Here is a 57529-nt window from a genome sequence, read left to right on the forward strand (position 1 = left end):
TAGCGATGACCGAATACCACCGTTACCGGATGTGATTCGCGCTCAAGCTTCAGCGCCGCAGGTGGCGGCAGCTACCTGCGGCTAAGCTTATAGATCCTGTCTCTACCAGCACTTTTGGAGTAGTTACCTGTTTTCAACCACTCAGCATTGATCAACGACCACCAATCTGATGTCAATCCTTTCAGAATATATTCGTAGGGCAACCAGCCATAGCCGCCAATGCCCCAATCTGTCCCCCAGGAATTGCGAACTAAAATCGCACCTTGCGAGTACCCCTTGCCCCCAGAAAAGGGCACTCGTTTGTAGTTGTGGTATCCAACGGCGACCACAGCGTGGCCTCCAACAGCGGCATTGTTGCCAACCTGAGTATCTAAACGCCTGAGATTACGGGTAGCGTTAAGGGGATAAGGAATAAAGCCCCGCCGCACGTTAAAAGATTCATACATCGACTGGTAAAGGGTAAAACCAAACATGCAGGGGAATCCGGCGGCCAGCACAATTTTGATGCGAGTTAGTAAATCGTCCTTGGGCACATCAGCATGGTCGATTCGAAAATAGCTAAGAGTCTGGTAATTTTGAGCCAGTGAATAGGTGAAATTGGGTGGATCGTTGTCAAAGGCCGACTCATCAACCGTCCAGAACCGAGCTGGAGGAATGCCTAGAGACACCATTGCCCGCATGGTCTCTCTGGGAGAAGCACCTACATTTCCTAAACGATTGGCTAAATTTCGAGTAACTTTGTATAAGAACTGAATTGAGAGCCCCTCCGGGTCGTTAGAATCCTGTCTGGCGAAATATTCAAGTAGAGCAACCCCAGCATGCGCTGTGCAAGCATTGAGAGAACCCTGGTCAGACACAGGAGGACACCAGTAGGTCAAATCAACAGCCTCAGGCAAATGGGCAAAATATTCACGCTGTTCTCCAGTCTTCCCCCAGTAAATATTACGAATGAGATTATCTCCAACTGGAATACGATAGTTTGAAGAAAACTCAAAAATTGACAGTGGTTCCTTGTGAGCATCTTTGTAGCCGAACTTTTTTTGGGTTTCTTTTTCGATGACCCCCTTGAGCCCTAACTCAATGTCTGCAAGGGGTTGATCTTGAATAAACTCGATTACGCTAGGCTTATCTTCGATCAGGTTAGGGAATGTCGAAAAGAATTCCTTCATGCATGCTACAAATTCATTGAATTCATTAATTTTTTTCTTGAATTTTTCTTTATCTCTCAGCTCTTCATCTTTCATTCCTAATTCAAAGTCTGGATTTGTTATTTTAATGACTCTAACGCCTAGATCTATAGTCGTTTTGAAAAGTCCTCCAGTTTTATTATCTCCCTTCAAAAGGAACTCAAAGTCATTGCATAGATCCTGATCCCAGCGTTCTTTTTTCCAGTCAGAGGATAAACTTGATGCCAAAAATTCTTGATAATAGCGTCTTATGAACTGGAAAATTGCCCAATATGATATTTGCTGAAGCCATCTGAGATTTTCAATTTCTTCAATCAGCTCCATCCTGGATTCATCCGGGAGTTTTTCGGTCGACCCTAAAATTTTCAGATTAAAAATAGTCTTCAAGTCTTCTAGACCTTCTAAATCTAAAGCTCCTAGTTTATGTTCCTCATGATTAGGCTTCATTTGAAAATTTATTATGTCGATAATTTTCTGCATATTTTCAGGCTTTATTCCAAATTCATTGCTGGTGAATTCTTGCAGATTTTTGGCATCCAGATCAGGTTTCATCTGAAAGCTCATGTTTTCGATAACTTCTTTTACGTAGCCGGATTTTATTTGAAAGTCAATATTTTCGATAATTTTTTGCAGATTTCCAATATCCAGGTCGACAATAAATTTGAACTGCGATGCCGCCATCTTTATGGCATACTCAAAGTTTTCATAGGCTCCAACTGTCCCCACAAACTGTAGCGCTACCAGAACAAGCGGCTCGATTAACAGATAGTGTTCTTTCGCAATAAAGTCAGCAAGTCTATAAAAATGAAAACTAATATAGTTTTCTTCTTGCATCACATGATTTTGATCTTTTAGTAAATCCTCTCTCAATCGATCATTTTCGATGGAGTCAGCTACTTTTCGGAAGTTTTCTTTAAAGCGCTTTTTAAGGCCATCAGATATCTCGCGAGGCAAAAAGCTGATTAAAATTTGGGATAAGACTTCAGTGGGAACTGGTGAGGGATATGGAACGGGAATTGCTTTTCGATATTCTTTTTGAGCACCACGAAAACTATCCTGTCCTTTGCAACCAAAATTAAGCCAATAAGTCAATGCTTTGAACGTATCAATTCCGATAATTCCATCCACCGCAATTTTATAGTTATTGTCTTCTTCATAGCCATGCTCTTGCTCTTGAGTGAGTATTCTAAGCTCTTGGTATTCCGCGACAAAAGCTTGGAATAGTTTAACCAAAATAATGAGATGATTATCATAGTAATCACTTCTCATCCATTGGATCAAATCCCTGTGAGTCAATTGATGGAAGACTTCCAATATTGTTTTCTCTTCTCTTGAAATTTTATTGTCATTATAAAGCTTTACCTTAAGCTCTCTTAATTTATTCTGTGAAATAGAATGATAGAAGCAATGGAAATGATGCTTGAATTCTTTGACTTTTGGGTGAGAGTTTTGTGGTTTAAGGACATCGAAATACCGAATAGAGAATACAGAATATTTGTCTAGTTCAAAATCCAGATAATCAATTAGATTGTTCAGATTTGCGTTACTGAATTGTTTGAGTTGCTTTAAAATTTCATTAACTATTTTGAAATTAAGATCACACTTTTCTGGCTCAAGCGAATCTAGTAGCTGACTATCTAGCCGATAGTCTCTCAGGTCTGGATTATCGGCTACCCAGCCCAATCCTTTTTTTCTGAAATTCTCATTTGAAGTGACCATTGGTATTTTCTCTCAAGAATAGGTTTGGAATATGCTGTTTTAAGGTTTTGGCTAAAGCTATCTTCCCATGGGGCATAGATGTTGAATTTTATTGCTTAACTTGGAGCGGGAATCGTGGTGGTTTTGATTTAGCCAGTTACAGCCCTGCTCAAGAAATGATTGGAGGCTGACATCTTTGACATCCCAAAGCATGACCGTGTCATCTGCACTGCCCGTGGCTAGCCAGTGACGGTCACTACTGAAATTAACGGTGTTAATAGCTTCTCTATGACCTGTGAGTTTTAGGAGACGATCCCCCTCTGTCGTCCAGATAATGGCTGTTCCGTCATCGCTGCCGGAAGCAATTAGTTGACTGTCTGCACTGACATCCATTCCCCAAACGCCAGCCTCATGACCTGTGAGCGTTTGTTCAAAGTTGCTGCTAAGGCCCTGAAGCTTGATGCTATTATCCACGCTGGAGGTGATCAAAATCTGTTTGTCTGGGGTAATCATAGCCTGGAGTACAGGTTGCTTATGGGCTTGTATAGTTGTTACTTGTTGAGTATCTAGTCGCCAAATACTAGCAGTACCAGCATGATTTGCAGTGACCAGTAGATTTGTGTCTTGACTCAGGCTTAATGCATAGATTTCACCAATGTCTTGTTCTGGATTTTGAAGAGTGTTCTGCAACGTTCCATCTGGAAGTTGCCAAAATCGAACTGCTGAGTCGTAGCCTGCGGAAATGAGGGTTTGACTATCGGCACTAAACTGAACACCGGAGACTTGATCTTCTCCATGGGCTGCAATAGTGAATAGGGAGTCTTGGCTACCGTCAGAAACAATAGACCAAAGCTTTATCGTGCCATCCTCGAATGCCCCTGCTAGGTATCGACTGTCAGGACTAATTTTCATGCTGCGAACACTAGCGCCAGCTTGTAAGACTTTGGGCGAAGCCTGGTGAGTAGTTTCTATGTCCCAAACTAGGATTCTGCCATCTTTGCCAGCCGTTGCCAGTAGTTTATTATCTGCGCTGAAATCGACACTGTGGACGTTATCAAAATGGCCACTCAGAATGCGCTGGTGGGGAGGGTCTAAGTTCCAGAGTTTGACAGTTCTGTCATTACTGGCTGTGGTGAGCAACGTACCTGAAGCATTGAAGTCTAATCCATTCAGTCGATCTGTGTGCCCCTTAAGGGTCAATAGCTCTTTGCCGTTGCGGCTCCAAATTTTTGCTGTGCCATCCACGCTGGCCGTAGCAATCAGGGTGCCACCGGGATGAAATTGAACCGCTGTTACTTCAGCAGCATGACTACTGAGAATTATCTCTGGTGATAGAAGGGCTGGTCGATTGGGATCAAATTGGCGAATTTCGACAATGCCATTTTCCATGGCAATGGCTAACCAGATCCCGTCAATCAGCCATTGGCTGCCGGTGCTGAAACTTAAATGTGAAATAGGGCTGGGAAGATTGCCAATTGTCTGACGTAGGTTGCCGTCGCTATCCCAGAGAATGATGGCTTGATCATCTCCGCCTGTGACTAAAAATTTGCCATCAGGGCTATAGGCCACGGCATTGACGGCATCGCGATGTTCAGAGAGTGTGTCAAGTAGTTGACTGTTAAAATCCCAGATTTTGACGGTGCCATCGTCGCTGGCGGTGGCAAGGCGAGGCTCGGTTGGATGAAAACTAATGCTGCGTACAGCTTTTTGATGGCTATTTTCAGCGTTTCCTAGGGTTTGTAGAGCGCCGCCCTGCCGGGACCATAACGCCACCTTGCCCTCATAATCGGCCATGGCCAATCTGGAGCCATCCGGGTTGAACGCGATGTAGGAAAAGGGCACGTCTTGCTCTATCAAGGTGTCTGTTTCGTCTCCATCGGGCGTCCAGAGCCTAACCGTACCGTCTCTGCCCGCAGTGGCAATCTGGTCTTTTGGAGAGTCATTTGGGTTAACGGCAACCCCTTCTACATACTGTTCGTGGCCCGATAGGCTACCCTGTTCCCGCACCCAGTAAACTGCCTGGGAGACCACCTGAAGGGTATCAGTCCGGAGGTTGGGATCACCTCGAAACCAGAAGGATTTTTGGAGGCGATCGCCTGCCTCTAGGGCCGCTACCAGGGTGTCAAGGGAGTGCCGATTGGCGATAAAGCTGGCATCGGCAGCGGTGATCAGGGCTTCAATTTCCTGCCGTTGGGCCGATCGCCACCCCAGAGTAGCGGCGGTTCCTAACCCGAGAATTACGACTAGAGCAATGCCCGCGCTCATAGCTAAATTGCGATAGAGGCGCAGTTCTTGCTGACGGCGTTCTTCTTGTTCGCGGTGTTGGCGATCGCGCTCGTCTGTGGCCGCCTGGATAAACTCGGTCTCGGCAGCGTCTAGGCCCCCAAACAGCGCATCGAACACCCCATCGTGCTGAAGTTCCACCACCTGCTCCAGTTTAGAGCCTCGCCAGAGTTCATCAACGGCCTTGTCGGGGTCTGTCTGGGTGAGGGTATGCCAGTGCCGTGCCTCATCGGAGAGCCGGTGTTTGAGGTTGATAACGGCCTGATTTTCTTCCAGCCAGGTTTGCAACCTAGACCACGACCGAATCAGGGTCTCGTGGGCGAGTTCTACAGTGGCGCGACTGGAAGCGGCCTCGTCATTTAAGTCCTCATCCTGTGGCCGGGCTTCAATGGCGGCCTGGTCTTGAGCATCGCCCGTTGCCCTCCGCCAATTGCTCACCAGCAGGTTGGCATCAATCAGATGGATGAGTACCCGCCGGGTTTCTGGATCGGCGAACTGGGAGACGTAGGCCCGACGGCTGACCGCTTTGCTCGGTCCCTCTGGATTGTCTCGGCGGGCAGACATATCGACCAGGCTGAGAAAAATTTGGCGAGCCCGGCGCTGGTCTGCGGGCGATAGCTGATCGTAGATTTCGTTGACGTGCCGACGCAGGGCACCCTGCACTCCTTCAATCGCCCAATAGGTGTCACAGCAGATCAGTCGGTCTTCCAGGTGGGCGCTTTTCCAGAGTAAATCCAGGGTGTACTGCAGCAGCGGGAGTTCACCCGGCTGGCCTTGCAAATCGTTGAGGATTTCTTTTAGCAGCCCTTCCTGATAGGCAACGCCGTGTAAATTGGCGGGGTTGGCGATCGCCCGCTGCAAGTCTTCACGGGTCATGTTGGTGATAAAGCGCAGGTAGCGCTCGGTCAGCTGGCCCAAGCCGCGATAGGGCGCAAACTGATCGAGGAAGTCGGCTCGCATGGCCAGGATCAGGTAAAGCGATCGGGAACCAGCTCCGAGGGCAGATTTTTCTTGCGGCTCTGCCATCCAGCGCTGGAGATTCACCAAACTGGTGATAAATGCCTCCCGCTTTTGAGGATGGCTAATCGTGAACAATTCCTCAAATTGATCGACGAAAATGACCCAGGGGGTGCTGGGTGCCTGCAGCTGCTGGACGACCTGGACGAGGGTATTGGGAGCACCAAGACGAGCCAGCCTGGCCTCAGCCTGCTTAAAGTGACCCAGCAAACTGGCATAAAGAGAGTCAAAGGGATCTTCATCGGGGGTCAAGGTCAGATCAATCAAGTTTGTGCCCTGCGCTTCTAACAGCTTGGGAATGATTCCGGCCCGTACCAGAGACGACTTACCACTGCCGGAGGCCCCTAACAAAATCAAACAGCGATGGGTGGTCAGGTGAGTGAGCAGATCAGAAATCAGAGATTCGCGGCCAAAAAATCGCTCGCGATCGGTGGCCTCAAATTTTTTCAGACCTTTGTAGGGAGAGGCGGTAATCAAGGGGCGAGATTGTACCGCTGCCACAGAGGTTTGCTGAATGATTTGAGTTTCAATATGGGTCTGAGAAAAGTCGACTCGATGCCCCGATCCTTCGACCTGGAAATCACGCCCAATCTGCAAATCTTGGGACTGGCGACTGTCTGAACCCGGCTGACGAGACCCTTCAGTCATAGGACAAACCAGGCTTTCGCCACCAGCGATGAAACTTTCCTAACGGGTTCAGCCAGAACTTGAACCCCGTCCAACCCTTTCTTCAGCGCAGTGACGGCTTGATCAACTAAACCTTTGTCAGGTTCCGGTTTCTGCAGCTCTTCTTCCAGAGTTTGGATGGGGACGGCGGCGGTTTGCTTTTCGGCTGAATTGAGTTCTGCATTGGCTGCGATCGCCTGCTTGAGATCTGCGATCGCAGCAATAATAGCCTGTGAATCTTGGGCTGAGGATGTTGGTTCGGGCAGGCGGTTCTCGCTAGATCCTACGGTTGTTAGGGTTTGGCTGAAGTCCGCAGTTGTCCCTTCTCCCTGGATCTGAAAATCTCGGCCTACGGAGAAAGACTGGGTTTGCACTGCAGACTGCCCTAGTTCTGCTCCTGAATCAGGGACAGCTAATACAATCGGGAGCTTAGATTTTAGCTTTTCCTTTTCAGCTATTGATAGGGCTTCAATAGAGGCAAGAATCTGCTCGACAGTTAACTTAATCATGGCTTCTGCACCCAATTGAAGGACCTGGATCCTGAAGAAAGACTGTTAGAACAAGTCAAAATCCTAAAACAGTCGAGACGCTCTAAGCCAGGCTGAGTTGAAGTGAGTGAGCTTTCCCTAGGTAGCAAAGAGCTAGGGATTGGCTGGGTTGAGACGATTTGGCCTAACCAGTTCAACCTAATAATAAGTATAAGAGGATGTCAGACCTTCTGCTTGCAATTTAAACTCACCCAATCTTCGGTTGGAATAAAACCAAAATATTTCGTTGTTTTTTTTAAAGCAATTTCAAAGATCCCAACCCTACTGATTAGCCGCGCTCATTTCCCCTATTCACGCATGAAAAATTTTGTTGGCTCACCTAGGGAGCACTGGCAGACCAGCCCTAAAACGCACGCATTCAGATAGAGTAAAGCGGTAAACATAATGTCGGTAGTGGAGGGCCATGGCGCAGTGGTCGTTTACGGTTGGCCTACCGGATGCTGAGGCCACCCAACAGCTAGGATTTCGGCTGGGGCAGTGTTGCCCACTGGGGACGGTGCTGCTGCTGTCAGGCAACCTGGGCAGCGGCAAGACGACGCTGGTGCAGGGGCTAGGGGCCGGACTGGGAATTGAGGAGCCGATCAGTAGCCCCACCTTTACCCTGATCAACGAGTATCTGGCGGGGCGCGTGCCCCTTTACCATGTGGACTTGTATCGCCTGACCCCGGAGCAGGCTGAGTCGCTGGAGCTGGCCAGCTACTGGGAGGGTAGTGAGGTTACACCAGGCATCGTTGCCATTGAATGGGCGGAGCGCTTGATCGACCCGCCGCCAGAGGCGATCGCAATCAGCCTTGGGGATGGGGAAAAGGGTGGCCGGGAGGCCGTGCTGCGAGCCGAGGGAGAAGCCCTAGTTGCTGTGTTGAAGGAGGGACTGGGCCATGGCCTACTGGTTGATGAAATCTGAACCGGATGTCTACAGCATTGGCGATCTGGAGCGCGATCGCACCGAGCTGTGGGACGGGGTGCGCAACTACCAGGCCCGCAACTTTCTCACCAGTATGGCGCTGGGCGACCGGGCCTTTTTCTACCACTCCAACACCAAACCCCCTGGTATTGTGGGTCTGATGGAGATCATCGACATTAACGTAGTAGACCCCACCCAGTTTGACGCCGCCAGCAAATACTACGACCCTAAATCTCCCCCCGAAAAGCCCCGCTGGTATACAGTGACGGTGGGCTATCTAGAGACCTTTGCGACTAGCATAACCCTGGATGACCTGCGCACCGCCTTTAGCCCCGAGGAGTTGTGGGTGGTGCGTCGGGGCAATCGTCTATCGGTAATGCCGGTGGCGAATGCGGTGGCCGAAAAGCTGCTGACGATGGCTCGTTCTGCTTAATTCGGTTTGTCTGGACATTCCCTTCAGGAATTTTGATGATGCATCTGCCCGAAGACCCCGAAACGCCGCTGCAAATTAACATCGTGCCGATGATCGATGTGGTGTTTGCGGTGCTGGCATTTTTTATTTTGTCGAGCCTATTTCTCACCCGCAATGAGGGGCTGCCGGTGACCCTGCCGGGAGCCGAGACCGCCGAGACCCAGGCCCAGCGCCAGGTGGTGGTGACGATCAATGCGGCGGGGGAAGCCTTTGTGGGCGATCGGGCAGTGACCGATGAACAGCTGATTGAGGCGATTCAATCGCTGGGCACCCTGACCGATGGCGGCTTGGTAGTAGTGCGGGCCGACCAGTCGGTGAGCTACGGTCGGGTGGTAGCGGTGATGGATCAGCTGCGATCGCTGCCGGGGGTGCAGTTGGCGATCGCCACCGAGGGCAGACAGCCCTAGGGTTAACTCGGCCGGGTTAACGACCCTAGCGGGATGTTTCAGAATATCTCAATTCAATAAATTGTCGTTCAGGCCATGGACTAGAGCTAGGATCGTAGTCCACGCTGAAAACCTGGATCTGCAACTTGACTCCTATGGTGTTAGAACTTTTGGTGCTCCCCGTCTGGCTACTATCGACTGTGCAGCTGGTGCTGGTGCCCCTCTGCTTTGTCTTGGCCTGGAGTCTGGTGGTCATCACCGCCTGGAACTTAATCTCAGCAGTGCGCGATGGGGTCAGCCGAGCCACGGTGATGCACAAAATTCCCTGCGCCGAATGCCGCTACTTCACCAACGACCATCGGCTCAAATGCCCGATTCATCCTAAAGTTGCCCTATCCGAATCGGCCATTGACTGCGCCGACTTTGAGCATGCCGGGCTGATATAGACCCTCTCAAACATAAAAGTCAGCCTGCCCGAGACTAGCTCGGGTCAAGGCTGACAGAGATAAATAGATATGGTTACCCTGTATTATGCCCACAGAATCTAGATAGCTGGCTGGGCAGAGTAATAACGTTGGGTTTTCTTCAGGGTTGATCGGGTGCCCACGTCGCCACCCGATCGACGGCCTCTTGAATGAACGCCTTCATCACCGCATCGCGCTGGTTGAGGCGAAATTGCTGCTCAACGACGGCCCCCATGCCGTCGTCGCCCCAGCTCTGGTTTTGGCGAAAATATTCGACAAAGCTCTTGCCGGCGATGCGGGTCAGGTAGGCACCGCTAATCCCCTTCAGGGCGCGCCCAGCGACTACGGTCGCCAGGTTGGTTTGCAGCCCCAGGGCCAGCAGATCGACGGTGCCCTTGACCACACCTAAGCCGGTGAGCGTCTTGGCCACCGATAGGGCCAGGGCTTTGCCCTCTTCCAGGCTGACCTCGCCGCCGTAGACCTGGCTGAGTTCAACCACCATTTGGGCATTGATGGCAGCCGTAGCCAAAAAATCGAGGCCAGGGAGGGGGGTGATGGCGATCGCCCCCGCCCCCAGCCACTGGTAGCGATCGATAATGGCCTCGGCCTCGGCCTGGCGCTGGGTATCAATCTGTTGCCGGGCGGCGGCCCCCAGCTGTTCGGTTTGCAGCAACAGGTTGTCGGCGATCAGGGTTTCGCCCTCTTCCCGCAATACATCCACCAGACGAGCTTGCAGGGGCCGTAGATTGGGGCGCATTTGCAGCCAACCGCCGCCAACCTGAGGCAGGGGTTGGGGCAGGGCCGCGATCGCCACCACGTCGTCTGAGCTGAGGGGCGGCACCAGCCGCGATCGCAGCCGGTCGAGCAGCGCTGCCAGATCGGCCTCGGGATAGCGATCGGCCTTATTCAACACCAGCAGCAGCCGTTTACCCATGGCCATCAGCCCTTGCAGGACGGCGTATTCGGCCTGGCGCAGATCGTCGTCCACCACAAACAAAATCAGGTCGGCAGCAGCGGCGAGCTCCCGCGCCACCTGCTCGCGCTCGGTGCCCGATACCCCCACCTCAGCAATGCCGGGGGTATCGATTAGCTGTAGCGATCTAGGCAGCCGAGGCAGCTGCCAGGCATAGGTTTGAGGGGTCTGGGTCGTGCCCATGGCGGCCCCCACTTCACCCACGGTCTGCCCCAGTAAAGCGTTGATAATGGCCGTTTTGCCCGCCGAACCGACGCCAAAAACGGTAAGGGTTAGGGCGCGATCGCTCGACGTCTGCAACGCCTGAGCCTTTTGCCGCAGTGCCTGACGAGTGACCTGGTCTTGAATTTGATCGACCTGGTGCTGCACCGCCTGGAGGCTAGCGGCGGCGGCCTCCTCTGGGCGGCGAGGGGCCTGGGGTCGCGGTCGTCGTCGCCGGGGCCGTAGAAACGGCCTTAATCGATAAAGACCATATCCCAGCGCTCCCAGGCCAGCGACCACAATCCCACCCACCACCAGGCGCGCCAGCAGCGGCGATACCAGGGCTAAGACTCCGTAGAATCGCAACAGCCCATCGACCAGCACCAGCAAAGCCGCCAATACCAGCACCAGCCCGACTAAACTCACTATCCATCGCCACCGTGCCATGCCTGCCCTACCAATGGCGGTGTGTGCAGAATAGCCTAAAACCAGGTACTCAAAACAGTGAAGCAGGGACGCTTACTAAGCGCCCCTGCTTCAGCAGTAGGGTTTAGCTAGTGCCAACGCCTCAATAGACCCCATGCCTGCCGCTGGGGGCAACCCAGCTAGAGAGGATTGTGGGAAAAGCGGTTGCTGCGATTGGGTCGGCCCCCGCTCCCCCCGCCATCGTCGGTGCGAGGTCGAGCTTTATTGACCCGCAGTTCGCGACCCAGCCACTCAGCCCCGTCTAGCTCAGAAATGGCCTGGTCTTCTTTGGCTTCATCAGCCATGTCAACAAAGGCAAAACCGCGCTTGCGACCGGTTTCACGATCGATGGGCAGACTTATGCGGGTGACCTCGCCATACTCGGCGAAAACACTTTTAATATCGTCCTCAGATGCCTGAAAGGACAAGTTCCCAATATAGATAGTCACGAGTCTCTCCGAACCAAAATATCGATGGGCCAAACATCAAAGTCGCAGCTATAGTCGTGCTAAGCGCCAACCCTACAAACCGTTTACTTCAATATTTGCTTGCCATAATAGCCGATTCCAATTGTATTGGCAGTAGCCCACCTCACACCTAGGCAATTTCGTCAATACGTAATTACCAGTAGATATTGCCGTTGAGCAATGTGCTAAGACGAGTTGCCGTAAAAACTAAGGCTGATATTTGGATCCGTTTTAAGGGATGGCTCGGATAGAGACGTTTACCCAACCCACAACAGGTATGTTCGTGTGGTGCTGACCTCAATAACAGACTGCGGCCCCACCCGTGCTTGACCGATATCGAGCCGCAGTTTGCTGGCGGATAGCCTAGGCAAGCACCCATTGCACCAGGGTGCGCACTCCAAAGCCGGTGCCACCGGGGTTGTTGTAGCCGCTTTCCTTTTCAGTCCACACTGGGCCAGCCACGTCGAGGTGCACCCAGGGGGTGTCGTTAACAAACTGCTTGAGAAACAGCGCGGCGGTAATCGATCCACCGGGGCGAGGGCCGGTGTTTTTCATATCGGCGACAATCGACTTGAGCCCGTCGAAGTATTTTTCTTCCATGGGTAGCCGCCAGAATTTTTCGCCAGCGGCTTTGGCAGCGGTGGCGATCGCCGCCGCCAGTTCGTCATTTTCGCTAAACAACCCGGCGATGTCGTCGCCGAGGGCCACAATGCAGGCCCCGGTCAGGGTGGCTAAATCGACAATGGCATCGACCCCGAGTTTTTCGGCAAACACCAGGGCATCGGCCAGGGTGAGGCGGCCCTCGGCATCGGTGTTGTTGACCTCAATGGTTTTGCCGTTGGAGGCGGTGAGAATATCGCCCGGTCGCATGGCGTGGCCGCTGATCATATTTTCGGCGGCGGCGCTGATAAAGTGCACTTCCACATCGGGCTTGAGCTGGGCGATCGCTTTAGCCGCCCCCAGCGTAGCGGCGGCCCCACCCATATCTATTTTCATCATCTCGATGCCGCTGCCGGCCCCTTTGATATTGAGCCCGCCCGAGTCAAAGGTGAGGCCCTTGCCCACAATGGCCAGCTTGCGGGTGGGGGTACCCGCCGGCTTGTAGGTGAGGTGAATAAACTTGGGCGGCAGGTCAGAGGCCTTGGCCACCCCCAGGTAAGCTCCCATGCCCAGGGCTTCGCACTGCGCCTGTTCGAGAATCTCTAGCTCTAGGCCGTGGGCGGTAGCAATGTCTTGGGCGGTTTGGGCTAGGGCCTCGGGGGTGACCACATTGGCCGGGGCCGATACCAGCTCGCGGGCCAAAATCACCCCGTCGCAGATGGCCTGGGCCGCTTGCAGGCTGGGTTCCTGGTCGGGCAGACCGAGTAAATGAATGTGATCGACCGTGCCGTTGGCCTTGTCGTCAGACTTAAAGCGGGTGTCTTGATGCAGGGCCAGGTAAACCCCCTCGGCCAGGGCCTGGGTCGTGAGGGCGGCATTGTCTTGATAGATCGGCAGGCTCAGCCCCAGGGAGGCACATTTTTCTTTTTTGGCCAGGCGGGCGGCAGTGGCGGCGGCGCGACGCAGGGTGTCGGGGGCGATCGCCTCAGCGGCTCCCAAGCCGACAATGCCTAACTTGCGTATGTTGGCACCGGAACCCACCCGGGTAATGGCTGCGCTACCCTCTTTGCCGGTGAATTCAGTATCGTCAATCAGGTCTTGCAGCAGCCCAGAGACGCGACTGTTGAGGTCGGCCAGAGTACCGGAGAGGGGCAGAGCGGCTTCGCTAAGACCAACCATCAGCCCGTCGCCAGACCAGTCGAGCAGGGGAGTATTAGAGGCGTGAAATTCCATTCAACCTAAGGATGAGTATGCTCTGTTTACTATAAACCGTGAACCACCATCGGGCGCGGCGGCGGCCGGACGCGACGACTCGGGTGAAATTGGGAACTAGGTCTGGGGATAGCCACGTCACTTTTGAATTGGATAGGTAAGATAGAACGGCAGCACTAGCCTGGGTCGTTGCTAGATCTCTATCTGGCCGAGCTGAGGTCAATCGTTTTGCTAATCGCCAGACCCCTCATTATTATTAGACGTCATTGCTTAGGTTCAAAGGGCACCCCATGGTTAAACGATTGAAGTCTAGCCTTCCTGCGGTCGCGATCGCAGGGGTGAGCGCCCTATCGCTGGGCATGGTAGCGGCATTGGTGCATACCACCTCCCCCGGTGACCAAGCCGATCGCATTCTAGAAGAATCGCTGCTGCCGGGGCTAGAGCACTTTGTGGGCCACGACGATGGCCCGGTGCTGGCGCTGGCGCTGCAACCCCCGGCTCAACGCCAGGAAGCACTGCTCCCCCTGGCCGAGAGTCGTGATGCCCATAGCCGCAATCGGGCTCGGTATCTGCTGGCCCTCGACCTGATCGCTCAAGATCGCGGGGGTAGCGCCCTTCCCCTGCTGGAGGGGCTAGAGCAAGATTATCCGACCCTGGCCCCCTACGTGGCGCTGGCTTTGGCCCAGGCCCAGCGGGCGACAGGCCAGGGGTCGGTCGCCCAGCAGACCCAGCAGCGAATTTTGCAAGAGTACGAGGGCAATGGCGCGATCGCACCGTTGTTGTTTGAGCTGGGCCAGCAAGACCCGGCCTACTGGGATCAGCTAGTGCAGCAGTTTCCTCACCATCCTAAGGCGGTAGAGGTGGCCTACCAGCGGTTGACCGCTGACCCCCACCGAGCCGATGCCCTGCCGATGTTAATGATTATGGCGCGAGCTGGGCTGCATCACCCTAACGCTGGGGCGGCTCTGCTGCGCCTCAAAACGGAATTTGCCAACCAGCTGAGTCCTGAAGATTGGCAAACGGTAGGCTTCGGCTTTTGGCGCATCGACAGCTATGGCGATGCGGCAGTAGCCTACGCTAAAGCCCCGCCGTCGCCTCGCAATCTCTACCGGGCGGCGCGAGGTTTTCAGGTGACTAGCAAGCGCGATCGCGCCATTGCTCTCTATAGCCAGCTCGACCGGCAGTTCCCCGACGCGCCCGAAACCGCCACGGGCCTGCTGCGTCTGTCTCTGAGTCTGCCCGATGACAGAGCCCTGGGGGTGCTCGACCAGGTGGTGAATCGTTTCCCTGACCGGGCGGCAGAGGCACTGCAAGCGCGGGCCGAAGTCTTGGATAAGTTGAACAGTGCCGAATCGGCCCAGGCCACTCGCGAACTCATCCTCAAAGAGTACAAAGACTCTGACGCTGCCGCCGACATTCGCCTCACCAATGCCCTCAACGCCGCTGACCAGGGCGATCTGACCATGGCTTTGAGCTGGGCCCGCGACGTACTCAAATATAGCCCCGACAGCGACCTGGCCGCCGATGCCGGGTTTTGGGTGGGCAAGTGGGGCCGCCAGCTGGGCCAGGCCGATGTGGCTCAAAATGCCCTGGAGAGCGTGATTGCTCGCCACCCCGAGTCGTACTACGCCTGGCGATCGGCGGTGGCCCTGGGGTGGAACGTGGGCGACTTTAAGACGGTGCGATCGCAGACCCCCGCCGTGGCTCCCCTGAGCCAGCGCACCTCCCTGCCCGTTGGGTCGGCTACCCTGCAAGAGCTTTACCTGCTGGGCCAAGACCAGCAGGCCTGGGAGCGCTGGCAGCTAGAGTACGACAACTACCAAGACCCTACCCCCGAGGAACAGTTTACCGACGGGCTCATGCGCCTGGGCACCAACGACAATATCGATGGCATCTACCAAATCTCTAGCCTGGGCCTGGCCGATGACCCCGCCGATCTCAAAACTGTAAAAACCCTCAAGCAGCGCCCCGACTACTGGCACGGGGTATATCCCCTACCCTACGCCGATTTAATCACCACCTGGTCGGCGGAGCGCCAGCTCAACCCGCTGCTGGTGGCGGCGCTGATGCGTCAGGAGTCGCGCTTTGAGGCCCAGATTCGCTCTGGGGTGGGGGCAGCGGGTCTAATGCAGGTGATGCCCGCCACCGCCGAGTGGATCAAGGGCCAGGCGGGGCTGCCCGACTACGACCTCAACGACCCCACCGACAACGTCAAGCTGGGCACCTGGTACCTCAACTACACCCACGCCGAGTACGACAACCACTCGCTGTTTGCGGTGGCCAGCTATAACGCCGGGCCGGGTAACGTGGCGAAATGGATCAACCAGGGCGGCTATACCGATGCCGACGACTTTGCCGAAAAAATCCCCTTTCCTGAGACCAAGGGGTACGTGCGATCGGTGTTTGGCGGCTATTGGAACTACCTGCGGCTCTACGATCCGGCGATCGCCGAGCAGGTCGAAACTCTCAAGCAGCGTCATTGAGGTCTGGGAGGCTGAAGCCGACACTAACGTTATCTGCATGACGCCCCCACTAGACCAACGTCGGACAATGGGGCCAGATCTGCCTAGTCCCGAAAGGCAGAAGTAAGAAGGCAGAGGGCAGAACGGGAACCCCAGGTCTCATAAGGGTTTCCGCGTGAGTAAACAGCTGGGTTATTGCCGCCTCAGAGTACTAGCCCTCGTGGCAGAATCGCGCCGATGACTGAAATGGCTGATCTATCAAGAGTTGTGTGGCGGCATCAAAGGCGATCGCTGGCGAGAAGTGATAGCCCTGGCCAAACTGACAGTGATGGGCTTGGAGACAGGCGCGCACGCCTTCATGCTCAATCCCCTCGGCGATCACCTGTAGATTGAGATTGAGAGCTAAGGTAATAATCGCCTGCACGATTTTATGATCCCGTGAACTGGTGTGATCAACACTTAAGTTAAGAATAAATGACTTGTCAATTTTAAGCACATCCACCGGGAACTGATGCAAATAGCTAAGAGATGAATAACCCGTGCCAAAATCATCCATGCATACCTGAATATTACGAGCTCTAAATTCATTCAGTAGATTGATGGCTAAACTATTGTTCTTAATCAAAACACTTTCGGTAATCTCAAGCTTTAAATGCTTGCCAGTCAGGTTAGCGCACCGTAGAGCATGATCAATTTGTTGGATTAGGTTAGGCTGAGAAAACTGCTTGCCAGAGAGGTTAACACTCATGGTGACGTCAGCCAGATCGGGGGCAATTTCATGCCAGCGGCGAAGCGCCTGACAAGATTCTTGTAAAACCCATAAATCAATGGCGGCAATTAAGCCAGTCTCTTCGGCAACATCGATAAAGTCAACCGGAAAGAGTAAACCACGGGTCGGATGTTGCCAGCGAACCAGGGCTTCAAAGCCTGAAATTTTACCCGTTTTCAGCGAAACAATGGGCTGATAGAACAGGCTCAATTCGTTTCGTTTAATGGCATGGCAGAGATCATTCTCCAGGGTCATTCGAGTTAGTGCGATCGCATGCATCGAAGCATCAAAAACAACATATTCTTGATTATTCTTCTTCGCCTCATACATGGCAATATCGGCATTTCGAAGCATTTGTTCTGGGGTCGAAGCGATGATCGAGCCCATGGCAATGCCAATACTGGCGTGGACAAAGATGTCTTGGTCAGCCAGCATCACGGACTTTTCTAAAACAGCATGGATGCGCTGCGTAATCTCGATCACATACTGGAGATCGGTGAGGTCTTCGAGCAAAATAACAAACTCATCGCCGCCCAACCGGGCAGCAATATCTACCTCTCGCAGGCAGGTGGTGAGCCGATTGGCCACCACCTTAAGCAATTGGTCGCCACAGCTATGGCCCAAACTGTCGTTGATGACTTTAAAGCGATCTAGATCTAAAAACAGCACCGCAAACTCACTATGGATGGCGGTAGGTGGGTGGGGCTGGGCATTGAGGGCATAGTGCGATCGCTGATAGCGCTGAATGGCTAGCTGGAGGCGATCTAAGAGTAGAGCCCGATTGGGTAGACCGGTGAGGGCATCGTGAAAGGCATCGTGGCGAAGCTGCTCTTCGAGGCGCATCCGCTCCGCAATTTCTGCCTGTGCCTGCTGATAAAGCTCGGCCTGCTGAATGGCGATCGCCAGTTGATCGGCCACCTGTTGGATCAAAATTTGCTCATGTTCCGTCCACTGTCGGGGCGTGGCATGGTGAACACATAAAATACCTTTAACTTCCGCTTGATCGCGAATGGCCGCACTCAGGGCCGCCCCAATCCGAAAGGCCTGGGCAAAGGACCTCAAGTTGGCCACGGTCGACTCGGCCATCATGTCACAGGTTGCCTTGGGCGATGCTTGGGACAAGATAGACATGATGTAAGGGCTGTCCTGCAGCGGCAGACGCAGGCCGGTGAGATCTAACATGTCGGGGGCTAGGGCACAGGTGTTGTATTCAAAATAATCGTCATCCTGATTGCAGCGAATGAAGAGACAGCGCCCGACTTGAAATTCTGCCCGTAGCTTCTGAGTGGTGCGTTCAATGATGGTGGAGAGATCCAAACTCCCCCGCATCAGGGTGACAATTTCATTCAGCAGTTGTTCTCGCTGGGCACGAGCCGTTGTTTCTCTCAGCAGCCTGGCCTGTTGAATGGCGATTTCGACCTGGTCGGCTAACTGCTGTACAAAGGCAACTTCCTCAGGTTGCCATGGGTGAGGCCCCTGGCAGTGATGAATACAGAGCAGGCCCCAGAGGCTGTTTTCAACCACCAGCGGTACGACTAAATTGGCCCGAATCTGGTAGTGGGTCAAGAGTTTCCGATGACAGGGCGTTATATCTGCCGTGAGCACATCGGTCACTTGGCTGATCCGGCCTTGGCGATAGGGCTCTATCCACTGCTCAGCAAAGCAGGGATCGCGTAGCGTTTCGCCTAACACGGCAGTCCAGGGGGTGATCACCGACTCTACGATCATGTCGCCGCCCCAGTCGGCGTTGAAGCGGTACACCACGACGCGATCGGCATTCAGAAACTGGCGAATGCCGGTCACGGCGTTGTCGAGAATCGAGTTCAGGTCGAGACTGCTGCGAATATTGCCGGAGATTTCTCGTAATAAGCGCTCACGGGTGGCCTGGCGCTGTAAGGTTTCTTGGGCCGTAACCAGGGGGGTAATATCGGTGGAGACTAACCCCAGAATCTGGGGTTGACCGGGGGGCTTGAGCACTGGAAACAGCACCGTTCGCAGAATTCGCTCTTCGCCTGAGGCATTGACCAGATGCTCTTCTACCGTCACAGGGCGATCGCTGGCCATGACTTGTTGGATTTGGGCCATAAATCCAGCGGCCATTTCTGGCCTGTGAATCTCGTCAAAGCGACGACCAACAATCTCTGATTCGGGTAAACCTAACAGGTTAACTGTACTGGGATTGACTCGCTGATACCGTCCAGTTTCGTCAAAGAGTCCCATGATAGCGGGGGCGTTTTGCATCAGCGCCTGGAGCTGGTGGTGGGCGTTTGCCAGGGCTAGCTCAGACTGTTTGCGATCGCTAATATCCCGATTGATGCCGATGATGCGTATAGGTTGACCAGCCGCATCGCGAATCACATTGAAGCAGGACTCAATATGACGCACTTCCCCGTTGAGCCGCACGATTCTAAATTCAAATTTAGCCAGGTTGCCAGAGGCCAGCGCCTCATCCCGGCGAGCATAATAATGAGGCAGATCCTCCGGATGCACTCGATCCTCACAATCCCGGTAGGTGCCCGTAAAGGCATCGAGGGGAACGCCAAAGATTTCGTGCATGCGCTCATCCCACACCAGGCGATTGCCCTCCAACTGCCATTCCCAAATGCCCATCTGGGCCGCTTTGGTGGCCAACATTAAGCGCTGGCTGGTATTTTGCAGGGTCATTTCATCTCGCTTGCGATCGGTGATGTCTCGGTTGATCCCCGTCAGCCGCTGGATCTGCCCCTTGGGGTCACGTTTGGCAATAGTGTGGGCTTCGATATAGCGGGTTTCGCCACTGGGGCAAATAATCCGAAATTCGGTATGGGTATTTTCACCCCCCCTATGCAGGGCTTGCCAGACGGCTTGAACCGCTTCTATGTCGTCAGGGTGCACCCGAGTCAGCCAGTTTTCGTAGTCGGGTTGGGGATCTCCTGGGGCCAGGCCATATATTTTGTACATGCGGGCATCCCACAGGAGCTGACCGGTGGAGAGGTCTAAATCCCAAACCCCTAACTGGGCCGAGCGGGTGACTAAAGAGAGCCGCTGGGACAGTTCATAAATGCTGGTTTCATGGCGCTTGCGATCGGTAATATCGCGACCGACGCCCACGATGCTGACGACATTTCCCCCGTCATCTAAAATGGCTTGATTAGACCAGGCCAGCCAACGCCAGCCTAAGCGAGTCAGGGCGCGTTGCTCGATCTCAGCGGTATGGGGCGGTTGCCCCAGCGCCGCCAGCGCCTGGGCCGTTAGCGGTCGATCTTCGGCCTGAACCAGCGGCATAAACTGCTGCCCTAACAGCGCCTGGGGGGATTGATCAAACAGGTCGCAATAGGAGGGGCTGACGAATAAAAAATGTCCATCGGCATCCGTCTTAACGACCAGATCGGTTTGATTTTCGACCAGCAGTCGATAGTTGTTTTCACTGGCTTCCAGGGCGGCGATCGCCACTTTCAACTCGGTGACCTCACGCTGCACCCCCAGGTGGCCAGTAATTCGGCCTTGGTGATCATAAAGGCAGACATAGTCGCCCTCAATCCACATCAGTGAGCCATCGGCTTTGCGCTCCTGGGTTTCGGTTTGCAGCCGCCCCTGATCAAAAAAATTTCGCCATACTGCGCGACCGGCCTCTAGGTCATGGGTAAAGAAATCTGCTGGCGTCAGTCCTAAAAACTCAGACTCGGCGAACCCGTATTGCTCTAGAATCGCCTGATTGCACTTGGTAACCCGCTGATGGGCAAACACGTAATCTAAGGCCGCTTCTCGATCAATCGTATCGTCCCACTGGATCGGCTGATCTAGCATCATAAAAAAGAAGCCGTTGAGGGATTGGGTAAAAAACACCTCCAGCTCATGCTCGCGATCGCGCAGGGCCTGTTCGGCTTGCTTGAGCGCTGTGGTCTCCTGGCCAGATGGCTGCAAAATCACCAGATATCCGGCCTCTTTCCCCAGCGGTACCACTAAACCTGTGACAGGTTGAGATCGGCCATCCCCTGGAAGTACCGTTATGGGATGCGTTGGCATAAAAAAGTGCCCGCCATTGCCAGTTTCAGGGCAACCCTCTGCGGGCGCTTCCGAGGGACTGGGCCAAGCGCAATCGAGCAGCCGTGGTGCTGCTTTTCCCAACAGTGTGCTGGCGGCGGCATTGGCGTCTATCATGTGGCCCTGGTTATCCACTAGCATCAACGGCTGCACGAGCAGGTGAAGCAACGACTGCCACCATGCTAGAGAATAGACGTTACTGAACCGTACCAGCGATGAGATAAACATAGCTCTGTCAATAATGCACCCTGGCCATACAGCAGAGGCTTTGGGGCGATTTATGGAAACCTAATTACCCTAATCTTTCCTGTAAATCTTGATTATCCTCTGCCGAGCGGCGGTTGACGATGACTGCTTTATAACGATCAGACTAACTCAACTCAGCGGTTAGGAAACTCCAGAGGAATCTTAATGAGTATGCCCCATAGCTTCGGGCGATCGCTCGGATACCGGGTGCCTATTTGCTCAAAGCTTGAACCCGAAGCGGCTCAAGCTCCTCACGTAGACCGCAACGATTTGCAGGAGATGGCATGCCTTTGACGGAATTTGCCTGTTTTGACAGGGTTGCATCCTGACACGTTGCACAGATCACTAAGTTCCGCTGACTCGCAGTCGCTACTTGGCTTATAGCAGTGTGCAAGTGAAACAAGTGCACTCTGTTCCCTGTCACCTACTCCCTGTTTCCTTTGGACTGTACTTAAGCAACATGAATAAGGCTGTAGATGAAATTGAGGCTGAGTTCGGTGTTAAGAGTGCATTTTAATCTTGCAAGACTCAGCCTGAGAATGGGTTGTTCAGGTAAGCACACCGATGCCGATGACGTTGCCGAAAAAATACCTCTCTGAGACCAAGGGTTCTGATTCAGCTTGAGCTTGGGCGATCGCTTGAAACAAAGACGGCAAAGAAGTTTCCATCATTTCTGCGCTTGCTATTCAGGCAAAGTGTACCCGAACGAGGTCTATGCACCACGAGTTGACTGTCCTTAATCTAGAAGCCTTGTAAATTAAGGAACCATCCATGCATTATTATGCTCATCCTGACGTCTTAGTTGATCCCCAATGGCTTGCCGATCGCTTAGATGATCCGAGCCTGCGAGTGATAGAAGTTGATATGAATCCAGACCTCTATCAAGATAAGCACATTCCGGGGGCAGTATTTTGGCATGGGTTGAGCGATCTATTTCAACCCGATCTTCGGATTAACTTCGATCCGACCGCGATCGCAAATTTGCTGTCTCGATCGGGCATTACCCAAGACACTACAGTTGTCGCCTATGGTGGCTATCCTGGTGCTGGAGCCTGGATTTTCTGGTTTCTAAAGATGATTGGACATGCCGATGTGAGAGTGCTGAATGGGGGGCATCAAAAGTGGATGGAGGAAGGTCGCCCGGTGACAGCAGCGTTCTCAACAGTTACACCGACTCAATACTTGCCTAAACCATTGGACATCAGTTTGCGAGTATTGTCAGCCGAGGTTCAAGCCGCAGTTTCTAATCCCGATCAAGTCTTGCTAGATGTCCGCACGCTTGCAGAATATCAGGGCGATGTATACCTCATGAAGCCACCGGAAGAAACAGAACGTGCTGGGCATATTCCCAGTGCAATTCATCTTGAACATAGTCTGACACTCAATGATGATGGCACCTTCAAATCATTTGATGAATTACAGGCATTGTTCAATGGCAATGGCATTACCCCAGATAAGGAAATATTTCCCTATTGTGCCGTAGGGGGACGATCGGCCTATATCTGGTTTGTCTTGAAATATTTGCTAGGCTACCCCCATGTTCGGAACTACGATGGTTCATGGAACGAATGGAGCCGTTTGCCCAACGTTGCGATCGAAAAGTAGCCTAAATCGCCCACATATTACGCCGCATAGCAACACCCATGTACACCGACCGCCGCAAGTTAGTCGGTTATGATCATGAGGCTATCTCAGGTTAGGGTAGCGTTGTACCGCCTGAGATGGAGGTTCCTGTTTGCTAGTTTTTTCCACCCTCTACCACTTCTGCCCAGATTGTGATACTTTTTGAATTGTTGAAGGGTAGTAGCTTGGGCTATGACAGCCCGTTATCTGAATCAACATACTGGTGATGAGTCTGGTTCAGATAGCAAATTAGCTTTCTAATTTGCCAGCGAGACCTTCACTGAGTCCACGGAGAGAGTGGGTTTGGTGGGGTCTTTTGAGATATCCGTCATGCCTGCTCAATCCACTACTAGCTGGAGTAGTGCATGAATTTCTTGACAGAATTTATATCTGGGTTATTGATGATTACGCTGTCAGAACTCGGAGACAAAACCTTTTTTATTGGCGCTATTTTAGCCATGCGCCATCCCCGGCGGTGGGTATTTTGGGTGTGACGACGACGTTAGCTGCCATGACCTTATTGTCGGTCTGGATTGGTCAACTGGCATCATTTTTTCCAAAACACTATGTTCAAGGCATGGCCGTAGCTCTGTTTATTGGCTTCGGGTTAAAACTGCTTTATGATGCCAGCCACATGTCTGGCAAAGAGACTCTAGATGGGGAACAGACCGATGCCCTGGAAGCAGTTGAGCAGCGAGAACAGGGCATCGCCACTTGGTCGGCCAGAGCCGTAGTGATAGAAGCCTTTACCCTCACTTTTGTTGCCGAATGGGGCGATCGCACCCAAATTGCCACCATTACCTTGGCCTCTTCCCACCATCCCCATGGGGTACTGTTGGGAGCCATTCTGGGACATGCTATCTGTGCCGCCATCGCCGTGCAAACTCATTGCTGGTCGCATCTCCGAGCGACTGATGACAGCCCTGGGGGGTGCCTTATTTATCGGTTTTGGCATCCTTGCTGCCATGGAAAGCGCTTAATTAGCCCCTGTTATTGACTTGAGACGTTTGATCCAACCTTAGAACCAATTTACTAAAACGATGATCAAGAAGATTTCACCCTCCCGTCCCTATCAACCGTTTCTCCTGCGGGCTTTGCATGGCCTGACGGGACTGTTCCTGATTGCCGCCATCCTAACTGCCTATTGGACTTACGACACCTACGACGGGCGCTGGGGACGCATTCCCCTGCCCACTTATCAGGATATTGAGGGCATCCACGGCACCTTTGGATTATGGACTTTGCTGGTATTTCCGGCATTTGTGATCTACTCCTTTCACCGGGGACAGAAGCGGCTGATTCAGTCTGATTCTCAGAGCAAGCTGGCTCAGGTAGGCAAACCCATCTGGTGGTACACCTTGAATCGTGTGACCAATACCCTGGCCCTGCTGGCGTTAACCTTTGCACTGTTCAGCGGCAAGATGATGGACGAAACCTGGCTGCCTGAAGGAGAGTTAAATCATGGTTGGTACTACGCTCACCTGATTTCGTGGGTGGTGATGGTGGGTGCGATCGCGGTGCACCTGTTGATGAATGCCAAGGTTGGTGGCTCTCCCTTACTGTTGTCGATGCTGACTTGGCAGTTTCGTGACAAAGATAGCCCTACTCTCTGGCCAGCCCATGCCTCTCAGTGGTGGTCACAGGTTCAGCAAGGAGCTTGGATCAGGTGGTTCCAACCGATGACAGCAATGATCGTACTGGAAATTGCAATTTTGATGAGTATCGCTACTGCCTGGATTATTCCACTGTTCAAGTACTAGCTTCAAGCGTCAAGGGAAAATTGGCAGAGACTATTCATCATCTCTGCTTTTCTTTAAATTGCTCATGAAACATCTTTCAGCACCTTGACCTACAGCGGTAGAATACTTCGTTGGAGTGGACAGCATACAGTTTATCGGTAAGTGTGCAAGGTTATCTGCTGCCGCACAACTTCACCGTTATGCCGCTGATTGTTCGGTGAGCGTGTAAGCGAAAAGCTAATAATCAGGGTTTGGCAGTTTCAAACTTGGCACATGGTATTTTGTTGCTGAAAGTTGTGCCACCATTTCGGCACGGGATGAAACCTCAAGCTTACGGAACATTCGCTTCAGCGCTTGCTTCACAGAATTCTCGGTAATCCAAAGTTCAGTCCCAATTTCTGCGTTGGTTCGTCCCAAAGCGACTAATTCAGCAATTTGTAATTCACGCGGCGTCAAACAATCTGCCTTGAATGATGGGTGTTGAGATTTTCCTGCGGAAACACTTGGTGAACGCACGGTTGAAACCCAGTCAGACAAGTGTAAACAGACGGCGCTCAAGTCGGCTAGATTTTGTGTATTGAAGGCAGGCATTGACTGTTCGCGAGTGAAACCTACAGTCCCGATTAATTGACCACGACTGACGATCGGCCCTGCCATCACATGCCAATGATCCGGACGAGGGCAGATTAACTTCCAAGCCTTGGGTCTCGTCACCAATCCCTCATGGATGGGAGTATGGCGTTCTGCGACGTAACGCGCTACTGGATTATGCTCCAGAGACAGGGCAAGGTTGAGAACGGGTTGAAACCTTGGATCTGTTAAAAGTTGGTCGAAGAAAAATATTCCCGATCGCTTGGCCGCAAAGTATTCCCCGAGTTTTGGCGCAAGGTGCGATCGCAAGCTATCTTCATCCGTTGCCTGGTGGATTGCTTCAAATAATGGGCTCAAGGAAATAGTCATGGTGAAAAGAGTACCCGATCGAGGACTATGCCGGGCTGATCGCCGCTTCTAGTATAAGAGGAGATTCAAGGCAGTCACCCAACGGAAATTAATTCATGACCGACCCCCAAAATTACGTTATTGGCTTGGTTTTTTATCCCGGCATGACCTCACTGGATATGGTCGGGCCCCATCAAGTTTTTAGCGCCCTCCCCAATGTCACACTACATCGCATCTGGAAAGCGCTAGACCCCATTATCTGCGATGATGGATTGTCGATTGTGCCGAATACCACCTTTGCCGATTGCCCACCCCTGGACGTGATTTGTGTCGGCGGCGGTATGGAACAGCAAGCCGTGGTAGACGATCCAGAAGTGCTGGCGTTTTTCCGCAAACAGGGCAGCACAGCAAAGTTTGTCACGTCTGTCTGTGGCGGATCGGAGTTTCTGGCGAAAGCGGGTCTGCTCAAGGGATATCGAGCCGTGACCCACTGGGGAATGCGCCAACAACTGATGACACATCCAGGCGTTGAGGTGGGGACTGAGCGGGTCGTGGTCGATCGCAATCGGATCACGGGTGGTGGTGTGACAGCAGGGATTGATTTTGGTTTGACGATCGCGAGCATCCTTTACGATGAGGAAACTGCCAAGATCGTTCAATTGCTACTGGAGTACGATCCTGCCCCACCCTTTGATACCGGTTCTCCCGAAAAAGCCGGCCCTGATCTCGTGAATAAAGCCATGGTATACATGCAGAAACTGTCTAGCTTAAAACTCGCAAAAACAGCAAGCTAATCATGATTACAGCTTTGGAGAAAGATCGCAATATCACCGTCTCAAATGGGGTAAAGATTGGCTTCTATGTGATTTCCATCGTTTTTAACGTTTGCTTAATTGCTCAGGTATTAACGGTTGGCATTGCCTACTTTAGCGATCCTGCCTGGTGGACTATTCACGTGTGGCTCGTGCGCGGGTATAGCGGACTATCGTTAGTATTGCTGGCAGGCGCATTAATGGCTCCCTTCTCAAACAGAGTTCGATCGCTTGCTGTCAGTCTACCGGTGCTGCTGACACTTCAGTTTTGCAGTATCCATCTGAAAACTCCGCTTCACTTAGAGGTGCTGCATCCTCTCATTGGCTTTACGTTATTCTATGTTTCTTCAAGCCTCGTACACCGCGTATCGCGTGAGTACATGAAACAGGGAGGTGAACAGGACGCAGCATAACCCGTCGAGGAAGCGGACGCTTGCGAGAGCTTGGTGGGCTTCCCAAGGTTGCTTGCCGCCGCTTATCTTGGTCGTTAGCTAAACACTAGATTTATGCGAAATACTCTGTGGCGAAATACTTTGTGGCGAAATACTTTGTGGCGAAATACTTTGTGGCGAAATACTCTGTGGCGAAATACTTTGTGGCGAAATACTTTGTGGCGACTGCTCCTGCTTTCTCTGTTGACCCTCGGTCTACTGGCCTGGGGAAGGGCTGGCAGTTCTGAGAGCTTACTTCAGGTCGGTCTGCCTCACCCCCGTGTGATTGAGACAGACAACAATGTCATCACAGTGGAAGAATTGGTGAGGCGTAACTGACTAGCTGAGATGGGGCATAGCCGATGATTAGAAAGGTTGCGGCCATAGCGCCAGGGGTTAAGCGGGTAAGTCTTCCCGTTGGCATGGGTCTATTAATACCCGTAGTGGCTAGTACCCAGGCCGTCGCAGCACTATGCCCAGCTCAACTGGCTACCCAGCTCGATGCTGCACTCGATCAGTCGCCGCTAAATACCGCCTACGTAGGTATGGTGCTGCAAACCCAGGGAGCAAACCCGCGCCCGCTCTACAACCGTAACGGCGATCGCCTCTTTACCCCAGCTTCTAACATCAAACTGTTGACTACGGCAGCGGCGGCGCACCAGTTGGGGGGCGATTACCGCCTCCGCACCTCCGTATACGGTGCTCTTAATGCCGAGGGCGGCACGGCGTTGAGAGTTGTGGGGCGAGGTGATCCGAGCTTTACCACGGCTCAGATAGAAAACCTTGGCCAACAGCTGGCCCAGGCTGGAGTGAGACAGGTCAGCCGCCTAGTCCTTGACGATTCTTACTTTCCCGGCTTTGCCACCAACCCCACCTGGGAATGGGAAGATGCCCAGTGGGCCTACGCCGCCCCGGTCAACAGCCTGATTTTGAATCGCAATAGCGTGACATTGCAGCTAGCCCCAACCCAGGTGGGCAGCCCGCTGAGCCTAGTGTGGCCCCAGGCGCTGCCCGCTGGGCCACTGCCCGTGGTGAACGACTCAACCACCGTCGCCACTGGCACGTTCGCTGCATCCGTAGCGCTTTGGCGCCCTGGGGATACCCCGACGGTGCGCATAACCGGGCAAATGGCCCAGGGAGAGAGTCCACGCCGCGTCAACCTGGCGGTATTAAACCCAGCTCAGCAGTTTGCGGCGGCGTTTGAATCAGTACTCAGGGGGCAGTCGATCTCGGTGGGGCAGACGGTCGTAACCCCAAATTCGACTCCCATTGCCGACCCAGAGCTGGCGGCGGTGGAGTCTCCTTCGGTGGCGGAGCTGATGCTGTTAGCCAACCGAGACAGCGACAACCTCTACGCCGAGGCGCTGTTCAAAACCCTGGGAGTGACGGCAGGGGGAGAGGTCACGGAAGCGAGCCAGGCCGGGGGCGAGGCGGTTAAGGCGGCCCTGACTGAGCTAGGGGTAAATGCTACGGCACTGCGGCTGCGGGATGGTTCGGGGCTATCGCGCCATAATCTGGTGTCGCCCGATGCCTTTGCGGCTACTCTGCAGGCGATGGTGAGTCATCCCCAGGGGCAGGTATTTTACGGTTCACTAGCGATCGCGGGCCAAAGCGGTACCCTGCGCAATCGCCTGCAGGGCACAGCGCTAGAGGGGCGCGTGCAGGGTAAGTCGGGGGCCCTAACGGGCAATGTCTCGCTGTCGGGCTACCTACAGCCGCCCAGCTATGAACCGTTGGTGTTTAGCATCATCATCAACCATTCAGATCAGCACGCCAGTGTGCTGCGCCGAAAAATTGACGAGCTATTGCTGCTCATAGCGCAGCTCTCAGACGACTGTTGAATGTGCGATTGCGATCGCCCCTATCCTAAGGCTGATATCGGCCCTAGGGTGCTGTCCGCTATACTCGTTTCATGCCAGAACCGATTGAGCGATCGCGGGAGGTAGTCGAGATGGCGACGGCAAACGAGGCGGCTACGGTTGTAGAATCATCGCCATCCCAGGGGTTAGCTGACTCTGAGTTTCGTCAGCTTCAGGCCCAGCTGCGCGATCGCTGGCGCTCCACCGACGACTTTGACACCCATGAGCACCACATTGTGGTGGTGCCTTCCCTCAGCCTCGACCAGGAAGAACTGTTCAAAATCGAGGGGGTTAACCACTACGAAGAGCGGCTGCTGTTCTCGCTGATTCGCCTGCGCAACCCCAAGACGCGGATGGTCTACGTCACCTCTCAGCCCCTGCACCCCAGCATTGTCGACTACTACCTGGAGCTACTGCCGGGGATTCCCAGCTCCCACGCCCGGGAGCGGCTGACCCTGTTTGCTGCCTACGATGGCTCGCGCAAGCCCCTGAGCCAAAAGCTGCTAGAGCGGCCCCGGCTGCTGGAGCGGCTGCGCCGGGCGGTCAACCCACAGATCGCCTACATGACCTGCTACAACTCCACCCCCTGGGAGCGCGAGCTGTCATTGGCCCTGGGGTTACCGCTGCTGGCCCTCGACCCTGACCTGCTGCACTGGGGCACCAAGAGCGGCAGCCGTGAGATTTTTAAGCGCTGCGGCATCCCCCACCCGATTGGCAGCGAGCTGGTGTTTGACGAGCAGGCGCTGGCCACCGTCACTGCTGAGGTGTGGGAGCAAGACCCCAGTCTGCGGCGCATTGTGATCAAGCTCAACCAGGGCTTTTCGGGGGAGGGCAATGCGATTTTGCAGCTCGGCCCGCTGGCGGCGGTAGCGCCCGGCAGTGCCAGCCACCGCGATCGCGCTGACGCGATTCTCGCAGCCTTCTCCACCCTGAGTTTTCAGTGCCGTACCGAGACCTGGGTCCACTTCTCAACCAAAGTACCGGAGCTAGGGGCGATCGCCGAGGCTTTTGTCGAAGGCGACCACAAAGAGTCGCCCAGCGTGCAGGGCCGCATCACTCCCCTGGGCGAGGTCGAAATTCTCTCCACCCACGATCAAGAGCTGGGTGGCCCCGACGGTCAGATCTTTTTAGGCTGCTCCTTCCCGGCCCGCCCCGGCTACCGCCTAGCGATTCAGGAAATGGGCCAGCGCATCGGTCAGGAACTGGCCCGCCAGGGTGCCCTAGAGCGCTACGGGGTTGACTTCATCGCCGTGGCCAAGGGCGACCCTAGCGCCCCCGAGTGGGATCTCCAGGCGATTGAAATTAACCTGCGCAAGGGCGGCACCACCCACCCGCTGATGGCCATGAAAATGCTCACCGAGGGCCATTTTCACCAGGCCGACGGGCTGTTCTACACCAAGCAAGAGCAGGTGCGCTACTACCATGCTTCCGACAACCTGCAAAAGCCCCACTACCGAGGTCTGTTACCCAGCGACCTGATGGATATCATCGTCACCAAACAGCTGCACTTCAACTCCATTAGCGGCGTGGGGGCAGCCTTTCACCTGATGGGCTGTCTGTCGGAACACGGCAAAGTGGGGCTCACCTGCATTGGCACCAGCCCCGACCATGCCCGCGAAATCTACGACCAGGTGGTCGCCGCCCTCGATGAATCCACGGTTGGTTAATCCATCCAGGCCGATGAAACCCTACCAAACCATTCCCATTCAGGACTGTGGCGAGCCGCTGGTGCCCATTCCCAGCGATCGCTTTGCCCTGGTGCAGCCCCATCCCTACCAGGCCCTCGGGGCTCCCTACGAGAACCAGTCACCCTACTACCTGCGAGAGGGTGTGCTGACGGCGCTGATTGAGGCCCAGACTGAGCTACAGCAACAGCGTCCCGGCTGGCGTATGCAAATCTTTGATGCCTTTCGCCCCCTGGCGGTGCAGCGGTTTATGGTTGAGCACACCTTCCTAGCCCAGGTGCAGGCGCGGGGCTGGCTGGCTGCGACGCTGACCGAGGCCCAGCGGCAGCAGGTGATGGCCGAGGTGGTGCAGTTTTGGGCCCTGCCCAGTGACGACCCCGCGACTCCGCCCCCCCACAGCACCGGAGCTGCCCTCGACGTTACCCTGATGGATGACACTGGGGCTGTGGTGGATATGGGTTCGCCCATTGACGAGGTGTCGCCGCGATCGCACCCCGACCACTTTGCCGACCGCCCTGACCCCGCCCAGCAGGACTACCAGGCCCACCGCACGTTGCTCAATCAGGTGATGGTGGCGGCGGGGTTTCGCCGCCACCCCCAGGAGTGGTGGCACTTTTCTCTCGGCGATCAGCTATGGGCCTGGCAGCAGCGGCAGGCAATGGGCGACGACAACTTTTTGGCCCACTATGGGCGAGCCTCGGTAGACTTGGGGGTACAGTGAGAGCCAGCTAATCTGGCAATACCCGAGGGAGTGAACGGCGATGAAAATGGCGATGGATGTGAGGTCATGGTTACGCCTGTCTACAATCGCCCTGGGTTTAACCCTGGCCGCCGCTCTGCCGGTGCGAGGGCAATCTACAGTTATTCTCCAAGAATCACTACGGCTGGCGGTATGCCTAAATGATTGGGATAGTGCGATCGCCCGGGCCAGACAGCTAGAACAGGTGCCCGATATTGCCATCAAAACCAGGGCGGAGCTGGTTTTGTTGCGTCGCCAGATGCAGCTGTTGCGCCAAGACCAAACGACGGTGGACAATATTTCAGGCTGTGAGTCAGTATTGGCCGGATTTGGTATTCCCGGCTATACCGGACGACCGTTAGCGATCGAAAGGGCCCTAGCTAATGCGGGGCTGAGCGAGCCGCTCATTGTGCCCGATATCGTACTGCGTCGAGACGAAGCCCTATGGCAGGCGGGGCTCGGGGTGACCGCTGATACCTCCCTGGTGCCGCTGTCCGCAGCCCAGCGCATCAGTACCCGCACTGGTAGCGGCGTCTCCACCGGCTCGGTCAGCCGCCGCATTGATATCTACGCCTTCCTCGGTGCCGAGGGCGACAGGACTAACCTAACGCTAGATGTGATTGAGCAGCGGCCAGGGCTGCTCTACACTGACGACAGAGCTTTACTCTTTGTGTTTGACGCTGCCGGTAGATTGCTGAGCGAGGCGCGCACTACCCCTGCCGGCCAGTCTCAGCTCGAGGCCCTGGCACTACCAGCCGCCGGGGTCTACTACGTCGCTGTGACTACCCCCGAGCACCGCCCCGTGCTGGATGACAATGGGGTAATTACTGGCTGGCAGGGCATCGGCGTCAGTGCCATAGACTACACGCTGACCGTGACGGGGCTAACCCCCGCGCCGCAGCTAGGGACACAGCCTTGACGATGACGGCAGCCCTCAACTCCCCCATCTTCCCTGCCTAGGGTTGGCGGCAGATGCCAAAGACCGAGGTAAACCCGTGCAAAAAGGTCGTCTGGCCCACGGGGCCAATCTCGCCGCCACAGAAGAAGCCCCCCAGGGGCAGGCCGGGCAGATACTGGGTAAACAAACTGGAGTCAAAATTGATCTGGTCGTAGAGGCCCTCACCCCGGCCCATGCAGGCAAACATCAGCGCCCCGGCTGGAGAGGTGCCGGCGGGTGACTGTCGCTGGTAGCCTTGCAGCAGCTGCTCTAAATCGGTGGCCGAGGTGCGGGCATCGCGCAGGTGAAACTGCACCCGCTGGCCGGGGCGCAGGCGATCGCCCACGGCGATCGCTCCCAGCTTGGGGTCAACCCCCAACAGCGTCCGGATTAGAAAGTCGCCGGGGTCAAGGGTGAGCTTAAAGCTGTCCTGGGCGATACCGATAGATAGAGAACTTTGGGCCAGCTTGCGCTCATCTTCGGGCAGGGTTTCAAACAGGTCTTGCAGCAGTTCCAGGGGCGGGCGGGCGAGATCGCCGTCGTCGGGGTCACCTAGAGCCAGCAGAATATTGCGCTCGGCTTGGTCAACGCGGTACACCGGGCCAATGGGGCGGCACCCCTGGGCCACAATGGCATCGAGCACCACCGGCCCAGAGAGTGCCACCCCAACCATCCCCTCGGTATAGTAGGTGCGATCGCAAAATAGCCCACTGTGGCGATTAAACCCATCCACACTGGCTAGACCGCCAATTTTGACCCCGCCGGGATAGGCAAAATCTAGCCCCTGCAATAGGTCAGTCACCCGCGACGAAAACGGGTCAGCCATCAAAATAAACTGAGGATTGTTCGCTGGGGCGACGCCAATGAGCTCAGACCAGGCCGCCGGGGGGCTATCTAGGTCGGGCAGGTCATCCCCGGTCACGTGAATTGTTTGCACGGAGACTCCCGGCAGCGACGCTACCGTAAGGCTTAAGGCCGGCGTGTCCTCCAGCTCCTGGGGCTGCCCCTGGGCATCCATACCGACAATGCCACCGCCGCTACAGCCCACCACCGCTGGCAGCGGTAAAAGCTCATGCAGCAAGGGCAATAACCGAGCAAATTCACTGGTAAACGACGATGAAATAAACACCAGCCCCAGGTCAGGCTGCGCGGGTAACCGCCCCTCCAGTTGCGCCACCACATCCCTTAGCGCCCCTTCTAGGGATGGACTCGTCGATACAGCATTGGCCCATACCATCGGGGCATAGCCTGATTGGGGAATATCGGTCATCGGGTTAAACCGCTCTGCATAGTGGTTCCAGTCTAGATCGGATTGCTCCCTAGCCCCGCAAATGGGCGTAGTCACCCAACATTGTGTGGTCGCCCCGACCCCAGCGGAAATGTGTAAACTGGAGATAGGTACTTATACTGGGTTTACTAGACATTCCTCAGCCATCGCTGGGGTTCTATCGGCGACCGTCAAGGCCTGTTCCCACCCCGGTAGGGGTGGGGTTTCCAGGGCCAAGCCGCCGAAATGGGTGAAGTATACTAGGCCAGAAGGCGGGATAGACCACGCAAAACGACGGTATGCCCACGCTTGATAACAGGTCGCAGACCCCACACAGCAGTTGTTTACACAGGATAATGAACGGATATGAGCGAGAACATCAAAGAGCTGATTGAAAAGGAAATTGAAGGTGCTCGAGCCGCTTGCGACACCTCGGGTGGCTCCTCTCAGGAGTGCGCTGCCGCTTGGGATGCGGTCGAAGAACTGCAAGCCGAAGCCGCCCACCAGCGCGAAAAGGGTACTGGCAAAACCTCCCTTGAGGCCTACTGCGACAGTAATCCCGATGCCGATGAGTGCCGAGTTTACGATAACTAGATGCCGCTGGGCTCAAGCCCAGATATTAAAACACCCTTAAGAGACGTCTTGGCCACCCAGGGCGTCTCTGGTGTGAATATTCCCGGTCTGCCATATTATTTGCTCGGCTATGACGCTCACGGTTTACGGCATTTCCACCTGCGGCACCTGTAAAAAAGCCTGCCAATGGCTCGACAGTCATGGCATTGCCTACGACTTTATCAACACCAAAGACCACCCTCCCGATCGAGACTCTATTGCGGCCTGGGTAGCCGCTTTGGGCAGTAAGCCCATGCGCAATACCTCTGGGCAGTCCTATCGTGCCCTGGGGGGCGAAAAACAGACCTGGGAAGACTCGGACTGGATCGATGCCTTCAGCCAGGATGCCATGCTGCTCAAACGGCCTCTGTTTGTCAAAGATGGCCAGGCAGTGCTAGTCGGTTTTCGGGCTAGCGAGACAGTGCTACAACAGGTGCTGGGTGAATAAACTTCATGGCGACCGAAAGCAGATTTAGCGGCGGTTTGCCTGGGCCAGTTTAAATGAATGGTTTAGCTGAATAGGTTTATTTCTCGCTTGTTTGACTCTAACCTAAAGATCAAAGAAGGCTGCAATCTAGTTAAGATTGCAGCCCTGTAGGACTTAGTCTTCAGCGAGCGCGATCATACTAGTCGATGGCGCGCTTAACGTTATCCTTGGCGTCTTCTACAGTGTTGCGGACGTCAGCCTCAGCCTGCTTGGCCTTACCCTTTGCTTGGGCTTCTTGGTTGCCGGTCAATTTACCTGCGCCCTCTTGGATCTTGCCTTCGATATCCTTAGCGGTAGCTTTAGCTTTATCTTCAATAGACATGATGTCAATCTCTCCTGAAACGTTACTCCTACAGCGTAGGTTGTTGTCTCGGCAGTGCCCTCTGCACAACGGCATAGACCTCCTCCGCCCAACTGTAGGGATTAGGATCAGCATTATGAGCCTGGAAGGTTGAATATTTGCCTTGCTGAACAGTGCAGGCTTGCGTCTACGGAGTATCCTGAAACATCATTGGGTGACTGATCTGCCGACAGATTGTTAACTCAGGACTTGAACCAGGGCTGAAACTATGGGGTATTGGGAATTTCTGCTGCAGAAAGAGGGCGACCAAAGCTGGCTGCCCCTCGATACATCGCAGGTAGAAATTTTGGAGGGCCGCTATCGGGTCATGGCTCACAGTAGCCAGGTCAGTACCCCAGTCCAGATTCAAATTAGTCAGGTACTGGGCGATCGATTGCCCCCTAAACGACGCATCCTACGTCGTCAGGGAGAAATCAACGAAAACGGCCTCATGGTGGTGATGCCCTTTACTCGCCTGGGGGAAGGCACCTGGGACATTCTCTGCGCTTGCGATCGCCCCGACCCCGAGATCCCCAAGCCCGAGATCCCTGACGCCGAGATCTCTACAGGAGGCGAGACTGCCCCTGAGGCCTGGCGCTATGCCGTACAGCTTCGGGTGGTGGGGCAAAACTCTGCCGACGAGGGCGACTGGTTTGCTGACGATGGTAGCACCGGTATTGGGGCGGCGGCGGTCGATCGAGTGGCTAATCCAGAGGCCACTGGGCTGCCCCATCCCCCCGATGAACCTCCTAGTCTGGAGATCGATCTCCCGGCGGTGGCTGAGGCGATGGATAGGTTTCAGGCCCAACTGGCAACCGGGCTGAGCGCGGCTACGGCTCTCTATGGGTTAACGCTGCCCAGCTCAGCGCTGCTGGGTAGTGAAGGCGAAAGCCTAGGGCTGACGGCCACCCTTACTGGCGGCGAAGAGGCATCGCCCGATCTGCCGTTGACCCTCGTGGTGCGCCTGTCTGATCCACAAACCGTAGAGCCGGTGGCCCTGACGCTGGTGCCAGTTGGGGTGGCAACGCTGCCCGCTAGTGTGATCCTGACGGTGACCATACCGCATCGGTTAGCCACCCGGCTACTGCTGGGGGAAGTCGGGCTGCTGGCAGGCCCCGATGTTGTGGCCCTGCAGCGGTTTACGGTGACGGTGGATGTGGCTTCGCTGTTTGATGCGATCGCCAACCAAGCCGAGACTGAAACCGAGCTTGACGTAGTGTTTCCCGTCGATGCCGTGGAGGAGGGCTCAGCGGGGCCACCCCGCTCAGCACCGGATGCTAAATTCTGGGAGATTGCCAGCCGAGGGGTACCGCCACGGCAACTCCCTACCCTACCGCGCACTAGCCTCGGGCTACCGCCTAAGATCTACTACCCGTCTCCCCATGAGACAGCGGTTCATCAGCCCTCCCTGCCACTGGTCGGACGTACCCGGTCTTCCACCCCTACTGAGACCCCTAAAAACGATGCTGCCCCAGCCAGCTCTGAGGCAGAGCCATCGCGGGGGTTGAGCTTGCCTCCTATCACCTCATCGTCTCCAGCCGACGATTCGATCGCCGTGTTGACTGGGCGATCGCCCACCCCCACCCCTAGCCAATCTCCCAGCCCAACGCCTCAGCTGCTTTCCCAGGAGGCCATGGGATTTAAAGACCTCAACCTGCAAGATCGATTCTGGAATCGGCTCAACGAACTGGCCATTAGTCTTCAGCAAGCAGCGCTAGACAATCGCACCGAGGCCGAGACCAGTGCCCCGAGCGCCCCCGAGACGCCTGTCCTCGACCCCTCCACCGAGGCTCCGCCGTTGATTCCCTTTGCCGGGGAGGTCGTCATCTACGAAGACGAGGATCCTACCCTCCGAGACCTGACGGCAACGGCTGACCCGGCTGAGGCCGAGTTTGCCAGCGAAGCTGAACCCCCAGTAGAGACCATGACTCCGCCCATGCCCAGCCTAGAGCTGCCAGAAGGCGATCTAATCGCAGGTGACACCGTGGTCATGACCCTGCGGGTGCCCTTTCACCCTAACCGCCTCTATCTCAAAGCCTGGATTACCGACCCCCAAACCCGCACCCTGGCCGATGAGCCTCGTCAGCTGCTGAACCTGCTGCCCAATGGTCAGGGGCAACTCGAAGGAAACCTACAGCTGACGGTGCCGCTGGGCTGCCTTGAGGCCTGGTTTGAGGCCATTTCCATTGATATGATCACCCAGCAAGAAAGTTACAAGGTCTCGGTGAGCCGGTCCATTGCCCCGGCTGGGCTGCGATCGCCGTCGTTAGAGGATGACTTTCCGCTCTAGGTTCATGGGCCAAGCAACCAGAACACCGACGGAAACGCAAGATTCTTGAGGTTTTGCAACGAATCCTAAGTAAATTCTACGAAAACCCTGACCGTATACCAAGCTTACCCCTACAATAATGGCGGCTTTTAAAGGCTGTCCCAAGGAATCAGTGATCCACTGATTACACCTGTGCCAACGCCATAAACTGTCTGGCCCTCTTGTGTGCCTATGGTCGTCCGTACCTAGGATCGTTTGAACCCCGGTCGTTGCTACCGGCAACTGAAGGGGTAAGGCCTGAGGCTGTCAGGCTCAAATCCAATACTGGGCCGTCATCTTGATGCTCAGAGCTGTGGGCAGGTCACCAGGCCAGGGATTGACTGAGTCTGTAGGGCCACGTTTAGTAACTATCATCGCATCACGTATCGCTATCTAGGACAGGTGACCATGAACCTTATGTCAACGCTTAAAGTGGCTGCCTTCACCGCAGCTACCGTTGGGGTTTTCGGTGGAGTTAGCCAGGCGATCGCCAGCACCGCCACCCCCGCACAGCCCATGATTGGCCAAACCGGCACAATCCTGGCCCAACAATTTGGCAACATCGCCATCAATGAAGCTAACTTTCTAGTGGTTTCAGTGCCCGGTAGTGTAGCCCAGCCCCACCGGCTCTATATCGTTGAGCAGCTTCAGACCAGCCCTGCCTGCTGGGAAATTCTCAACCCTGGGGGCGAGCCAACCCAGGTCAATGCCCTCTGGAACACCTTTGATTTCTCAGGCATTTGCCGCCTACAGCGCGACAGCAATGGCTACGCCATCCGCCTCAATGGCCAAGATGTTGCTGGCGCTCGCTTTGAGGTCAACCAGCGCGACGGTGACCTACTGCTGCAGTTTGCCCCCAGCACTATTTCTCGCGATCGCATCACCATCGGCCGCGCCAACGGCATTAGCCCCACCGGCTTTACCCAACTCGACCTCAACCCCGGCTGGTCGCTGACCAAGCGCACCTTCAATGGGCAAATTGTCAGCTCTCACCTGCTGTACTTCACCAACGACATGACCCTGGCCCAGCTTCAGGGTGAAACCGGGACAACCCCGCCGCCGACTACAACTCCGCCGGTTACGCCCCCTGCCCCTGCTTTCGCCGACATTCAGGGTAACCGCTATGCCGCAGAGATCACCCGCGCCGCCCAGCTGGGGGTAATTTCGGGCTTCGCCGAAGACAATACCTTCCGCCCCACACAGACGCTTACCCGTGAACAGGCGGTCTCGGTGATCATGGAAACCGCCAAAATCGGATTACCCACCTCACTGATCGCGACTCTGCCTAGCGCTGTTTCGGTTGCGCCCTTCCCCGATGTAGCCACCAATCGCTGGAGCGCCGTCAAAATTCAGCAGGCCAAACAGCTGGGCATCGTCGCTGGCGATGACACCGGCAGGTTCCGCCCCACCGACAATGTGTCGCGGGCAGAGTTGATGGCCATGACATACAAACTGGCTCTCATTCGGGCCGATGCCGGGGCAGGCGACACCACCAGTACATCCCCGGTGCCCGGCATCGACCAGGCAACTGGGAATCTGATTCCCAACATCAGTAACCCGGTGGTGTTTACCGACATCAGCGGCCACTGGGGCGAAAAAGCCATTCAACAGATGGCCGCCGTCTGTGCGATCGCCAGCCCCCTCAACGAAACGGGCACCAATTTTGCCCCCAATACCAAAGCCCTGCGCGACTACACCGCCGCTGTGGCAGTCAGGGCCATCGACTGCCCCGCCGCTCGACCCCAATAGAGGGCTAACCCTGAAAAAGCCCCCCAGAGGAGGTAATACACCTTCTGGGGGGCTTTTTAGCGCTCGATTCCAGATACTGCCTAGAACGCCGGTACAGAAACCGGGTTTCTACCCCGGGAACGACCAAATCTCGTCGGCAAACCCACGCAGAAACCCGGTTTCTAGCCATACTGAACCGGTGCTCTAGCGCACCGCGCACAACAACCCATAGCGAATCAAGCCACTCTGTAACCCCTGACGCATCGGAGCCAGGGCCAAGGCCCCCTGCAGCGTACCTGGCCCTGCCTTAACCAGCCCTATCAACCCCTCAGGGGTAAGGGCCGAAGCAATCACCTCATCCCAAAAGGGGGCCACTGCCAGCGACCAATCAGCAGACCGTAAAGAGCTAAAGCCACAATTTTGGGCGATCGCCTCGTAGTCGGGCAGAGCGATCACGTAGGGCAAACCATATACCCGATAGATCCAGTTAAGCTGCTGCTGCTCTACCCACGTGAGCGGCCCCGCCAGAGATTGGTTAGGGCGATGACACCAGGTCGCCATCAACAGCTTGCCACCAGGCTTCAGGAGTCGGTAGCACTCCTGCAAAAACGCCACCTTATCAGGCATATGCTCGCCACTCTCCATCGACCACACCAGGTCAAAGCTCTGATCGGCAAAGGGAGTGTTCAACGCATCCGCGACCTGAAACCTGGCACTGGGCGGTTCATCTCCCACCAGATTGGCCACTTGAGCCCGCTCAGTAGCGCGCTGAGCCTGCACTGGGCTCAGGGTAATCCCCACCACCCGAGCCCCAAAGCGGGAGGCCAGTTCTAGAGTGCTCCCACCAATGCCGCAGCCACAGTCAAGAATGTCATCAGCTTGGGTCGCCTCTGCCCAAGTGAGGCACTCATCAATCAGATCAATTTGAGCCTGGCGACGGTTTTTACGCTGGCGGCCATCGGCACCATAGTAGCCATGGTGCATATGCTCTCCCCAAATCTGCTCCCACAGACCAGACGAGTCATCATAAAAAGTCTGAATTTTTTTGTACAGCGCATTGGCCATGGCAGCTAAACCTAAAGAACAACCCCCAATGGGGCTTAATCGGTTAAATCTTGCGGCATAGTGGCCGAGAGCGTCAACTCGTGGAAATATAGGGTGGCCTTGATAACTCTATTACCTGGATGCCCTGCTTATGCAGATGACGGTTCCGCGAACCATATGTCTTGGTTTCTTAGTGTTGATCACCCTCGGTACGCTACTCCTGCTCCTGCCTATATCCACCACTGACAAAGGGTGGGGTGATCCGCTAGTCGCCTTATTTACGTCTACCTCCGCCGTTTGCGTGACGGGTTTAATTGTTGTCGATACAGGCACCTACTTTTCGACCTTTGGCGAAGCCATCATCCTCACTCTCATCCAGGTGGGAGGCCTGGGCTACATGACCGCCAACACCTTCTTGGTCCTCCTGCTGGGGCGGCGTCTAGGGCTGCGCGAACGACTGGCAATTCAGCAATCGATGGACAATGCGGCGTTAGCTGGGGGCAAGTCGCTGGTCATTTCTATCATTGCCATGACTCTGGTTTTTGAGCTAACGGGCTTGTTTTGCTTATATCCCACCTTCAGTCAAGACTATGGTTCTGGCTATGGACTCTGGCTATCAATGTTCCACAGCATCAGCGCCTTTAACAACGCTGGCTTTAGTCTTTTTCCAGATAGCCTTATGCGTTATGCCTTCGATCCTTGGGTCAATGCGGTGATTACGGCTCTGGTGATCATTGGCGGCATTGGCTATCAAGTGATTATGGAACTCCTCAATTGGCTACGCAATCGCCTCGCTGGCAATCGCCGTCGTGGTCTCTTTTCTCTCAACTTTAAAGTCGTCACCAGCACCACAGCCGTACTGCTAATCCTTGGCACCGTTGCCTTTTGGGTCACTGAGTACCAAAATCCAGCCACCCTGGGCAGCACCACCCCCTCCCTCAAGCTGCTGCTGGCCTGGTTTCAGTCGGTAATTGCTCGCACCGCCGGGTTCAACAGCATTGACATTGGGGCCATGGGCAATGCCTCGCTCTTTATTATGATTGCCCTCATGTTCATTGGGGCCAGCCCTGGCAGCACGGGCGGCGGTATTAAAACCACCACCATCCGTATTTTGCTAGCCTGCACCCGCATGGCGCTTCAGGGCCAGGAGCAAGTGCTCTGTTTTCGGCGACAGATTCCCACGAGCCGCGTCCTCAAGGCTATTGCAGTTGTCGTTGGGTCAGGACTAGTGGTGGTAGGGGCCACCGCGCTCCTGGCCATCAGCAACCCAACCCTTAGTTTTATCACTATCCTGTTTGAGTCGGTGTCAGCCTTTGCCACCGTCGGGCTATCCACTGGTATTACTAGCGACCTCTCTGACTTCGGCAAATACGTCATTATTGTCACCATGTACCTGGGTCGGGTCGGTGTTTTACTCTTTATGGGGGCTCTTTTGGGTGATCCTAAACCTTCGGCAGTTCAGTACCCCGAAGAGGAGCTATTGATTGGCTGATAGAGAAAGCCTCAAGAAAGGCTAGAGGCCTAAAAAAGGGGAACCTGATGGTTCCCCTTGATCTTGCTGATCTTTATTTTGCTGGCCCTGGATAGACGGGCTACCGAGGCGTTTTCGCCATGTTTGATGCCGCTTTTGTAGTTGTCGCTGGCGAGCGGTGCCGCCTTTACCCTTGGTATTGCGTCCTTGCTTACGGGGCGATTCCCAGCGCTTGAGATGCTGTGTCATGATTGTGCTCCGCCTTCTAATACTTTGATCATACCCTGTCCTAAAACCAGGGTCATCAAGATGCCCTCATCCGGCAAAAAGTCTCTACGAAAAAACCCTCCGTGGCATCACGGAGGGCGGCATTAACCTAATGGTTAATTTGCTTAAGCCAGCTTAAGTCTACTTAACAGAAACCTTACCACCGGCTTCTTCGATCTGCTTCTTAGCGTCTTCAGCATCGTCTTTGGTCACAGCTTCTTTAATCGCCTTAGGCGCTGCTTCGACCATTTCCTTGGCTTCTTTCAGACCCAGACCAGTCAAACCGCGCACCACTTTGAGAATCGCGATCTTCTTATCGGCAGGCACTTCTTCAAGCACCACGTCAAACTCGGTTTTCTCTTCTTCGGGCTCAGCCGCAGCTGCACCCGCACCGCCCATCATGCCGGGGGCCATCATCATCATGCCGCCACCAGCAGAGGCAGAAGCATCTACACCAAAGGCTTCCTCAATTTGCTTGACCAGCTCAGACGCTTCGAGCAAAGACAGAGTCTTTAGTTGTTCGAGAATTTCATCAGTTTTAGCAGACATAGTTACCGGTTAACTCCTGGTAGAAAAACAAGTGAATAGGTACAAAATCATTGCGGACGAGTCTAGGCCGCGTCTTTTTCGGATACGGCTTTGATGGCGCGGCTAAGGGATGCAGGTACCTCTTTGATACCCACGGCCAGTTTGGTTGGCACAGCATTGACACCCACAGCCAGGCGAGTTGGCATCGCCTTGATTGCTCCAGCCAAACGAGCCATGAGCTCTTCTTTGGTGGGCAGCTCAGTAATCGCCTTAATTTGTTCTTCGGTAAGCGCCTGGCCTTCCATGACGCCGCCCCGGAGGACAGTTTTTTTGGTGTCTTTTTGAAATGCCTGATACTCTTTGATGGCTCCGCCAAAGTCTTCCTTGACCAGCACAAAGGCTGAGGAATCTTTGAGAAACTCAGTCATAGGCTGCCAGTTATCGTTGCCGTCAACGGCAATACGTACCAGCGTATTTTTGGCAATTTTGCAAACAGCACCTTTTGGTCGCAGTCGATTGCGCAGGTCGCTAATTTCAGCAACAGTTAGCCCTTTGTAGTCGATGACAAAGGCTAGCTGAGCTTCGTCTAGCAAGGCCTGCATCTCGGCCACCAGTTCTTTCTTATTCGCTAGGGTTCTCCCCATATCGATCTCACCTCCTTTTAGCTTGGGGATTGGGAAACTTAGTCACCCGATCCAGGGATAGGCCACAGAGTAGCTAGCAGCGGCAGCTAAAAACAAACCCCGGCAACCATGCCGGGGTAGACTAACAACCCAAAACGCCTAGCTATCAGCCCAAGCATTTCAGTCGTCATGTCAACCTCGGCAGGTCTTATGTCGCCTTTAGCGACGCCTGCTGTCTACGGTCGTCTATGCGGTTGTAGGGAATAGCTCGTCTGTGGGTCTCCTGGTTAGTTTGGGTAAAACTCACACGACCTGGATAGGTCTAGGCTGCTTCGGTCAGCTTAAAGTCGCGCAGGGCGTTGACATCCAGCCGAATAGATGGCCCCATCGTGGGCGCGATCGCCACTGTACGCCAATAGCGCCCCTTAGCGCCCGAAGGCCGGTTGCGATCAATGCACTCTTGCAGGGCTTTGAGATTCACCAGCAGATCTTCGGCACTAAAGTCAGCCTTGCCAAACATAACATGAACAATGCCAGTTTTGTCGGCCCGAAACTCTGTCTTACCTGCTTTAAACTCGTTAATAGCCTGAGGTAAGTCAAAGGTAACCGTACCACCCTTAGGGGAGGGCATGAGACCACGGGGACCTAATTGACGACCTAGCTTAGCGACCTGAGGCATCACGTCAGGGGTGGCGATGAGCACGTCAAAGTCCATCATGCCTTTCTGAATTTCGTCGATGAGTTCTTCAGAACCCGCCAAGTCAGCCCCAGCAGCGGTAGCCTCGGCTACCTTTTCACCCTTAGCAATAACGGCAACGCGAATGGTCTGCCCCGTGCCTTTGGGCAAAATTACAGTGGTACGCAGCTGTTGGTCGGTGTACTTGGGATCGATACCCAACCGAATGTGGGCTTCAGCCGATTCCGAAAACTTGGCGGTAGAAATTTCCTTCAGTAACTCCAAAGCTTCTAAAGGCTCATAGAGTCGGTCTTCTACCTTGGCCTGGGCATCGCGCAGGCGCTTGGATAATTTAGCCATGATAAATCTCCTTGGGGTCAAACGAAGCCAGGCCTCTCCCCCGTAGTGTGAACAATCGAAATATGGTCTACAGGAAAACTCTCAGGGACGGTGGCCTAGTCGGCAACCGTAACCCCCATGTTGCGAGCGGTGCCCTCAACAATATTCATCGCTGCATCGATATCATTGGCGTTGAGGTCAGGCATTTTAGTCTCAGCAATTTCTTTGAGCTGAGCCCGGGTGATAGAGCCCACTTTTTTGGTACGAGGTTCGCCAGAGCCCCGCTCGATACCAGCCGCCTTTTTGATCAAAACAGAGGCGGGCGGCGTTTTGAGAATAAACGTAAAGCTGCGGTCTTCAAAAACCGAAATCTCTACGGGCACCACCAGACCCACTTTATCTTGGGTGCGGGCGTTGTACTCTTTGCAAAACGCCATGATGTTGACCCCATGCTGACCCAAGGCCGGGCCAATCGGGGGAGCTGGGTTCGCCTTGCCGGCAGGAATAGCCAGCTTAATTAACGCTACGACTTTCTTGGCCATTAACTAACTCTCTTTTTCCACTTGATTAAATTCCAGCTCTACTGGGGTATCGCGCCCAAAGATAGACAGCAAAGCCTTGAGCTTACTACGCTCGGGGCTAACCTCAACGACTTCGCCCTCAAAGTCTTTGAACGGACCTGACAGCACAGTGATCTTGTCGCCAGGAGCCATATCAACTTTGACCACGGGCTTTTGCTCTTCGGCCCGCTTAAAGATGCGCTTGACTTCGCTCATGCCCAGGGGCATTGGCTTGACGTGGCCACGACCACGTCCGTAGGCGCGGCGCTGCTCGGCTCCCACAAAATTAATGACATGGGGCGTATTTTTGACCACTGACCAGCTCTCATCATCCATGAACATACGCACCAAGACGTAGCCAGGAAAAACCTTCTCTTCAATGTTTTGTCGAGAGCCATCTTTGCGGAGCTTGACAGCGGGGGTCTGGGGAATCTCGACCTGGAAGATGCGATTGATCACATCTAAAGTGCTAATTCGCTGCTCAAGGTTCATTTTGACGCGCTTTTCACAGCCAGATGCCACCTGGACGGCATACCAGCGGGCCTTGCGCTGGTAAAACTTAGCGGCTTCTGCATCAGCACCGTCGCCCTCGTTAGCCTCAGGAGCCGCTTGAGAGTCACTCTCAAGTTCAGCATCCAACGCATCGTCATCGTAATTGAAATCTTCTGAAGTTAGCGTCATTAGAATACCTGCCCTGAAACCCACCCAAATAGTCGGTCGACAAGGTAAATCACTGTCGCAGAGAGACTAACCATCAGAATGACAGCGGCAGACTCGCTAATTAGCTGCTGTCGACTTGGCCAAACTACCTTGCCCAGCTCTTCTTTAGTGCCTTGAAGAAAAGCACCGACGCTAAAGCCATCCTCAGATGTGGCTTGGGCACTGGCGGCTTTACCTTTTGATTCGATTGCGGCGTCTTTTTTAACCACTGGCTTGGCTCCTGTTGGCGCTTATCCGAACTGACTGATTGGGAAAAAGGCGTTGGCAAAGCCAATCTCACCAATCAATAAGGCTTGGGCTCAGCAAATTAACACCTTGGCCTGCTTGACCCTATTTTGCTCTAAAAGAAGTAGGGAGCGACAATACTCAAAGTCTCAGGCTGCTCCGGATGACAGAAGCTTAAGTACTTGAACATTGTCGCTACCACAACTCAGCGCGCCCTGGAGGACTCGAACCCCCGACATCGGGTTTTGGAGACCCGCGTTCTACCAACTGAACTAAGGACGCATGGAGCCAGGTGCCGTGCACTGAGACTCAACCCAATCAATTCTAGTTGATTGGGCGATCGAAACGCTGCTTGAGGCGAGTTGCCTTGCCGACGCGATCGCGCAGATAGTAGAGTTTGGCACGGCGTGCCTTACCCCGACGCAACACGGTAATACTGGCAACCTTGGGCGCATGCAGCAGGAAGACCCGCTCTACACCAATCCCCTGGAAGATTTTTCGTACCGTGATGGAACGATTAATACCGCCGTTACGCATGGCGATAATAGTGCCCTCGTAGGGCTGAATCCGCTCTTTACCCCCCTCCTGAATCCGCACGCCAACACGAATCGTGTCACCGACGTAGATAGTGGGCAGGTCAGTCTTTAACTGCTCCGCTTCAATCGAGCGGATGATTTCCTCTGCGTTCATAGGGCCTGCAAATGTGCACGGTCTATGATTATAGACTATAGAAGGCGTTTATTGATAGCCCAGGCCAACGTTTTTCTGGGTTGGTCATTATGGGGCGTGAAGCTGGGCATTCTATGGTGGCTTTGGGCATAGTGTGATTGGCATGGTGCCCCGTTTTCTACACTAAACTCAATCAGCCCCGGTTATTCCCCGGTTATGTCTAACCTACCCGTTGCCCCACTATCTGCCGAGAGTGTTTCGCCCCCGGCTAAGGAGCTGGATGCGATCGCTACCCCTGTGTGGCTGATCGACCAACAACACCGCTGGCGTTTTTTGAATCGGGCCTCTACGGTGCTGCTAGGGGATAGTTTAGCGGCTCTAGTGGGGCAGCCGCTGGTTGAAATCTTGGGGCCAACAGTAGCCCAAGACATCGCTACCGCAGGGCAGCAGGCCCTGGCCAGCGGCCAGGGCCAAACCCAGACTGTGACGATGAGCGATCCCGCTGGGGAGTCTCACCATCTGGCCGTGACCATCCACCCCTTTTTGACCACTGGCGGTGAGGCGCTACTGATGGCGACCCTACAGGACATGACCCCGCTCCAGGAGGTCGAGCAAACTCTACAGCGACAGTCGGAGCGGGAGCGGCTCTTGGGAGCGATCGCCCAGCACCTCCTGCAATCGATCAACTCTGAGGATTTGCTGCAAACAACGGTCAACGAGGTGCGTCGCTTTTTGCGCATCGATCGGGTGCTGTTCTATAGCTTTGACCCTGATTACAACGGTGTCGTTGCTGAGTCAGCTAGCGACACCCTGCCAACGGAGCAAACCACAGACCAAGCCGATTTAAGCTTCATGACCGCCGATTTGATGCGCTATCGCCAGGGCGAGATGGAGGTGATCGATGATATTGCCACGGCAGACCTGCCCCCTGCCTACCGAGAGCGGTTTGCCCAGGCCCAGATTCAGGCTTGTCTGAGTGTCCCGATTGTACAGGGAGAAGAAGCTCTCTACGGTCTGGTGTGCGCCCTCAACTGCAGTAGCCCCCGCCCTTGGGCCAGTTGGGAAATTGAAACCCTGCGCGAGGTCGCCACTCAGGTGGGCGGGGCGATTAAGCAGGCCCGCCTATATCACCAGGTACAACAGCTGAATACCGACTTAGAGCGGCAGGTCACCCAGCGTACTGAGCAGTTGCAAACAGCCCTAGAATTTGAGGCCACCCTCAAGCGCATTACCGACCGGGTGCGCGACAGCTTAGACGTCAACCAGATTATGCTGACGGCGGTAAAAGAGCTGACGGAAGCCCTGGACGTTAAAGGGTCTAACACCTCGCTGTATGACTTAGAGCAGGGCACCTCGACCATCTATTACGAGTACAACAGCTCTAGCCCGTCTTACCAGGGGCGGGTGGCGCTGATGGAGGCGTTTCCAGAGGTATACCACCAGCTACTAGACGGGCAGTACTTTCAGTTTTGCTCGGTAGAGCCCAACCCGGTGCGGGGCTATGTGGCGATGCTGGCCTGCCCGATTGTGGATGATCGGGGAGTGCTGGGGGATTTGTGGCTGATCAATGGCCGTGACTACGGCTTTAACGACATTGAAATTCGTCTGGTGCAACAGGTGGCCAACCAATGTGCGATCGCAATTCGTCAGGCCCGTCTGTATCAGGCAGCTCAGTCGCAGGTGGCCGAACTCGAGCGCCTCAACACGCTCAAAGACGATTTTCTCAGCACGGTTTCCCACGAGTTGCGTACCCCGGTTACCAGCATGCGAGTCGCCCTGCAGCTGTTGGGGGCCACTCTCAACCAGGAATTTGACCTCACCGCCGATCTGCACAAACCCAAGGAAGAACAATCCCGCATTGGCCGCTATTACAACATTTTGCAGGAGGAGTGCGAGCGCGAGATTAGCTTAATCAATGACCTGCTCGACCTGCAACGGCTCGATGTGGGCAATCATCCGCTACAGCCCGAGCCCATTTTGCTCGACACCTGGCTGACGGGGTGGATCGACAGCTTTGTGACCCGGGCTAGAAGCCGCAATCAAACCCTGACTCTGGCCACGGCCTCAGCCCTGCCTGTGATCTACAGTGACCTGGCCAGCCTGGAGCGGGTGCTAGCCGAGTTGCTCAACAATGCCTGCAAATACACGCCCCCCGGCGAGCATATTCACCTCACGGTGCACCCCCATGCCACCCAGCCCCAGGACTATGTATGTCTGGTATTAACCAATACTGGCGTCATGATTCCGGCGGCGGAAATGACCCGTATTTTTGATAAGTTTTATCGAGTACCCAGTGCCGATCCCTGGAAACAGGGGGGCACCGGCCTGGGGCTAGCGCTGGTGAAAAAGCTGATACTTCACCTGGGCGGCGACATCGAGGTGACCAGCGACTCCAATCAAACCTGCTTTACGATCATGCTGCCGATTCAGCCGGCCCTGACTCGATAGCCGCTGACCCGATAGGATAGGAATAGGTTTCTCATCCTGAGGTTAAACGCTATGGACAGTGCCGCCCCCGAAGCAACCCCTGAAGCAACCGTCGTCTACTCGGGGCAGTTTGGCGACTACACCATTACCGCAGGCGATCGCCGGGGGGTAGTACTCTACCGAGCCGGTCTAATGGTTGCGGCTCTGGCCTTTGGAGTGGGTAGCGCGATCGCGCTCTTTTTCAACCAAACCCCTGCTCTGGTACAGGCTATCAGCCTCCTCTACACGGTGTTTTGGCTGGGGCTAGGGCTGAGTTTAGCGACCATTCACATTTACCTGGTGCCGCTGCATCGGCTGTTGCAGGGGGTCTGGCTAGTGGGCGGGTTAGCCTCTCTGGTGCTATCTCACCGCATTGATGGCCCGCTGGCCCAGACGGTGGTGGAGCAACCCCAGGTAATTTGGGGGCTAGGGTTTACCTTTGTGGCCCTGACCGGCATTTTCTTTAAAGAGGCCTTCTGTTTTGACCGGCTGGAAACTAAGCTGCTGACGCCGCTAGTACCGCTGCTGCTCATGGGGCACCTGCTAGGTTGGTTACCGCTGGAGGCTGAACGGGGATTACTGGCCGCCTGGGCCGGTCTATTTTTGGTATTTGCGCTGCGCAAAGTTGTGCAGCCCATCGTGCCGGACATTGGCGATAAGTCGGTGTTTGCTTACCTCAAACAGCCGCGATCCTCTGCCCCGAGCTCGTCTCTATAGCTCACGGGATACCCCTTTCCATGGCTGCTCTTCCTGGTTCTAAAGCGCCTTTTTGGCGGCGGGCACCCAAGCTCATACTGCGCCCGCTGGACTACTTTGAAGACAACTATCGCCGCTACGGATCGGTGTTTCAGGTGGGGGCCTCTTCCCCACCCTCGATCTATGTGGCTGACCCGGTCGTGATTCAGGGAATTTTTCAGGCCGATGCGGCTCAGTTTCACGTGCCGGCCCAAAATGTGGGCAGCGGATTGACCTTCTTACTGGGCAACCAATCGCTGCTGCTGCTGGACGGGGAGCGCCACCGCCGCCATCGGCGGCTGTTGATGCCGCCGTTTCACGGCGATCGCATGCGGGCCTACGGCGATGTCATCTGCACCCTGACGCAGCAGGCGATGGCCGATTGGCACCCAGGTCAGGCCTTTAACCTGCGGGCCGCGATGCAGGATATTACCCTGCGGGTGATTCTCAAGGCGGTGTTTGGCTTGGCCGATGGCGATCGCTACGATCGCCTCCGCCAGTTACTCAGCCAGCTACTAGAGGGGCTGGGCACGCCCCTGAGCGCATTTTTTATTTTCTTTCCGGGCCTGCAGCGTGATCTGGGGCCCATGAGCCCCTGGGGGCGGTTTGTGCGCATCAAGGCCGAAATTGATGCCTTGATCTACGCCGAGATCGACGATCGCCGCCGTCATCCTCACCCTGACAGTACCGATATTCTCTCGTTGATGATCAGCGCCCGCGACGACCAGGGCCAGCCCCTCAGCGATGGCGAGCTCCACGACGAGTTGATGACCCTGCTGGTGGCGGGCCACGAAACCACTGCCTCGGCCCTGACCTGGGCGCTGTATTGGGTGCACTGGCTGCCCGAAGTGGGCGATCGCGCTCACCAGGAACTCGATCGCCTCGGCCCCGACCCCGACCCCCTCGCCATGGCTAGCCAGCCCTACCTGACCGCTCTCTGTCAGGAGACCCTGCGCATTTACCCGGTCGCCCCCACCACGGGCATTCGCATCGTCAGCGAGCCGATGACGGTGGCGGGCTATGAGTTTCCGACCGGGGCGGTGCTGTTTCTCAATATCTACCTGGTGCACCACCGCGAAGATCTATACCCCGAGCCAGACAATTTTAGGCCCGAACGATTTCTAGAACGGCAGTATTCAGCCGCTGAGTTTTTGCCCTTTGGCGGCGGCCATCGCAGCTGCATTGGCATGGCCTTTGCCCTGATGGAAATGAAGCTGGTGCTGGCCACGGTGCTGCGTCAATGGGATTTGGCTCTGCCGGAGCGCGATCGCCGTCTCCTTAAACCCGTGCGCCGGGGGCTGACCCTAGCTGCCCCCGGCCATCTACAACTGGTGCCTACCGCTCGCCGGGTAGTACCGCCGCAGGCGGCTTTTGCCTGAAAGGGTTGAACCCCCGGGTAGAGCTCACCCTAGGGCTAGGGAGCCAAGCGATCCGGAACGGTGGACATATTTCAGCCTTTGGGTACTAGTACTCTGAGGCGGAAATAACCCAGCTGTTTACTCACGCGGAAACCCTTATGAGACCTGGGGTTCCCGTTCTGCCTTCTGCCTTCTTACTTCTGCCTTTCAGTACTAGGAAGAGCGCCAAAAACGTCAAACGGGCACCGTGCCAGGGCAGATGGGGTCGCAGCGCAGCTTGAATTCGGCTCATCTCGTTCATCAGGAGGGTGATGCTAGAGCATCGGTACAGGATGGCTAAAAACCCGGTTTCTTTGTCACTGCCCTAACGGCATGACTGGCATTCTGGCCGAGAAACCGGGTTTCTGTACCGGCGTTCTAGGGGTGTGGTAATTTCTAGCTCATCTCCTCACCCCTGGGCTGGTCAAATTCTCTTCAGCGCTAGCCCTCTGCTCTTATTCAAATTTTGTCCCTTTACCTTGAACTTTTGTTATTGCATTAGGGGATGGTGGTATCGGTTACATCTAAACTGTGGCTCAGTTTCTATGCTTAGCTAATAAGTAGTTGCTACCTCAAAACCAGGCGATGATAAACCATGGCATGACGGATAACGGTGCTGCCGTTGACACCTCAGAACAACCTCTCCCTAAAGCACCTTCGACTAAAAAAGACAAGAAATCCGCTAAAAAAGACAAGAAAGCTGCCAAAAAGAATGAGCTAAAAACCAAGCAACAGAAAAAGAAAAAGCACAAAGGCTCAGAGCGAGAAGTCTTTATCCATCTCTCTGAGGCGGAGGGCAGCTCAAAACTACCCAAAAAGTTTTATGAGCACGAGCTGGCTCGCTTACAGGTAGAGCTGGTCAAGATGCAGTATTGGGTTAAACATACGGGCACCCGCATCGTCATTCTGTTTGAGGGACGTGATGCGGCCGGCAAAGGGGGCACGATTAAACGCATTACCGAGCCTCTCAACCCTCGGGGGTGCCGGGTAGTGGCCCTGGGCACACCCAGCGATCGCGAAAAAACTGAATGGTACTTTCAGCGCTATGTCGCGCACCTGCCCGCAGCGGGGGAAATTGTCTGCTTTGACCGCAGCTGGTATAACCGGGCCGGGGTCGAGCATGTGATGGGGTTCTGCACCGATGAGCAGTACCAGGAGTTCATGCAAACCTGCCCAGAGTTTGAACGCATGTTGGTCAGATCCGGCATTATTTTGCTGAAGTACTGGTTTTCGGTCAGCGACGACGAACAGGAGCGGCGCTTTCAATCTCGCACAACCGATCCGGCCCGGCGCTGGAAACTAAGCCCAATGGATTTGGAGTCGCGCGATCGCTGGGCAGAATATTCCCAAGCTAAAGACACCATGTTTGCCCATACCAATATTCCTGAAGCCCCCTGGTTCACCGTCGAAGCCGACGATAAAAAACGGGCGCGCCTCAACTGCATCAGCCACTTTTTGAGCAAAATTCCCTATGTTGACATGACGCCAGAGCCCCTAGAACTCGCCCCTCGCAAGCGTGCCCCCCAGGGCTATGTGCGCCCCCCTCTCAACGAGCAGTTTTTTGTTCCCCAGCAATATTGATAGGAAGATACATCGCTACTGCAATGGTTAGCTTGCTTGAACAGAGATAGGCGATCGCAGGGGCGGTTAAGTTGCGAGGGAGTAGGAATCATCTAAAAGTGCCCCCGCAGTGTTCGTTTAAGGCAGGGGCCTGACTAATAAACCTGTTGTGAATTTAGGCAATAACCGTACCTTCAAGAAACCTCTCACACCGTCGAGCAATGACCGCTTGCTTCGAGCCTTGACCGGGCTGAATCTCAAAGCCTTTGAGACGTTATTGGTCGCAGAGATGCTGCTCTTGAAACGGGTTTATCCTTAAACCAGTTTCTGGAGGAAGGTCCCTATAGCTGGGAGCAGGTATTTGACGAGGGGTTTCCTGAGAGGCTTGGCCACACTACTCTGCTTTAGAAACAACCCCGCAGTGATGCATCGCTTTGCGAATGCACCCTACGAGCAAAAGCAATTTCACAGCGATGCTACAAACAACTTCCTCTCACGATCTGCCGCAAAAGCAAGACAAGCTTTGATATCTTCTGAGGTGAGTTCCGAAAAATCTTCTAGAATTTCTGCTTCGGTCATTCCACCTGCTAGATATTCAAAGATATCGTACACAGTGATTCGCATTCCCCGAATACATGGCTTGCCACTGCGCTTTCCAGGCTCGATCGTAATAATGTCTTGGTAGTTTATAAAATGCTATGAGGGAAAAATATCTGCTTAACATTATACCGAAACTTTTTTCTGCCGCAGACAGAGAATACTTCTAGAGTTTATCTGCAATATGCTGAGCAGCCTCTGCCGAAGTCCTCACTGGAATGATTTCAAAATGACCGAGATCGCTCCAAGCTTCGATCCAAACCTCGAACAAGGCTAGGTCATCCGTTCGCATTAGCTGGAAGCACCGGAAATAGTCTAAATCTATCCAACTGTCTACATACTCAAGACCGGCTGGCAATTGACGACCACGATCGCGGGCACGACGGTAAATATCAACAGCCGCTCCTGCATTGAAATATTCGATTTCTGCGGAACCAAACCGGAGGCGTTTAGATATCGGCTAGGCAAAGCGACCGAGTGGCTGGGTCAGCCCCCATCTCCATCGGGCGCAGCGGCAAGTACATTGGCGTGATTACCTGCAGGCGAGGCAGGCGATCGCAGAGGCGATCGCGTCAAGTCAGCCCCTAGCCTTCTCCGGTAATCGACAGGGCATCGACCCAAATGCGCGGGCACAGACCGCCAGGGGTGATCTCAACTTCAGGCTCTACATGGACGATCGCCTTCAGCAAGTCGCGGAAGTCGCCCGCGACGGTGGCTGATTCGATGCTGGTAAGCTTGCCCCCATTCACCAACCAGCCATCGAAGGGCAGCGAAAACGACCCCTGGAGCGCATTCACCCCAGCGTGGAGCGCCTGCACATCGTCAATGAAAATTACGTTCTCGGCGTTGGCTAGGGTGAACTCGTCGCTGGCGGCCACCCCCGGCAGCACCTGGTAATAGCTGGGGCTAACCGACACCTTGGCCCCAATGCTGGCGTGGCCCGTGGGGCTAGCGCCCATGCGCTTGGCCGTCCCGGCACTGTGCAAAAACTGGCTCAGCACCCCCTGCTCGATGATCGGCACCCGGCGGGTAGGCGTGCCCTCGCCGTCAAAGGTTTCGGCGCTGACATTTTCAGGGTGCAGGGCGTCGTCATACACCGACAGTAGCGGCGAGGCCACCACCGTACCCAGAGAATCTGCCGTTGACAGACTGCGATTGTCCAGAATGCTCTGGGCGTTGTACATATTCGAGAATGCCCCTAGCAGGCTTAAGAATGCCTCCCCCGAAAACACCACCCGGTATTTGCCCGAGGCCACCTTGTCGTAGTCGAGGTGGCTGATGGTTTTTTCGGTGGCTTCTTTCAGACAGCCCTCAATATCCAGTAGCGGCAGCCCGCGATCAACCCGCATGGCTCCGGCAGAGCGGGGTTTGCGGCCCTCCTGCTCGGTCTTGCTGTAGAGATAGAGCGAGGCGTAGGAGCGGGCCTCATGGCGTAACGCCCCGGCGCTATTGAGGTAAAAGCGATCGATATCTCGCTGGGCCAGACCGTTGTAGGGCACACTGGCGATCGCCGGATGCGCCCCCAGCAACTGCTTCTCCACATCCACCAGGGTCGAAATCAGGTCGCCCACGGGGGCAGGGGGTACCGTTTCCACCTGCACGTCGGCGGTGGGGGCCACCGATTCAGGGCTAAAGTCGGGAATATGCTCGCTGACCCCAAAGGCGCTGGCCTCCTGGGCCGTTTGCAGGGCCAGATCCATGCCCAGCGGGTCCACATCGCTGGTGGAAGTCACCCCCACCTTGCCGTCGGGGTTCCACACCCGCACAATCACGCTGGAGCGGTTTGACGCCTTGACCTGCTTGGGGTCGCCTTTGTCGACCTGCACGCTGGTTTCGTCCACGGAAGAGCCGTAGACGTCGTATTTAGAAATACCGAGTTTCTTAGCGCTAGATTCCGCGTAGGCGGCGATGTCTTGAATGGTAGGCATAGGGGTGGATGGGTAGGGGGTGGATGGACGAAAGGGTAAAGGAGATTAAAGGTGGGGTTTCTACAGGCGGCTGATCAACTGGTCATATTCAGCATGAGTCCCGATCTAAAACCAGGAGATGCCGTTTTCAACTGCTACGCCTAAAGCTCGATAGCTCAGGCCTGCTCGAACAGACCAATAATTTTTGCCTAGTTTCTTAACGTGCAAGGATGGATGAGATGGATCGGTTTTGAGCAACTTGTAGCATTCATCAGCCGTGCGTTGCATATGCTCAGGGAGGACGTTGTAGCATTGCCAGAATCGTCGCGTGGCATAGTGCATTAAAGTTCTCGGCAGTAGCCCGCTTCAAATTCAGCGATCGCCTCCTGAGCAAAGGCGTCTAGCTTGCCGTCTGAAATGTCCTGCTCTAGCTGCTGATCCCAGCGCTCGTAGTCCAGATCAAAAAACCAAGCCCTTAATTTGTCAAATTCGCTGGATGGCAGTGAAGCGATCGCAGCCTCAATTTGTTCAAGGTTTGACATCGGCGCATCTACCTCCCTAACTCATCCACCCCTTTATTCTTTACCGGCCGCCGACGGTGATGGAGTCCACCTTCAGGTGGGGCTGTCCGACGGTGACGTAGATGCTGCCGCTGATCGAGCCGCAGAAGCCAGCGGCCAGGTCTAAATCATTGGAGCACATGGAAATTTTGTCCATGATTTCGGTGGCTTCGCCGATTAGGGTGGCACCCTTGAGGGGTTTGGTCACCTGGCCATTTTCGATCAGATAAGCTTCAGAAACAGCGAAGTTGAACTGGCCGGTGGCGCCGACGCTGCCGCCGCCCATCTGCTTGCAGTAGATGCCCTTTTCGACCGAGGCAAACAGCTCGTCCAGCGAGTAGTCGCCGGGGGCGATGTAGGTGTTGCGCATGCGGCTGGCGGCGGCGTAGGTGAAGCCCTGACGGCGACCGCTGCCGGTGCGGGGGTGGCCGGTGCGCATGGAGCCCGCGCGATCGCTCAAAAAGTTCTTCAAAATGCCGTTCTCGATTAGCAGGGTGCGCTGGGCGGGCATGCCCTCGTCATCCATGTCAATGGTGCCAAAGGCGTCGGGCGACAGGCCCTCATCCCAGGCGGTGAGGTTTTCGTGGGCGATCTTTTCGCCCTTTTTGTCAATAAAGGGGGTGGTGCCCCGCTCAATCTGGGTGGTTTCGAGCAGGTGACCACAGGCCTCGTGGAAAATCACGCCGCCAAACTTGTTGGCCATGATCACCGGGTAGGTGCCCGACTCGACGTAGTCGGCGTAGAGCATTTTGCCCGCCGACTCAGCCACGTTGGCGGCAGCAGATTGGTAGTCCCACCCGCGCAGAAAGGCGGGGTCGCTGGTGTCGCCAGCCCGCTGGCCAATGGAGGAACGATGCTCGCCGTCGGCGCAGAGCAGGTTGTAGCCCACCGACTGGGTGAGGCGAATGTCGCGGGCAAAGGTGCCGTCGCTGGCGGCTACCAAGACCTCTTGCCAATCGCGGAAGTAAACGGCACGCCGCGATTGGGTATGGTTGGCGGCTTGAGCTAGTGCATCGTTGGCGGCCAGCAGCACATCGCCCATCTCCTGCATTGAACTGCACTGGGCTAGCCAACCGTCTTTGCCCTTTGCTGTGGCATAGTCGCGCAGCAGTTCTAAGTTGATTTCAGCCAGGTGGGTATGGGGGCCAGGCAGGGTCAGCCCCATAATCGCCAGGGCTTTATCTAGAGACGCTTTGAGGCCGTTAAAGGTGAGATCGTTGGTGCTGACATAGCAGTCGGCTTTACCCAAAAATACTCGCACCCCGGCTCCAGTCACCAGCCGGGGCGACAGGCTGGTGATGGCATCGTCTTCGGCTTGGCAACTAATGTAGTTGCTGCGCTCTAGGAAAAACTCAACAAAGTCAGCTCCAGCGGCGCGGCCCAGACCCAGCAGGGTCGAGAGGGTGGCCTCCCAGGCAGCGTCGAAACGATCGCGCGGGGCTGAATAATCTTGCTGAAGTAAATCGTTAGTCTTAATCAGCGGGAGCGGCAAGGGGGCAACCGTCATGCAGAGAATCCTTGATGGGTGATGGGAATACCACTGGAACCTCCTTAGTCTAACAAACCTGCCTCAATCAAGCGGCGATCAGGTTCAGCCCCCGCGATCGCGGGGGATCAGCCCAGCAGTGAGGATTGGAGGAATGCGATCGCGATTGAAAATTTTCTCTGCGCAGCCATGCGATCTGCCGTTAGGCCGTGCTAGTATCAACTTGCATTAAGCAAATCTAAAGATAGATTTTGTCTAGCTCTGCACCGGCCACTCTCTGCTCAATACAGGGGTTAGGGCTGCGGCAGACCTGAGTACTTAGATGTAGCCAATCCTTTCCCGTGCTCTTCGACCACCGGTGGAATGCCTATCTGAGGGTATAGCTAACGCTAACCCCATGGTGTTTGGCCCCAACAAGGAGAGTGCTTCCTGTGGTTGTGCAAAATTTAGTTCTTCCTCGCTCTGTCGATTATCCCTCTGTGCCTAGGGTGCTTGTGGTGGATGACGATGACGACAGTCTCATGCTAATGGGTTACATCCTCGAGCAGTTCGCTTGCGATGCCTGCTTTGTCGTCGATGGTCTGGCAGCCCTGGTGGCGGCCAGGCGCGATCGCCCTCAGTTAATCTTGGCCGATATCTACTTGCCATGTATGGATGGCTATGACCTCATTCGACAGCTCCGAGCCGATGGCAGTACCCGAAAAATTCCGGTGGTGGCCGTTACGGCGTTGGCTGGCCAGAGCCATCGCGACAAAATTCTCGCCGCTGGGTTTGACGACTACATTAGCAAGCCATTCCTCATCCAGTCCCTAGAGCAGTTGGTACAACAGTTTATCGGTCTGCCTAGCCCAGCGGCTTAGTCCTGGTTTTTGGCGGCGCGCACGTCTGGTGGGGCCGAGAGAATTACCACAATGCTAGTGCGGCCGGTCGCCAGAGTAGAGTCGGTCAAAATGTCTTCCACCTGACGAGCTAAGGTGGTTTCGACCAGGTCGATAATCTGTGGGCGCAGAGCGGTAGCCAGGTCATCCCTCACCTGTTCTGCCAACTCTGCCTGACCCTCTTCAATTAAAAGCTGTTCAGGCTTAGTGACCGATTTTTCAACGATCAGCAGCAGCTTTTCTTCGAGAATTTGACAGGTAATTTTGCCAGG

General features: G+C 54.9%; 50 protein-coding genes, 1 tRNA gene, 1 pseudogene and 1 other annotated feature (1 of these 53 cut by a window edge). Of the genes and pseudogenes, 25 read left to right on the forward strand and 27 right to left on the reverse strand.

All coding sequences use genetic code 11. The features are described 5' to 3' along the window. Positions 1 to 71: 71 nt before the first annotated feature. From IQ254_RS05350 to IQ254_RS05360, 3 genes are read right to left on the reverse strand one after another with little or no spacing between them, the layout of a single operon-like run. Complete coding sequence (locus IQ254_RS05350) at positions 72 to 2906, reverse strand: C1 family peptidase (RefSeq protein ID WP_193965140.1); 2835 nt, start codon at positions 2904 to 2906, stop codon at positions 72 to 74. Between the two features lie 57 nt (positions 2907 to 2963). Further along, the gene (locus tag IQ254_RS05355; RefSeq protein ID WP_193965141.1) at positions 2964 to 6833 is read right to left on the reverse strand and encodes a hypothetical protein; all 3870 of its coding nucleotides are present in this window, start codon (positions 6831 to 6833) and stop codon (positions 2964 to 2966) included. Beyond that, on the reverse strand, positions 6830 to 7360 hold the full coding sequence (locus tag IQ254_RS05360; protein WP_193965142.1) for a hypothetical protein: 531 nt from the start codon (positions 7358 to 7360) through the stop codon (positions 6830 to 6832). Before IQ254_RS05360 ends, IQ254_RS05355 begins: the two co-directional genes overlap by 4 nt. A gap of 442 nt (positions 7361 to 7802) precedes the next feature. On the opposite strand from IQ254_RS05360, the gene tsaE reads away from it, so the two are divergent. From tsaE to IQ254_RS05380, 4 genes are all read left to right on the forward strand, one after another. Continuing rightward, positions 7803 to 8303: a tRNA (adenosine(37)-N6)-threonylcarbamoyltransferase complex ATPase subunit type 1 TsaE gene (tsaE, locus tag IQ254_RS05365; protein WP_193965143.1), complete on the forward strand. Its 501-nt coding sequence runs from the start codon at positions 7803 to 7805 to the stop codon at positions 8301 to 8303. After that, complete coding sequence (locus IQ254_RS05370) at positions 8278 to 8736, forward strand: EVE domain-containing protein (protein WP_193965144.1); 459 nt, start codon at positions 8278 to 8280, stop codon at positions 8734 to 8736. The genes tsaE and IQ254_RS05370 overlap by 26 nt, the downstream gene beginning before the upstream one ends. 35 nt (positions 8737 to 8771) lie before the next feature. After that, positions 8772 to 9182, forward strand: coding sequence for a biopolymer transporter ExbD (locus IQ254_RS05375; RefSeq protein ID WP_228040206.1), 411 nt, complete (start codon positions 8772 to 8774; stop codon positions 9180 to 9182). Between the two features lie 134 nt (positions 9183 to 9316). After that, positions 9317 to 9607, forward strand: a complete 291-nt coding sequence (locus tag IQ254_RS05380; protein ID WP_193965145.1) for a hypothetical protein — start codon at positions 9317 to 9319, stop codon at positions 9605 to 9607. Positions 9608 to 9746: 139 nt separating this feature from the next. On the opposite strand, the gene IQ254_RS05385 is transcribed toward IQ254_RS05380, so the two are convergent. The 3 genes from IQ254_RS05385 to IQ254_RS05395 form a co-directional block, all read right to left on the reverse strand. Next, the gene (locus IQ254_RS05385) at positions 9747 to 11246 is read right to left on the reverse strand and encodes a YcjF family protein (RefSeq protein ID WP_228040208.1); all 1500 of its coding nucleotides are present in this window, start codon (positions 11244 to 11246) and stop codon (positions 9747 to 9749) included. A 158-nt stretch (positions 11247 to 11404) separates the two neighbouring features. Then, positions 11405 to 11713: an RNA-binding protein gene (locus IQ254_RS05390; protein ID WP_193965146.1), complete on the reverse strand. Its 309-nt coding sequence runs from the start codon at positions 11711 to 11713 to the stop codon at positions 11405 to 11407. 381 nt (positions 11714 to 12094) lie between these two features. After that, positions 12095 to 13564, reverse strand: coding sequence for a leucyl aminopeptidase (locus tag IQ254_RS05395; RefSeq protein WP_193965147.1), 1470 nt, complete (start codon positions 13562 to 13564; stop codon positions 12095 to 12097). A gap of 269 nt (positions 13565 to 13833) precedes the next feature. Between IQ254_RS05395 and IQ254_RS05400 the strand changes: the two genes are divergently transcribed. Further along, positions 13834 to 16026, forward strand: a complete 2193-nt coding sequence (locus tag IQ254_RS05400) for a transglycosylase SLT domain-containing protein (protein ID WP_193965148.1) — start codon at positions 13834 to 13836, stop codon at positions 16024 to 16026. Positions 16027 to 16216: 190 nt separating this feature from the next. On the opposite strand, the gene IQ254_RS05405 is transcribed toward IQ254_RS05400, so the two are convergent. Next, on the reverse strand, positions 16217 to 21025 hold the full coding sequence (locus IQ254_RS05405) for an EAL domain-containing protein (protein WP_193965149.1): 4809 nt from the start codon (positions 21023 to 21025) through the stop codon (positions 16217 to 16219). A gap of 789 nt (positions 21026 to 21814) precedes the next feature. Here IQ254_RS05405 and IQ254_RS05410 point away from each other — a divergent pair. From IQ254_RS05410 to IQ254_RS05420, 3 genes and pseudogenes are all read left to right on the forward strand, one after another. After that, positions 21815 to 22648 (forward strand): sulfurtransferase, encoded by an 834-nt coding sequence (locus tag IQ254_RS05410; protein WP_193965150.1) that lies wholly within the window; start codon positions 21815 to 21817, stop codon positions 22646 to 22648. 383 nt (positions 22649 to 23031) lie between these two features. Continuing rightward, positions 23032 to 23646: pseudogene (locus IQ254_RS33460) on the forward strand (TMEM165/GDT1 family protein). Between the two features lie 72 nt (positions 23647 to 23718). Then, on the forward strand, positions 23719 to 24426 hold the full coding sequence (locus IQ254_RS05420; RefSeq protein ID WP_193965189.1) for a cytochrome b/b6 domain-containing protein: 708 nt from the start codon (positions 23719 to 23721) through the stop codon (positions 24424 to 24426). A 216-nt stretch (positions 24427 to 24642) separates the two neighbouring features. Here the strand turns inward: IQ254_RS05420 and IQ254_RS05425 are convergent, their stop codons facing one another. After that, positions 24643 to 25365: a LuxR C-terminal-related transcriptional regulator gene (locus IQ254_RS05425; RefSeq protein ID WP_193965151.1), complete on the reverse strand. Its 723-nt coding sequence runs from the start codon at positions 25363 to 25365 to the stop codon at positions 24643 to 24645. A 95-nt stretch (positions 25366 to 25460) separates the two neighbouring features. On the opposite strand from IQ254_RS05425, the gene IQ254_RS05430 reads away from it, so the two are divergent. From IQ254_RS05430 to IQ254_RS05460, 7 genes are all read left to right on the forward strand, one after another. Beyond that, positions 25461 to 26138, forward strand: a complete 678-nt coding sequence (locus IQ254_RS05430) for a DJ-1/PfpI family protein (RefSeq protein ID WP_193965152.1) — start codon at positions 25461 to 25463, stop codon at positions 26136 to 26138. A 2-nt stretch (positions 26139 to 26140) separates the two neighbouring features. Further along, the gene (locus IQ254_RS05435) at positions 26141 to 26569 is read left to right on the forward strand and encodes a DUF6220 domain-containing protein (RefSeq protein WP_193965153.1); all 429 of its coding nucleotides are present in this window, start codon (positions 26141 to 26143) and stop codon (positions 26567 to 26569) included. A 107-nt stretch (positions 26570 to 26676) separates the two neighbouring features. Beyond that, positions 26677 to 26835 carry a hypothetical protein gene (locus IQ254_RS05440; protein ID WP_193965154.1) on the forward strand — a complete coding sequence of 53 codons (159 nt, stop codon included), beginning with the start codon at positions 26677 to 26679 and terminating at the stop codon, positions 26833 to 26835. Between the two features lie 114 nt (positions 26836 to 26949). Further along, complete coding sequence (gene dacB / locus IQ254_RS05445; protein ID WP_193965155.1) at positions 26950 to 28428, forward strand: D-alanyl-D-alanine carboxypeptidase/D-alanyl-D-alanine-endopeptidase; 1479 nt, start codon at positions 26950 to 26952, stop codon at positions 28426 to 28428. A 71-nt stretch (positions 28429 to 28499) separates the two neighbouring features. Then, the gene (locus tag IQ254_RS05450) at positions 28500 to 30113 is read left to right on the forward strand and encodes a peptide ligase PGM1-related protein (RefSeq protein WP_228040212.1); all 1614 of its coding nucleotides are present in this window, start codon (positions 28500 to 28502) and stop codon (positions 30111 to 30113) included. Positions 30114 to 30126: 13 nt separating this feature from the next. Then, positions 30127 to 30852: a M15 family metallopeptidase gene (locus IQ254_RS05455; RefSeq protein WP_193965156.1), complete on the forward strand. Its 726-nt coding sequence runs from the start codon at positions 30127 to 30129 to the stop codon at positions 30850 to 30852. Positions 30853 to 30892: 40 nt separating this feature from the next. Further along, positions 30893 to 31789, forward strand: a complete 897-nt coding sequence (locus IQ254_RS05460; RefSeq protein ID WP_193965157.1) for a hypothetical protein — start codon at positions 30893 to 30895, stop codon at positions 31787 to 31789. A gap of 37 nt (positions 31790 to 31826) precedes the next feature. Here IQ254_RS05460 and IQ254_RS05465 read toward each other — a convergent pair whose 3' ends face one another. Then, the gene (locus tag IQ254_RS05465) at positions 31827 to 33044 is read right to left on the reverse strand and encodes an FIST N-terminal domain-containing protein (protein WP_193965191.1); all 1218 of its coding nucleotides are present in this window, start codon (positions 33042 to 33044) and stop codon (positions 31827 to 31829) included. 396 nt (positions 33045 to 33440) lie between these two features. On the opposite strand from IQ254_RS05465, the gene IQ254_RS05470 reads away from it, so the two are divergent. Next, positions 33441 to 33668, forward strand: a complete 228-nt coding sequence (locus IQ254_RS05470; protein ID WP_193965158.1) for a Calvin cycle protein CP12 — start codon at positions 33441 to 33443, stop codon at positions 33666 to 33668. A gap of 109 nt (positions 33669 to 33777) precedes the next feature. Continuing rightward, the gene (locus IQ254_RS05475) at positions 33778 to 34134 is read left to right on the forward strand and encodes a Spx/MgsR family RNA polymerase-binding regulatory protein (protein WP_193965159.1); all 357 of its coding nucleotides are present in this window, start codon (positions 33778 to 33780) and stop codon (positions 34132 to 34134) included. A gap of 178 nt (positions 34135 to 34312) precedes the next feature. Here the strand turns inward: IQ254_RS05475 and IQ254_RS05480 are convergent, their stop codons facing one another. After that, positions 34313 to 34495, reverse strand: a complete 183-nt coding sequence (locus tag IQ254_RS05480) for a CsbD family protein (protein WP_193965160.1) — start codon at positions 34493 to 34495, stop codon at positions 34313 to 34315. Between the two features lie 247 nt (positions 34496 to 34742). Here IQ254_RS05480 and IQ254_RS05485 point away from each other — a divergent pair, with 247 nt between their 5' ends. Together IQ254_RS05485 and IQ254_RS05490 are read left to right on the forward strand one after the other, a co-directional pair. Then, complete coding sequence (locus IQ254_RS05485) at positions 34743 to 36803, forward strand: hypothetical protein (protein ID WP_193965161.1); 2061 nt, start codon at positions 34743 to 34745, stop codon at positions 36801 to 36803. A gap of 426 nt (positions 36804 to 37229) precedes the next feature. Continuing rightward, positions 37230 to 38570, forward strand: a complete 1341-nt coding sequence (locus IQ254_RS05490; protein ID WP_193965162.1) for a DUF3747 domain-containing protein — start codon at positions 37230 to 37232, stop codon at positions 38568 to 38570. A gap of 183 nt (positions 38571 to 38753) precedes the next feature. Here IQ254_RS05490 and IQ254_RS05495 read toward each other — a convergent pair whose 3' ends face one another. Further along, positions 38754 to 39614 carry a methyltransferase domain-containing protein gene (locus IQ254_RS05495; protein WP_193965163.1) on the reverse strand — a complete coding sequence of 287 codons (861 nt, stop codon included), beginning with the start codon at positions 39612 to 39614 and terminating at the stop codon, positions 38754 to 38756. A 136-nt stretch (positions 39615 to 39750) separates the two neighbouring features. Between IQ254_RS05495 and IQ254_RS05500 the strand changes: the two genes are divergently transcribed. Continuing rightward, positions 39751 to 41085 (forward strand): TrkH family potassium uptake protein, encoded by a 1335-nt coding sequence (locus IQ254_RS05500; protein ID WP_193965164.1) that lies wholly within the window; start codon positions 39751 to 39753, stop codon positions 41083 to 41085. Positions 41086 to 41106: 21 nt separating this feature from the next. Here the strand turns inward: IQ254_RS05500 and IQ254_RS05505 are convergent, their stop codons facing one another. From IQ254_RS05505 to rplS, 9 genes are all read right to left on the reverse strand, one after another. After that, positions 41107 to 41313: a hypothetical protein gene (locus tag IQ254_RS05505; protein WP_193965165.1), complete on the reverse strand. Its 207-nt coding sequence runs from the start codon at positions 41311 to 41313 to the stop codon at positions 41107 to 41109. Positions 41314 to 41472: 159 nt separating this feature from the next. Continuing rightward, positions 41473 to 41880, reverse strand: coding sequence for a 50S ribosomal protein L7/L12 (gene rplL, locus IQ254_RS05510; protein WP_193965166.1), 408 nt, complete (start codon positions 41878 to 41880; stop codon positions 41473 to 41475). 62 nt (positions 41881 to 41942) lie between these two features. Continuing rightward, a complete protein-coding gene (rplJ, locus tag IQ254_RS05515; protein ID WP_193965167.1) occupies positions 41943 to 42503 on the reverse strand; it encodes a 50S ribosomal protein L10 in 561 nt (186 codons plus the stop codon). 82 nt (positions 42504 to 42585) lie between these two features. Continuing rightward, positions 42586 to 42742 (reverse strand) — a sequence feature (ribosomal protein L10 leader region). A 62-nt stretch (positions 42743 to 42804) separates the two neighbouring features. Beyond that, positions 42805 to 43521 carry a 50S ribosomal protein L1 gene (gene rplA / locus IQ254_RS05520; RefSeq protein WP_193965192.1) on the reverse strand — a complete coding sequence of 239 codons (717 nt, stop codon included), beginning with the start codon at positions 43519 to 43521 and terminating at the stop codon, positions 42805 to 42807. 92 nt (positions 43522 to 43613) lie between these two features. Further along, the gene (gene rplK / locus IQ254_RS05525; protein ID WP_193965168.1) at positions 43614 to 44039 is read right to left on the reverse strand and encodes a 50S ribosomal protein L11; all 426 of its coding nucleotides are present in this window, start codon (positions 44037 to 44039) and stop codon (positions 43614 to 43616) included. Positions 44040 to 44042: 3 nt separating this feature from the next. Beyond that, positions 44043 to 44738: a transcription termination/antitermination protein NusG gene (gene nusG, locus IQ254_RS05530; protein WP_193965169.1), complete on the reverse strand. Its 696-nt coding sequence runs from the start codon at positions 44736 to 44738 to the stop codon at positions 44043 to 44045. Further along, on the reverse strand, positions 44738 to 44986 hold the full coding sequence (gene secE / locus IQ254_RS05535) for a preprotein translocase subunit SecE (protein WP_193965170.1): 249 nt from the start codon (positions 44984 to 44986) through the stop codon (positions 44738 to 44740). Before secE ends, nusG begins: the two co-directional genes overlap by 1 nt. Positions 44987 to 45211: 225 nt before the next feature. Beyond that, a tRNA-Trp gene (locus tag IQ254_RS05540) sits at positions 45212 to 45284 on the reverse strand. A gap of 42 nt (positions 45285 to 45326) precedes the next feature. Further along, a complete protein-coding gene (gene rplS / locus IQ254_RS05545; RefSeq protein WP_193965171.1) occupies positions 45327 to 45692 on the reverse strand; it encodes a 50S ribosomal protein L19 in 366 nt (121 codons plus the stop codon). A gap of 195 nt (positions 45693 to 45887) precedes the next feature. Here rplS and IQ254_RS05550 point away from each other — a divergent pair, with 195 nt between their 5' ends. From IQ254_RS05550 to ppk2, 4 genes are all read left to right on the forward strand, one after another. Continuing rightward, positions 45888 to 48119: a GAF domain-containing protein gene (locus IQ254_RS05550; protein ID WP_193965172.1), complete on the forward strand. Its 2232-nt coding sequence runs from the start codon at positions 45888 to 45890 to the stop codon at positions 48117 to 48119. A gap of 51 nt (positions 48120 to 48170) precedes the next feature. Next, a complete protein-coding gene (locus tag IQ254_RS05555; RefSeq protein WP_193965173.1) occupies positions 48171 to 48854 on the forward strand; it encodes a DUF2301 domain-containing membrane protein in 684 nt (227 codons plus the stop codon). A 20-nt stretch (positions 48855 to 48874) separates the two neighbouring features. Further along, the gene (locus tag IQ254_RS05560; protein WP_193965174.1) at positions 48875 to 50251 is read left to right on the forward strand and encodes a cytochrome P450; all 1377 of its coding nucleotides are present in this window, start codon (positions 48875 to 48877) and stop codon (positions 50249 to 50251) included. A gap of 618 nt (positions 50252 to 50869) precedes the next feature. After that, positions 50870 to 51850, forward strand: a complete 981-nt coding sequence (ppk2, locus tag IQ254_RS05565; RefSeq protein ID WP_193965175.1) for a polyphosphate kinase 2 — start codon at positions 50870 to 50872, stop codon at positions 51848 to 51850. A gap of 444 nt (positions 51851 to 52294) precedes the next feature. Here ppk2 and IQ254_RS05570 read toward each other — a convergent pair whose 3' ends face one another. From IQ254_RS05570 to IQ254_RS05590, 6 genes are all read right to left on the reverse strand, one after another. After that, positions 52295 to 52519 (reverse strand): DUF433 domain-containing protein, encoded by a 225-nt coding sequence (locus IQ254_RS05570; RefSeq protein WP_193965193.1) that lies wholly within the window; start codon positions 52517 to 52519, stop codon positions 52295 to 52297. Positions 52520 to 52592: 73 nt separating this feature from the next. Continuing rightward, positions 52593 to 52883, reverse strand: coding sequence for a DUF3303 domain-containing protein (locus tag IQ254_RS33465; RefSeq protein ID WP_369011291.1), 291 nt, complete (start codon positions 52881 to 52883; stop codon positions 52593 to 52595). 127 nt (positions 52884 to 53010) lie between these two features. Next, positions 53011 to 54354, reverse strand: a complete 1344-nt coding sequence (locus IQ254_RS05580; RefSeq protein ID WP_193965176.1) for a TldD/PmbA family protein — start codon at positions 54352 to 54354, stop codon at positions 53011 to 53013. A gap of 105 nt (positions 54355 to 54459) precedes the next feature. Beyond that, the gene (locus IQ254_RS33470; protein WP_278000302.1) at positions 54460 to 54675 is read right to left on the reverse strand and encodes a hypothetical protein; all 216 of its coding nucleotides are present in this window, start codon (positions 54673 to 54675) and stop codon (positions 54460 to 54462) included. Continuing rightward, a complete protein-coding gene (locus tag IQ254_RS05585; protein WP_193965177.1) occupies positions 54675 to 54875 on the reverse strand; it encodes a hypothetical protein in 201 nt (66 codons plus the stop codon). Before IQ254_RS05585 ends, IQ254_RS33470 begins: the two co-directional genes overlap by 1 nt. A 40-nt stretch (positions 54876 to 54915) precedes the next feature. Continuing rightward, positions 54916 to 56400, reverse strand: coding sequence for a TldD/PmbA family protein (locus tag IQ254_RS05590; RefSeq protein ID WP_193965178.1), 1485 nt, complete (start codon positions 56398 to 56400; stop codon positions 54916 to 54918). Between the two features lie 410 nt (positions 56401 to 56810). Here IQ254_RS05590 and IQ254_RS05595 point away from each other — a divergent pair, with 410 nt between their 5' ends. Then, positions 56811 to 57239, forward strand: a complete 429-nt coding sequence (locus IQ254_RS05595) for a response regulator (RefSeq protein ID WP_313887377.1) — start codon at positions 56811 to 56813, stop codon at positions 57237 to 57239. On the opposite strand, the gene IQ254_RS05600 is transcribed toward IQ254_RS05595, so the two are convergent. Continuing rightward, a protein-coding gene (locus tag IQ254_RS05600) for a DUF2294 domain-containing protein (RefSeq protein WP_193965179.1) crosses the window boundary here: on the reverse strand, positions 57236 to 57529 show its 3' portion. It continues 102 nt past the right edge of the window; 294 of the gene's 396 nt are visible here — the last part of the coding sequence; its start codon lies off the right edge, out of view; the stop codon is at positions 57236 to 57238. The genes IQ254_RS05595 and IQ254_RS05600 overlap by 4 nt on opposite strands.

It is taken from the genome of Nodosilinea sp. LEGE 07088 (assembly GCF_015207395.1).
Classification (GTDB): domain Bacteria; phylum Cyanobacteriota; class Cyanobacteriia; order Phormidesmidales; family Phormidesmidaceae; genus Nodosilinea.

Bases quoted from the DNA above. Each gene is read 5' to 3' on its own strand.
- rplJ (WP_193965167.1), bottom strand. From the start codon at position 42,503: ATGGGGAGAACCCTAGCGAATAAGAAAGAACTGGTGGCCGAGATGCAG.
- IQ254_RS05475 (WP_193965159.1), top strand. From the start codon at position 33,778: ATGACGCTCACGGTTTACGGCATTTCCACCTGCGGCACCTGTAAAAAA.
- IQ254_RS05425 (WP_193965151.1), bottom strand. From the start codon at position 25,365: ATGACTATTTCCTTGAGCCCATTATTTGAAGCAATCCACCAGGCAACG.
- rplL (WP_193965166.1), bottom strand. From the start codon at position 41,880: ATGTCTGCTAAAACTGATGAAATTCTCGAACAACTAAAGACTCTGTCT.
- IQ254_RS05460 (WP_193965157.1), top strand. From the start codon at position 30,893: ATGAAAATGGCGATGGATGTGAGGTCATGGTTACGCCTGTCTACAATC.
- IQ254_RS05350 (WP_193965140.1), bottom strand. From the start codon at position 2,906: ATGGTCACTTCAAATGAGAATTTCAGAAAAAAAGGATTGGGCTGGGTA.
- IQ254_RS05450 (WP_228040212.1), top strand. From the start codon at position 28,500: ATGCCAGAACCGATTGAGCGATCGCGGGAGGTAGTCGAGATGGCGACG.
- IQ254_RS05580 (WP_193965176.1), bottom strand. From the start codon at position 54,354: ATGCCTACCATTCAAGACATCGCCGCCTACGCGGAATCTAGCGCTAAG.
- IQ254_RS05490 (WP_193965162.1), top strand. From the start codon at position 37,230: ATGAACCTTATGTCAACGCTTAAAGTGGCTGCCTTCACCGCAGCTACC.
- IQ254_RS05430 (WP_193965152.1), top strand. From the start codon at position 25,461: ATGACCGACCCCCAAAATTACGTTATTGGCTTGGTTTTTTATCCCGGC.
- IQ254_RS05360 (WP_193965142.1), bottom strand. From the start codon at position 7,360: ATGATTAAGTTAACTGTCGAGCAGATTCTTGCCTCTATTGAAGCCCTA.
- dacB (WP_193965155.1), top strand. From the start codon at position 26,950: ATGATTAGAAAGGTTGCGGCCATAGCGCCAGGGGTTAAGCGGGTAAGT.
- rplK (WP_193965168.1), bottom strand. From the start codon at position 44,039: ATGGCCAAGAAAGTCGTAGCGTTAATTAAGCTGGCTATTCCTGCCGGC.
- IQ254_RS05585 (WP_193965177.1), bottom strand. From the start codon at position 54,875: ATGTCAAACCTTGAACAAATTGAGGCTGCGATCGCTTCACTGCCATCC.
- IQ254_RS05500 (WP_193965164.1), top strand. From the start codon at position 39,751: ATGACGGTTCCGCGAACCATATGTCTTGGTTTCTTAGTGTTGATCACC.
- IQ254_RS05385 (WP_228040208.1), bottom strand. From the start codon at position 11,246: ATGGCACGGTGGCGATGGATAGTGAGTTTAGTCGGGCTGGTGCTGGTA.
- IQ254_RS05395 (WP_193965147.1), bottom strand. From the start codon at position 13,564: ATGGAATTTCACGCCTCTAATACTCCCCTGCTCGACTGGTCTGGCGAC.
- IQ254_RS05550 (WP_193965172.1), top strand. From the start codon at position 45,888: ATGTCTAACCTACCCGTTGCCCCACTATCTGCCGAGAGTGTTTCGCCC.
- IQ254_RS05480 (WP_193965160.1), bottom strand. From the start codon at position 34,495: ATGTCTATTGAAGATAAAGCTAAAGCTACCGCTAAGGATATCGAAGGC.
- IQ254_RS05560 (WP_193965174.1), top strand. From the start codon at position 48,875: ATGGCTGCTCTTCCTGGTTCTAAAGCGCCTTTTTGGCGGCGGGCACCC.
- tsaE (WP_193965143.1), top strand. From the start codon at position 7,803: ATGGCGCAGTGGTCGTTTACGGTTGGCCTACCGGATGCTGAGGCCACC.
- IQ254_RS05405 (WP_193965149.1), bottom strand. From the start codon at position 21,025: ATGTTTATCTCATCGCTGGTACGGTTCAGTAACGTCTATTCTCTAGCA.
- IQ254_RS05355 (WP_193965141.1), bottom strand. From the start codon at position 6,833: ATGACTGAAGGGTCTCGTCAGCCGGGTTCAGACAGTCGCCAGTCCCAA.
- nusG (WP_193965169.1), bottom strand. From the start codon at position 44,738: ATGACGCTAACTTCAGAAGATTTCAATTACGATGACGATGCGTTGGAT.
- rplS (WP_193965171.1), bottom strand. From the start codon at position 45,692: ATGAACGCAGAGGAAATCATCCGCTCGATTGAAGCGGAGCAGTTAAAG.
- IQ254_RS05505 (WP_193965165.1), bottom strand. From the start codon at position 41,313: ATGACACAGCATCTCAAGCGCTGGGAATCGCCCCGTAAGCAAGGACGC.
- IQ254_RS05465 (WP_193965191.1), bottom strand. From the start codon at position 33,044: ATGGTATGGGCCAATGCTGTATCGACGAGTCCATCCCTAGAAGGGGCG.
- IQ254_RS05410 (WP_193965150.1), top strand. From the start codon at position 21,815: ATGCATTATTATGCTCATCCTGACGTCTTAGTTGATCCCCAATGGCTT.
- IQ254_RS05555 (WP_193965173.1), top strand. From the start codon at position 48,171: ATGGACAGTGCCGCCCCCGAAGCAACCCCTGAAGCAACCGTCGTCTAC.
- IQ254_RS05470 (WP_193965158.1), top strand. From the start codon at position 33,441: ATGAGCGAGAACATCAAAGAGCTGATTGAAAAGGAAATTGAAGGTGCT.
- IQ254_RS05375 (WP_228040206.1), top strand. From the start codon at position 8,772: ATGATGCATCTGCCCGAAGACCCCGAAACGCCGCTGCAAATTAACATC.
- IQ254_RS05370 (WP_193965144.1), top strand. From the start codon at position 8,278: ATGGCCTACTGGTTGATGAAATCTGAACCGGATGTCTACAGCATTGGC.
- ppk2 (WP_193965175.1), top strand. From the start codon at position 50,870: ATGACGGATAACGGTGCTGCCGTTGACACCTCAGAACAACCTCTCCCT.
- IQ254_RS05435 (WP_193965153.1), top strand. From the start codon at position 26,141: ATGATTACAGCTTTGGAGAAAGATCGCAATATCACCGTCTCAAATGGG.
- IQ254_RS05400 (WP_193965148.1), top strand. From the start codon at position 13,834: ATGGTTAAACGATTGAAGTCTAGCCTTCCTGCGGTCGCGATCGCAGGG.
- IQ254_RS05455 (WP_193965156.1), top strand. From the start codon at position 30,127: ATGAAACCCTACCAAACCATTCCCATTCAGGACTGTGGCGAGCCGCTG.
- IQ254_RS05590 (WP_193965178.1), bottom strand. From the start codon at position 56,400: ATGACGGTTGCCCCCTTGCCGCTCCCGCTGATTAAGACTAACGATTTA.
- IQ254_RS05485 (WP_193965161.1), top strand. From the start codon at position 34,743: ATGGGGTATTGGGAATTTCTGCTGCAGAAAGAGGGCGACCAAAGCTGG.
- IQ254_RS05380 (WP_193965145.1), top strand. From the start codon at position 9,317: ATGGTGTTAGAACTTTTGGTGCTCCCCGTCTGGCTACTATCGACTGTG.
- IQ254_RS05495 (WP_193965163.1), bottom strand. From the start codon at position 39,614: ATGGCCAATGCGCTGTACAAAAAAATTCAGACTTTTTATGATGACTCG.
- IQ254_RS33470 (WP_278000302.1), bottom strand. From the start codon at position 54,675: ATGCACTATGCCACGCGACGATTCTGGCAATGCTACAACGTCCTCCCT.